The organism is Ideonella margarita (assembly GCF_038066635.1).
Classification (GTDB): domain Bacteria; phylum Pseudomonadota; class Gammaproteobacteria; order Burkholderiales; family Burkholderiaceae_C; genus Ideonella; species Ideonella margarita.
The window spans coordinates 1-55,865 of record NZ_JBBUTI010000008.1; the positions used below are offsets into that span (position 1 = coordinate 1).

A 55,865-nucleotide genomic window follows, 5' to 3' on the forward strand; every position below is an offset into this window, starting at 1 on the left:
CGGGTCTGCGGCATCGGGCCGTCAGCAGCCGAGCACACCAGGATCGCGCCGTCCATCTGTGCGGCGCCCGTGATCATGTTCTTCACATAGTCAGCGTGGCCCGGGCAGTCAACGTGAGCGTAGTGGCGGTTGGCCGTCTCGTACTCAACGTGCGCGGTGTTGATGGTGATGCCGCGTGCCTTCTCTTCAGGCGCTGCGTCAATCTGGTCGTAAGCCTTGGCTTCGCCACCGAACTTTGCCGACAGGATCGTCGTGATCGCAGCCGTCAGCGTCGTCTTGCCATGGTCCACGTGACCGATGGTGCCCACGTTCACGTGCGGCTTGGTACGTTCAAACTTGCCTTTTGCCATCTTGCGCTCCTGATCGATCACCAATTCGGCGGTCGAGTTCAAAAAAACAACCGAGAAATGAAGTGGTGCCCATGGCGCGGATCGAACGCGCGACCTCTCCCTTACCAAGGGAGTGCTCTACCACTGAGCCACATGGGCATCGACACAGGATTGGAAGCCACTTTCGTGACACGACACCCAATCCTGTGCCGACTTCAAAACTTAAACAAAACAAAGAGCATTCAATGGAGCGGGAAACGGGAATCGAACCCGTGTCATTAGCTTGGAAGGCTAAGGTTCTACCATTGAACTACTCCCGCTCGGGAGAGGCTCTTTGACCTGTCTACAAATTGCTCGCTATTGGTGGAGGAGGCTGGATTCGAACCAGCGTAGGCGTAAGCCAACAGATTTACAGTCTGCCCCCTTTAGCCACTCGGGCACCCCTCCGTAGCGAGCCCTCGACTATAGCAGAGCTTTTTTGGGGATGGAAGTAATTGGCGTCGATTTTTTATACCGAGCCTTATTTTTCTTGCGTGGCACCCCAGTCCAGCCCGGGCACGTGGGCCATGGCTGCACTGAAGTGGCCGCACCCGATGAAGGGCGTAGGCGGTCGCCGGGCTGACAGCGGCGACGGGTGATTGGCACGAAGCAACAGGTGTCGGCCCCGGCCCGCCGCCTCGATCAGCGCCGTCTTGGCCTGGGCATGCGCGCCCCACAGCAGGAAGACCACGGGATCGCCTTCACGCCGGGCCACCGTCTCGATCACGGCATCGGTCAAGGCTTCCCAGCCCATGCCCGCATGGCTGGCCGCCTGGCCGTCTTCCACGGTCAGGCTGGCATTCAGCAGCAGCACGCCTTGCTGCGTCCATGCCAGCAGGCTCCCGCTGCGCGGCGGATGGAGGCCCAGGTCGCGCTGCAGCTCGACGAAGATGTTGCGCAGGCTGGGTGGCACCTTCACGCCGCTTGGCACGCTGAACGCCAGCCCTTCGGCCTGACCCGGACCGTGGTACGGATCCTGACCCAGGATGACGACCCTCACCGCATCAAGCGGCGTCAGTTCCAGCGCGCGCAAGGGGCGGGCCGGGTAGATGACCGCGCCGGCCTGCTGGCGGCTCTGTACATGCGCCAGCAGGCGCTGGCCTTCCGGGCTGGTACGCCACGTTTGCAGGCCATCCAGCCAGCCACTTGCCAGGGTACCGGCCGCTTCATCAAGCACCACAGCCAATGGCCATGTCAGTGCGTTGGGCGCTGGCGCCGCATCGCCGAACAGATCAGCCATCGCGTGTGGTGCTCAGCCGAACAGGCCAGCCAGAGCCACGCCGGGTTCCGGTGCGCGCATGAACGCTTCGCCGACGAGGAAGGCGTGCACATCCGCCGCACGCATGCGCTGAACGTCTTCCGCACCGAGGATGCCCGATTCGGTGACCAGCAGCTTGTTGGCCGGCACCCGGTTCAGCAGGCCAAGGGTCGTGTCCAGGGTGACGTCGAAGGTGCGCAGGTTGCGGTTGTTGATACCCAGCAGCGGCGTTTTCAGGCGCAGCGCGCGATCCAGCTCTTCGCCGTCATGCACCTCGACCAGCACGTCCATGCCCATCTCCATCGCGGTGGCTTCCAGGTGCGCCATCTGCGCGTCGTCCAGGCAGGCGGCGATCAGCAGGATGCAGTCTGCACCCATGGCGCGGGCATCCACCACCTGGTACTCGTCAACCATGAAGTCCTTGCGCAGCACCGGCAGCGTGGAGGCGGCGCGGGCCTGCTGCAGATAGGCGGTGGCGCCCTGAAAGAACTGCTCGTCCGTCAGCACGCTCAGGCAGGCGGCGCCGTGGGCGGCATAGCTGCGCGCGATGTCGGCCGGCACGAACGGGTCACGCATCACGCCCTTGCTCGGGCTGGCCTTCTTGATTTCGGCGATGACCGCCGCCCGGCCTGCCGCCACCTTGGCGCGCAAGGCGGCCTCGAAGCCGCGCGTGGGCGTTTGCGCCTGAGCCTGCGCCAGCAGTGCTGGCAACGGCCGGCTCACGCGGTCGGCCGCCACTTCCTGGTGCTTGACGGCGACGATGCGCTGGAGGATGTCGGGGGTCGTGCTCATGGGTTCAGGCAGCTGGATTGAATTGCTGGGTCGCAGCCACGAACTGGCTGAGCTTGGCCGCCGCAGCGCCCGAGGCCACGGCCTCACGCGCCTGGCGCACGCCCTCGATCACCGTGGCGGCATTGCCGGCGCAATAAAGCGCAGCACCCGCATTCAGCAGCACGATGTCGCGCACCGGGCCGTCTTCATTGGCCAGCACCCGCTGGATGCACTGCACCGATTCCTGCTGGTTCGCCACGCGCAGCACGCGGGCGTCGTACACAGGCAGGCCGAAGTCGCTTGGGTGGACCATGTATTCCTGCACCTGGCCGTCCTTCAGCTCACCGACCAAGGTTTCGCCAGACAGCGAAATCTCGTCCATGCCGTTCATGCCGTGCACCACCATGACGTGCTCCGAACCCAGGCGCTGCAGCACCCGGACCTGGATGCCCACGAGGTCGGGGTGGAACACGCCCATCAACTGGTTCGGTGCGCCGGCCGGGTTGGTCAGCGGGCCGAGGATGTTGAAGATCGTGCGCACGCCCAGCTCCTTGCGCACCGGGGCCGCATGCTTCATCGAGGCGTGGTGGTTCGGGGCGAACATGAAGGCGATGCCGGTCTGCTCCAGGCACGTGGCCACCTGTTCGGGCGTGAGCATGATGTAGGCGCCCAGGGCTTCCATCACGTCAGCGCTGCCGCTGGTCGAAGACACGCTGCGCCCGCCGTGCTTGGCCACACGCGCACCCGCCGCAGCGGCCACGAAGGTCGAGGCGGTGGAGATGTTGAAGGTGTGCGAGCTGTCGCCGCCGGTGCCGACGATGTCGACCAGGCCGCGGCGATCGGCCACCGGAACCGGCGTCGCGAACTCGCGCATTACCTGGGCTGCGGCGGCAATCTCGCCGATCGATTCCTTCTTCACCCGCAGGCCGATGGACAGCGCGGCGATCATCACCGGCGACATCTCGCCGCTCATGATGCGGCGCATCAGGGCCAGCATCTCGTCGTGGAAGATTTCGCGGTGGTCGATGACGCGGGTCAGGGCGTCGGAATTGCTGATGGTCATTCCCAGGTCTCCAGGGCAATCAATAGGGGGCGCGCGACACGGCCGAGGCGGTGAGAGCGGCAGATGCAGGCGCAGCGAAGAACTCGCGCACAGCCGCCACGGTGCGGTCGATGCCCGCGGCGTCCACATCCAGGTGGGTGACGAAGCGCAGGCCGATCAGGCCGGTGGCGAGGATGCCCTGCCCGGCCAGATGCGCCAGCAGATCAGCGCCACGGCCGTCGGCCACGTCAACGAACACGATGTTGGTCTGGGCCGAGCGCACGCTGATGCCGGGCACGCCCTGCAGGCCGCTGGCCAGGCGCTGGGCCAGCGCGTGGTCATCGGCCAGGCGGTTCACGTGGTGGTCGAGCGCATGCAAGCCGGCCGCAGCCAGCACGCCCACCTGCCGCATGCCGCCGCCCACCATCTTGCGCACCCGGTGTGCCTGCTTGATCAGCGCGGCCGAGCCGCACAGCACCGAGCCCACGGGTGCGCCCAGGCCTTTGCTCAGGCAGACGGACACGCTGTCAAACGGCCGGACGATCTCGCGGGCAGCCGCCCACACATCGCCGCCGGAGCCAGCCAGGTGCGCCGCAGCGTTGAAGACCCGGGCGCCGTCCAGATGCGCGGCCAGGCCGTGCTGGCGCGCCAGGTCAGTGGCGGCCTGCAGCCAGGCCTGCGGCATCGGGTGGCCGTTCCAGGTGTTCTCCAGGCACAGCAGGCGGGTACGCGCGAAATGCGGATCGTCGGGCTTGATGGCAGCGGCGATGTCGGCCAGCGCCATGGTGCCGTCAGCGGCCTGGGCCAGCGGCTGCGGCTGGATGCTGCCGAGCACCGCCGCACCACCGCCTTCATAGCGGTAGGTGTGGGCCAGCTGGCCAACGATGTATTCATCGCCGCGCTGGCAGTGGGCCAGCAAGGCGCACAGGTTGCTCTGCGTGCCGGTCGGCATGAAGAGTGCCGCCTCGAAGCCCAGCGCGTCAGCCAAGCGCGTCTGCAGCGCCTTCACCGTGGGGTCATCGCCAAACACGTCGTCGCCCACCTCGGCGCGCAGCATGACTTCGCGCATGGCCGCGGTGGGGCGGGTGACGGTATCGCTGCGCAGGTCGATGGTCATGCGGCAACCCCCACGCGGCTCATCGCCAGGAAGTTGCGCAGCAGCGCATGGCCGTGCTCACTCAGGATCGACTCCGGGTGGTACTGCACCCCCTCCAGCGGCGTGGCGGTGCCGGCCAGTTCGCGGTGGCGCACGCCCATGATTTCACCGTCTTCCGAGCGCGAGGTGACCTGCAGCACGTCGGGCATGGTGGCCTCCTCGATCACCAGCGAGTGGTAGCGGATCACCGTGAAGCGTTCCGGCAGGCCGGCGTACACGCCCTGCCCGTCGGCCTGGATCTCGCTGGTCTTGCCGTGCATCTGGGTGCGCGCCCGGACGATCTTGCCGCCCAGGGCCGCGCCGATGCTCTGGTGGCCCAGGCACACGCCGAGGATGGGCAGCTTGCCGGTGAAGGCCTGGATGGCCGGCACGCAGATGCCGGCTTCGGCGGGCGAACACGGCCCCGGTGAGAGCACCAGCTGGTCGGGCTGCAGCGCGGCAATGCCCTCCAGCGTGATTTCGTCGTTGCGGAACACCCGCACCTCTTCACCCAGCTCAGAGAAGTACTGGACCAGGTTGAAAGTGAAGGAATCGTAGTTGTCGATCATCAACAGCATGGAACACCTCGTTCTAGCGCAGGGGGCCGCCGGGGGCTGCCTGAAGACAGCATGGCACCGCGGCCCGTTGGATATTTCCGGTGCGTGGCTCGCACCCGTGACACCGCTGCCGGCACCCTGGCGCCCCGGTCGGGCGGTGGGTGGGCGACGGTCTGGTTCAACCCGTGATCGACGGTCGCCATCGCCCGGACAGCGTCGGGCAGGCCGGCCAGCCGGCTGACGCACGCCAATGCGACCGGCGCGGGGCGCAGGCGGTGGCAACGGTGCGGAGCGGGATGCGGGTGGACATGTCAGGTCGGCGTTGGAGGCCCGGATGCTGGGCCAGCGCCTGATTATCCACGTGCGCGGCCTCAGTCGTACCAACAGGGGCGAGCACCGGGGAGCCTTCAGTCGCGGCAAGGGCCGGCCGATATCGATGACAGCGGCGTCCACCCGGGCGCGGCATCGACCTCGTCAAGGACATTGCCATGACCTCCCCTACCCGCACCGGCCCTGCCATGCGCCGGGCCAGCGCCCTGCCCGCGCTCGCATCCACCCCGCCCCCCTCTTCCGCACGCCTGCTCTGGTCCCTGCCCCTGCTGGGCGCGGCGGCCGCCCTGCTGGCCAGCCCACCGGCCCGTGGCGCGGAACGCCTCAATGACACCGAGTTGGCGCAGGTCAGCGGCGCGGGCCTCGACCCCGCCGCACTCATCGCGCTGGCCCAGGGCCAGGCGCTGCACACCCTTGAGAGCCTTCCAGCGCGAAGCAACACGGCCGACCTGCTGAATGACCCCGCCCGCGCTGCCCAGGAGGCCGCAAGGCTGGAACGCCAGGCGCTGGCCCTGCACGGATTTGCCGCCACCCAGGGCGTGCAGGCCAGCGTGACGGCCACGGTGACGCTCGCCGCCACCCTGGCGTTCGTGCCTGCGCTGCCGCTGGCCATGCCGGTGCTCGGCCTGCCCTTGTTCGGCCTGCCCATGCCGCCATCCGCCGGCAAGAAGAGCTGAACGCTGCCGCTGGATGACGGTGGCCTGAGGCCTCAGGGCACCATCGACGCAGCGCGCAGCTTCACGGCGATCGCCTGCTTCATGGTGTCGAGCTTGGGCTGGATGGTGGCGCCCGCGTCTTCGGCGGTCTTTTCACCCAGCGCCCGCTCCAGCTTCGGCACCCATTGCTCGAACTTCTGCTTGACCGGGGATTCCAGCATCGCCAGCAGCTGGCGCAGCTCGTCCTCAGAGAAGTTCTCGGCCAGCATCGGCACCACCGTGCGCGGCATCTGCCGGCGCACCGCCGCCTGCGCCAGCGGCGTGGCCTCGTCCACATAGCGCTGGGCATCCACGGCGATGTCCTTGACGGTGACGTCGCGCTTCTCGGCCGACACCCGCCCCTGCAGCGCGATGCGCGCCTGCTGCACGGCATCGGCCGCCGGGCGCTGCACCATCACCATGGCCACCGCTTCGGGGTGCCACAGCGCCAGGATGCGGTCGATCAGTACCTGCTTGGCGGGCGGCACCGCCGCAACGGCGGCCTGGGCCGGCGCTGCAGGTGCGGTCTGCGCCTGCAGCAAGGTGCTCGTCATCAGGCAGGCCACCGCCAAGATCGTGCGGCCACGGGTTGGGGCCAGGCGGGAAAAGAGAAAAGACAAGGGCACGGCGAGGTCCTTCAGGAAGGCTCTAAAAAGGCTTGGTGATCGTCACCCCGGCGTAGCGGATGCGGATGCCGCCGCTGACGTCCAGCCCGGCGTACGGGTTGTAGATGACGTTGAAGAAGTTGGTGCAGTTGAGGTTGCAGCTGGTGTTGGCGGGCACGTCGTAGTGGCCGTTGGTGACGCTGGCCCCGAAGTCGATGCGCGTGCCGCTGTCGGCGGTGTAGCTGGCGCCCACGCTGCGGATGGTCAGGTCGGGCATCGGCGCGATCAGGTCGATCTTGTCGGTGGGCACCGAGCTCTTGCGCGGCTCATAACCCATGCGCAGCTTGAGCTTGGGCGTGACTGCCACCTGCAGGCCCAGCCCGTAATGCCAGCGGCTCTTGTAGCCGCGCGGAATCACCAGCTTGCTCGGGTCGGCCTGGCCAAACAGCCGCGCCATTTCCAGCAGCTTGACGTTCTGGTCGAACTGGAAGGTCAGCTGGTTCCACTGGCCCCAGTCGGTCCACATCGCGTCCACGTTCAACTGCACGCGCGGATGCGGCTTGATTTTGGCGCCCAACTGCACGTGCGCCGGGAACGGCAGCACCATGGTCATGTTGCCACCCTGGTCCTCCGGAATCTCGGTCGGGAAGCCGAAGGTGGCCCCGGCCACCGGGCCCAGCAGCGAGGCGTACATGCCCTCGACGAACTTGCGGAACATCGGGTCGGCATGGAAGTGGTAACGCCCGGTCAGCACCGTCTTCGAGCCGCCCTGGTACACGGCACCCAGGCCCAGCCAGTCGGCGGGCTCCCAGAGCACGCCGATATTCAGCGTCGGGTCGGCCGGCGCGGTGGCCTCGAAGCTCATGTTGCCGGCGCGCTTGAAGGGGTTCAGGCGCCCGTCCTTGCCACCCCCGCACAGGCCGAGGAAAAACGTGTCCACCGGGTTGCCGTTGTCGCCGCACCAGGCGTTCTGCAACTCGCCCATGATGCCGATGAGCTGGTTGGGAAAGCGCATGTCGGTGTCCAGCGCAAAGCCCTGGTGCGCGATCGGCACGCCCACGCCGATGCTCAGCGTGTCGGAGAACTTGTACGCCACCGACGGCGAGGCATACACCAGCCGCTGGATCACCACCTTGCGGCCCTGGAAACGGGCCGGGTCTTCCGGATCACGCGTGCGGTCGATGCCCACCGCCTGCGGCACGTAGGTAGATGTGGCGAAGGTCCACGGTGAGCCGGGTTCGTTGAACGAAAAGCCCAGGCCCGCCGCCACCGCCACCGGCAGCCGCGCCTTGGGCGAGCCGACGATGGGCAGGAAGATCGACTGGGCATTGCCGCTCGACGTCAGCCCGTTCACCGGGTCTTCCTTGAAGCCCCCGATGTCGAAGCCGTCGGGCTGGTGGAAGGTGCTGAACACCCGCAGCTTGGCGCCGAAGAAGGTGTCTGATTTCACCTTGCCGCTCAGGCGCGTCAAGCCGGCCGGGTTGAAGTGCACGGCGTCGTGGCCCGACGGATCAGCCGTCACCGCATTGCCCAGCGACATGGCCACCGGGCTGGTGGCCAGGTTGTCGGTCAGGGCGGCGCGTGCCGGTACAACGCCGGTCAACGCAAGCACACACAACAGCGCGCCCGGGGGACGCATGGGTCGCAACATCACAGCCTCGTCAGAACGCCAGCGGCATGTTCATCGACAGGGTGAAGTCCGGCGAGTCGGACGTCAGGCCCAGGCCGGCCGTCAGGTTCACCGTGGTCTTGGGCGACACACGCACGCCCAGGCCCATGTTCAGGCTCGCCGAGGTCTGGGTGGCGGTGCGTGAGGACGTGCCGTCCTTGAAGCGCAGCGTGGTGCGGCTGGAAATGGTTTCCTGCAGCGAGATGGTGGTCGACACGCTGTACGACAGTGCATACGCAAAGCCCAGGCCAAAGCCGATGCTCGGGCCCGGACGGACCTCGCTCAGCGTGACGCCGTCGCGCTCCTGGCTCAGGTGCTTGGCCGGCAGCGCCAGCGTGGTGTTGACCGAGCCGAATAGCGCGACCGGGTCCAGCACCTTCGAGGCGTTCAGGCCCAGCGTCAGGCTGGTGAAGCCGGAGCCGGTGGCCAGGTTCTGGCTGGCGATGGTGTTGAACGGGCTGCGGCCAGTGGGCAGGCGCAGCGTGGCGGTGGTGGTGATGGCGGCCCCATCGCGTGAGAGCTCGAAGGGCTGGTAACGCGCACCCACGGCCAGGTCACCCAGGCCGTGCGACAGGCCGCCGAAGGTGTCAGATTGCGAGTAGCGGCTGATCAGCGGCAGGCTGCCCGTCACCGTCAGGTTGTCGCGCAGGCCGTAGTCGGCCGAGATGGTGTTGGTGAGCGTGTGCGAGCGCGTGTTCTGGATGTTGAACAGCGTCAGCGTGCTGTCGGTGAACTTCACGTTCAGCGTCTCGGTGCCGACGTAGGCATAACCGAGGTCGTAGTTCAGCGACAGCTTGCCGGTCTTCAGCAGCGAGTACTGCTTCTCGGCCTGGCTCAGCGTTTCTTTCAGCAGGCTGGCCTGGCTGACGTCGCCATCGCGGGCCTTCAGGGCTTCGCGGGCCGCGTCGGGTGCCGGGGTTGATTGCGCATGCGCGGCGCCGGCGGCAGCCAGCAGGGCGGCCAAGGTGATGCGGCCGAGGGACAGAACAACGGTGTTGCGGGCGGGGTGGCGGGCGGGGTGGCGGGTGGTGGTCATGGTCATGGACGTCGGAAGAAGAGGTTGCCGAGGCCCGTCTGGACAGCGCGTTCCAGGGCCTCGTTGCGTTCGGGCGGGCGCAGCCGGGCAGGCTCGCGCACCAGGTCAGGGTCGATCACGCCCAGCTCGCGGTCGGAGAGCGCCAGCTGACTCGCCACCGGCGGGCGGTCTTTGGCGGGATAGATGAGGAACAGCGTGTTGCGATCCCAGAGGGCTTCGAACTCGCTGACGGAAAACACGATGTGGCCGGCGGACGGATCGGCCAGGAAGACCTTCTCGTCACGGATGCCCCGAAACACCACGAAATGCTTGAAGCCGGCGAAGTCGATCGGCACGATGGCCGGCTGGTCAAGCTTGCGCAGGTCACTGATCTCGGCCTTGAAGCCCGCGCTGTTGCTGCCCAGCGAGGCGGCGTAACGCTTCATGTCGAGCAGCGAGAAGCCGCGGCGCTCGACGATCTTGTCGCGCTCACCAAAGGCCAGCATGCCCTCCATCGCCTGCTGCTCGGTCACGTCATAACCGAGGTGATAGCGCAGCACCGTGGTCAGCGCCGCCGAGCCGCAGCTGTAGTCATAGGCCTGGCGGACGATGTGCTGGTACTTGAACTCCGACAGCGGCTTGATGCGCACAGGCTCACCGGCCGAGCCACCCGCCACCACCTGCATCGGCAGCATCAGCTGCTCGGGCGGCTGCTCGACCGGCTCGTTCTGGGAGACCACGGCGGAGCCGGCGATCAAGGTGGCCAGGGGGCCGAGAAACAACATCCACATGATCGGGTGACCGGCCTGCGCTCAACGCGCCCAGAGATAGACATGGCCCTGCATCTGCAGCGTGCCGTTCAACAACAGGCCGCCGTAATGGGCAGCCACCGGGGCGTTCGGGTCGGCCTGCGCAGCCAATGCCCGAAAACCGAATTGATCGAAGGACACCCACTGCGGCAGACCGATGTCGAGGTAATCGCTGCCGTTGGCGCGGGTGCGCACATTCAACGTCAGCGTGTGCCAGTCCATCACGCCACCCAGGCCGTGCAGCACCAGCCAGGTGGTCACGCCGTCGTTCTGGAAACCCGCCTGCAGGTTCGGGCGCAGCGGCTGGCCGTCCAGCAGGCCGCCGTTGAGCACCAGGTGGCCACTGAGCGAGATGCCGGCGCCGCTCACGCCAGCCAGCGCGTCGTCGTCCAGCGCCTGCGTGGCGGCACGCGCCGGGCCTGCGGCGAGCAGTGCCAGCAAGCCCAGCGCCGCCAACCCGAGTCCCAGGGCATGGCGCTCCATCCAGGCACCGAAGAACAACGCAGATACGCCGACCACGATCGCCTCAGTTCGACGGGCGCAGCCGCACGTCGAGAAACTGGATCTGCATCGAGCCGATGCGGGCACCGCCCAGGTCCACCGCCGAAGCATCCACCCCGAAGCGCACGTTGTCGATCGACAAGCCGGCCAGGGGCGCCGTGGCACCCGCGTTGGGCCAATCCACCAGCAACTGCAGCGCCGGGCCCTTGGCATCGGTGATGGCATGCAGCAGGCCGGGTTGCTGGCGCACATCAGCCAGCGCCCAGGGTTGGCCGGACCAGCTGCCGTCTTCGCGCACCCCGGCCAGCTTCAGGCCGCTGATGCGCATCTCACCCGCAGCACTGTTGCGGCCCTGGGGGCGCAGCGCCAGCGCGCCGAGTTGCAGGTTCAACCCCAGGCCAAAGGCCACGCCCTCGGTGTTGGCCTGCGCCGGCGTGCTGATCTGCAGGCCGCCGCCGTAAAACGCCAGGTCCTGCAGCACCAGCGCCCCGCCCTGGATGGTCTGCCCATCGGCGGTGGTGAAGACATCGGCGGCGAACTGCCAGCGCGCCAGGCCCGCGGCGTTGAGGGGAAAGGCGATGTCGATCAGGTCAGCCCCGCCAGCGCGCTGGCGCACCTGCAGGCTGTACGGGTCAGTGAAGAGTTGGTCGATGTCGTCGCTGCGCGAGATCGCGAAGTTCGACAGCTGCAGGCTGTGGCCGTTCGGCGCGGTGTAGGTCAGTGACGCGGTGCCGGACAGCGCAAAACCGTGCAGGTTGAAGTTCACGCCGTCGCGGCCCGTCACACCCGACAACGAGCGGTCGTCGAGGCTGTCCATGGCGCGGGCCGAAGGCGCGGCAACAAACAAGGCGACAAGCAGGGCGAACACGGCAGTCAGCACAGCCACCGCCCTTTCACCATGAAGCTGCCGCCGCGCCATGCTCACGGCCCCTTGCCGGTGTTGGCCGGCACGGCGCCGGTGGTGTTGGCGGCCGTCAGGCGGTCGCGCCAGTTCAGCCAGAAGCCGGCCTGTGCGGCGTCCGTGGTGCCGGTGCTGCCAGGCAACGTGGGGAACACCACCGCCTGCTTCAGCACCGACAGGAACAAGTCGCGGCTCGGGCCGTCGAGGTTGCCCGCCGTCACGGCGCCGACCTGCGACAACAGCAGCGTGCAGGCCGACGCGGTGGCACAGCTGCCGTCCCAGCGCTTGCCGCCCAGGGTGTCGTTGCGTGAATCGATGGTGCCGGCACTGCCTGCGTTGATCAGCAGGCTGCCGCTGACGCTGTTGAGCTGCATGCCGATGTCGCCACTGATGCCGCCAAACCCGAGGCGCATGCCCAGCACCTCGCGAGTCGCGCCGGTGCCTGACCACACGAACTCGAGGTAGGGGTTGGTGATGGCCACGGTGCGCTTGGCGTCGCCCGCGTCGCTGCGGCCGAAGCGCAGCGTGCCGATGTCGATGTCGAAGCCGGTGCCGTTGCGCGGCGCGTAGGTGGTTTCGCCCAGCTTGATGCTGGTGAAGTTGGCCGACAACAGGATGTCTGCGTCGAGCGAGATGCGGGTGAAGTCGAGCCCGTTGAGGGATGTGTTGGTGAGGTTCAGCAGCGCCTGGCCCCACACCCCGGCGAGCGCGGCATCGTCCAGCGTGCGGCCCTGTGCGTGCGCGCTTGCGCAGCCTGCCGCGCACAGCAGAGCGGCGGTGTTCATCACGAGGGCGGTGGCAGCAGAAGAGCGCATCGCAGTGGGTGTTTTGGGCGGCAGCAGCAGCGGCTGCACAGGTGTCTCGAAATGGGCCGCCCTGAGGCGGCGAAGGCCCCGCCATGCTTGTGGCACGACGGAGCCCGGGAGAGGCACCCGAAGGCAGCCCGCAAGGGCCGCCGGGTGCATCAACTCATGGTGAACTGATCAGCGTGAGCCGATCAGTGAGCCCACATCCAGAACTTCGAGCCTTGCAGGTCGATGTTGTTGATGGCGACCGAGCCGAACGACGCGGTGCTGTTGCCCATCTTGATCGAGCCGACCGAGACCGACGGCGACAGCTTGCTGTCCAGCTTGGCGTTCGGGAAGGCGAACTGCACCACGTCAGACGAAGCGTCGTACACGGCAGCGCCGGTGGCTGCACCGAAGACGTCGAACGTGGCGGAGGTCAGCTTGCCCAGTTCGGTGGCGATGGCACCGCCAGCAGCCGTCGGCGGGACAGGCAGGCCAGCAGCCAGCGCCTTGCCAACGTTGGCGTCAGCCTGGGTGTAGCCCAGACGTGCGCCGATCGAATCAGCGACGTTGCTGACGAAGGCGCTCTTGCCCAGGATGTCCACGGTCATCTGGAACATGCCGGTGATCTTGATGTCGTTGAACGACACGGAGCCGCCCGATGCGTCGGTGTCGGTGTACTTGAACGAGCCGATGTTGATGTTCAGGTCACCAGCGATCGACACGCCGTCCTGGCCGCTGACGGTCGACAGGGTGCTGTCGTCGATGGCGGTCATGGCGGAGGCCGAGACAGACAGGGCGCCCAGGATGGCGGCAACGGCGGTCAGCTTTGCGAATTTCATATGTCTCTCCAAATGGGTTGTTACTTTGGTTGGTCAGATTGCGACGGCTGGCTGGCTCGCTGTCCACCCCGATCCATGTCCGTTGAGCCAGGCCGTCATCGCGGTGCTGATGGTCAACAAACGAACGTTCGTTCGCACTGACCGTTCAAGCCAAGCTCATGGCCTGAGCGACCATGCGGGAAGGCACCGAGAGGGTTACCCCCTCCTCTGTTTGACGGAGATTCCGGGCGGCGGCGCAGCCCGGAATGGCCTCAGCCTTCGAGGCGCAGTTCGCCCGGCGAGCGACCAAACCAGCGCTTGCAGGCGCGGTAGAAATTGCTGGGATCGGAGAAGCCCAGGGCAAAGCTCATCTCGGTCGGGCTGGAGGCGCCCGAGCTCAGATAACGCTGGGCCAGCTCACGCCGCGTGTCGTCGACCACGTCGTTGAAGGTGGTGCCCAGCTCGTGCAGGCGGCGCTGCAAGGTGCGCTCGCTCATGTGCAAGGCGGCGGCCACATGTTCACGCCGCGGATCGCCGCGCGACAGCTCGCGCGAGACCACCTGCCGCACCTGCGCCACCAGATTGCCGCCTTGCTTGGCCAGCCAGCGCTGCGCCAGTTGTTCGCTCAGATCGGCGATGGACGGGTCGGCGGTGGGCATCGGCAGCGACAGGATGTCGAGCGAATATTCCAGCGCGAATTCCGGCGCACCAAAGGCCACGGGCGCCTTGAAATACCCACGCCACGGCGCATCGCACTCGGGTGCAGCCATCGGGTGACACACCCGCAGCGGCATCAAATCCTGGCCGCTGATCCACTGCACGCCGTGCAGGATGGTGGCACCCATGAAGTCGTAACGGTGGTGCACGGCCGGCCGCTGGCCCGGGGCCAGGCGCAAGGTCACGCGGCACACGCGGTCGGTGATGTCGAGCGCCACCGAGGTGGTAGGCGAGATGACACCGGTGAAGCGCGAGAGCTGTGAAAGCGCGGTCTTGATGTCTGGGGCAGCCAGCACCAGGTGCGCCATGCTGCCCAGGCCCAGCATGGGCTGGCGCGGCGTCATTTTCAAGCCGATGGCGGGGTCGTTGCATTGGGCCGAAGCGGCTTCCCAGGCCCGGTCGAACAGCTCGGCCAGCTCGCGGCTGGGCAGCACGTCATCCAGCGTCTTGAGGCGGCCGGTGGCCATCAGGATGTCGTCGAGCGCGATGTCCAGACGCAGGAAACCATCGCGCATCGCACGATAGGCACTCAATTGACGCAACGGGATGGTGTTCATGCCTCCTCCGGATGGGGAGAGGGGCGCACTGCTGCACTGCCACTCAACAAAAAAATAGCACGGCCGTACTATTTTTGGTTTGCAAGCATAGCTTTACAGGCAGCAACAAACACTCCGAGACAACCCGAGGGCACCCTCAGTGGCACGAACACCTGACGCCAGAAGGCTCTATTTCAGGGCCAACATTGAAGAGCGTGCGCTCACTTGGAGCCACACCCCCAATGACCGACCGGCGCTCAGAAGCCCTCTTCGACGAGCTCGGCGGCGCGAATGACTGCTCGTGCCTTCGCCTCGGTTTCCTGCCATTCCAGCTCGGGCACCGAATCAGCCACCACGCCGGCACCGGCCTGCACGTACAAGGTGTTGTCCTTGACGATGCCGGTACGGATGGCGATGGCCACGTCCATGTCGCCGGCAAAGCTGAGGTAGCCGCAGGCACCGCCGTAAATGCCGCGCTGGGTGATTTCCAGCTCGTCGATGATTTCCATCGCGTGGATCTTCGGCGCGCCGCTCAAGGTGCCGGCCGGGAAGCTGGCCTTCAGCACGTCCAGGCTGCTCAGGCCCGGCTTGAGCAGGCCCTCCACATTGCTGACGATGTGCATCACATGCGAGTAGCGCTCGATGCCGAAGGCCTCGGTCACCTTCACGCTGCCGGTCTGGGCGATGCGGCCCACGTCGTTGCGGGCCAGGTCGATCAGCATCACGTGCTCGGCCCGCTCCTTGGCGTCGGCCAGCAAGTCCACTTCCAGCTGCTTGTCGGCCTCGGGCGTGGCGCCACGAGGACGGGTACCGGCGATCGGACGGATGGTCACCACCTCGCCCTCGGGCCGGCTCTCCTGGCGCACCAGGATTTCCGGTGACGCGCCGACGATCTGGAAGTCGCCCATGTCGTAGTAGTACATGTACGGGCTCGGGTTGAGCGAGCGCAGCGCGCGGTACAAACTCAGCGGGCTTTCGGTGAAGCGCTTCTTCAGGCGCTGCCCGATGACGATCTGCATGCAGTCGCCGGCGGCGATGTATTCCTTGGCTCGCAGCACGGCACGCTCGAAGTCAGCCTTGTCGAACTCACGCTCGACCGGGTAGCCGGCCGCGCGGCGCACCACGGGCGCCGTGACGCTGTAGCGCAGCTTGTCGGTCAACTCACCCAGGCGCTTCTTGCCGTTGAAGTAGGCCTCGGGCCGCTTCGGGTCAGCCCAGACGATCAGGTAGAGGCGCCCCGACAGGTTGTCGATGACCGCCAGCTCTTCCGTCTGCAGCAGCAGGATGTCGGGCGTACCGATGCCGCCGGGCTTTTTCACACCGGCCAGCTTGGGCTCGATGTAGCGAACGGTCTCGTAGCCGAAGTAGCCCGCCAGGCCGCCGCAGAAGCGCGGCAGCCCCGGACGCAGGGCCGGCTTGAAACGCTTCTGGTACTCGGCCACCACATCCAGCGGGTTGCCCTGGTGGGTTTCCACCACCACGCCATCGGTCACCACTTCGGTCACGCCGTCGGTGGCGCGCAGCAGGGTGCGGGCGGGCAGGCCGATGAACGAGTAGCGGCCGAAGCGCTCGCCACCCACCACCGACTCCAGCAGGAAGCTGTTCTTGCCGCCGCCGGCCAGCTTCAGGTAAAGCGACAGCGGGGTTTCCAGATCGGCAAAGGCCTCGGCGATCAGGGGAATGCGGTTGTAGCCCTCGGCAGCGAGGCTCTTGAATTCAAGTTCGGTGATCACGGATCAGTTCCTTCAGGGTCCCGGCGCGGCATGGGCCTTGCTAGCCCGAACGGGCCCGCGCAACGGGTTGGGAAAGGGGGGAACAACGCAGGTCAGTGGCGCTGTTCCGAGGCACTGGCACCGATCAGGTGACAGGCTGGCGACAAATGGTTCAGCAGAGCCAGTGGCGCCAGGGCCAGGCTCCCCGGTCGTGTGACGACGCCATCCATTTGCGCGGGGTGAACATGATGAACAAAGTGTAGCAGTGCCCCACAAGGGTAGAAAAAACACCATAGACATGCACCACCCCCTGCGCGACACTCCGCCGCTTCTCAGCGGGAGACACCTGCTGACACAAATAGCCACGAACTCCAACACCAAGGGATCGGCATACATGCGACGTCGGCGGGCATTGGGGGGTCTCACGACCCTCGCGGGCATGGGCGCCTGGCCGAACTGGGCCCTGGCGCAAGCCACGGCGGCAGCGGGCGCCATCGACGTGGCCGGGGTTCGCTACGAAGGCACCACGGTGGTGGGCGGCCGCACGCTGGTGCTGAACGGCGCCGGCATGCGCTACAAGGCCATCTTCAAGGTCTATACCGCGGGGCTGTACCTGCAGGCTGCGGCGACGACGCTGGCGGCCATCCAGGCGATGACCGGCCCGAAGCGCATGCACATCGTGATGCAGCGCGACATCGACGGCAACGAACTGGGCAAGCTCTTCACCAAGGGCATCGAGAAGAACGTGACGCCTGACACCTTCGCCCGCACCATTCCGGGCACGCTGAAGATGGCGGAGCTGTTTGCCCGCCGCAAGCGGCTGGCGCAAGGCGAATCCTTCAGCGTCGATTGGGTGCCCAACTCCGGCACCGTGATCCGCGTGAACGGCAAGGCTGAAACCGAGCCCGTCCCCGAACCGGAGTTCTACTCCGCCATGCTCAGCATCTGGCTGGGCAAGTCTCCTGCCGACGACGCGCTGAAGGAAGCGCTGCTCGGACAGGCCCCTGTCTCCCGCGTGTTTGGTCAATGATGCGTCGTCTCGTTGTTGTCTCTCTCGCCGCCGCGAGCCTCTCCACCCCCGTGTGGGCCCAGACGGCCGCCGCACCGCCCGCCAAGGCCGCCTCGGGCATCGCCATCAGCGACCGCATCAAGCGCGACGCCGAGCGGCCGATGTACTGGATCCGCATGCATGCCGCGGAAGCGCCGAAAGGCGCGGTTCCGGCTGCACCAACCGCTACCGACGCGCGCAAACCCGCTTTGACGATCGCGAACACGCCGGGCACGCCGGTGGCCGCCACACCTGCAGCCACCCCGGCCGCAGCAGGCAACGCAACGGGCGCGGCCAAAACCGCTGCCGTGGCGCCCAACGCCCCCGCCCCGGCCAGCACCGCCGCCCTGCCCCGCAACTTGCCACCCACCTCGGCCGGCAACCCGGGCAAGGGCTCGGCAGAAGCCACCGCCCTGCCCTCGGCTGAATCGGTGGCCATGGCCTCAACGTCGAGCCTGCCTGCGAACCTGGGGGCTGCTTCAGGCACCTTGCCCACACCGCAAGCCGCCGTGGCGGAGCCGACGCCAGCAGCGGCCCAGCCCGCGGTCGCCCTGGAGTTGTTGACCGGCGATCCCGAGTTTCCGCAGCACCTGATGCGCCGACTGCGCAAGGGCGAAGTGCAGGTGCGGGTGAACGTGCTGGCCAATGGCGAGGTGGGCAGCGCGACCGTGCTGAGCGCCAGCCATCCGAAGCTGGAGCAGGCCGCCGTCGACGCCATCAAGACCTGGCGCTTCAAGCCGCCACAGCAGCCCGCCAGCGGCGTGATCAACTTCCAGTTCGATCTGGACAGCTGAGCAAACACCGGGCCGGCGGCCGATCAGATGAGTTGATCGAGCCGGTCCACCACGCCGTCGCAGTCCACCTCGCTGGCGGGCTGGCCGTGGTTGTAGCCGTAACTCACCAGCACCACCGGGCAACCGGCGGCGCGCGCGGCCTGGGCGTCGTTGCTGGAGTCGCCCAGCATCAAGGTGTGCGCCGGCTGTGAGCCCAGCGCCTCGCAGGTGCGCAGCAGCGGCAGCGGGTCGGGCTTCTTGCGCTCGAAGGCATCGCCACCAAACACCACGTCGAAATACGCGTCGAGGCCCTTGGCTGCCAGCAGTGCGGTCGCAAAGGCGCCCGGCTTGTTGGTCAGGCAGGCCAGGCGCAGGCCGGCGTCTTTCAGCGCGCCCAGGCCCTCCACCACCCCGGGGTAGACGGCAGAGAACTGCCCATTGATGCGCAGGTAGTGGCGCTGATAGGCGGCCCAGGCTGCGTCGTACAGGGCAGCGTCACCGCCCACCTGCGCCAGCGTGGATCGGATCAGGTGCTCGGAGCCCTTGCCCACGGTGCGCTCGATGAAGGCGCGGTCCACGCCGGGCAAGCCCAGTTCGGTGAGCGTGAGGTTCAGGGCGACGTCGAAGTCGCCCAGCGTATCGACCATCGTGCCGTCAAGGTCGACGATGGCGGCGGTGAAACGGCGCTCACCCAGCTTGGCAAGCGTGATCGGGCGCGGAAGGTGTGGGGACATGTGGACAGCATCGTTCAATCGCAATGCGCCAAAGCCTATCAGGCCCCCGCCCTCGTCACAGGAACTGCGTGCCCGCCCCGCTGAAGTTGCCCAGGGTGGGCAGCACATACGAGAGCTCGGTGCTGCTCAGCCCCATCCAGCGGCCCATGGTGGCGGCGTATTCCGTCACCGAGCTGCCAGGCAGCAGGCGGCCCGAGCCCACGTCGTCGGCCGTGCCCAGCGCCGTGACCGGGAAGCGCCCGCATATCTGCCCGCCCTTGACCGCCCCACCGGCGACGAAGTGGTGCGAGCCCCATCCGTGGTCGCAGCCCTGCCCGTTCGACGACAGCGTGCGGCCGAAGTCGGAGGCGGTGAACAGCGTGACGTTGTTGGCCAGCCCCATGCCGGCCATCGCGGAGAGAAAGTAGTCGGTACTCTGCGCCACCCGGGCCATCAGGCTGGGCTGATCGCGCATCTGGTTGGCGTGGGTGTCGAAGCCGCCCATCGAGACGAAGAACACCTGCCGCTGCATGCCCAGGCTCTGGCCCGCGCGGATCATGCGGGCGACGATGCGCAGCTGGCGGGCGAGGCTGTCCTGGTTCAAGGTGACGGTGGTGCCATTGCCAAGCACGATCGGGGTGGCCGGAATGTCGGGGGCGGTGGCCGAGGCCAGCGCTGCACTCAGCACGGCTTCGGCCTGCGCGGAGCGTTGCGTCACCTGGGCGTACGCCGCCTGCCAGGGGTTGTCGCCGGCATTGGGCAAGCGGCGCTGCATCACCTGCGCCACGGTGGACGAGCCCAGCGTGCTGCCATTGGCCAGCGCGCCCATGCGCACCGGGCCGTCGAGCCCGACCTGGTACTGCACGGCGCTGGAGCCGCTGAGGAACACCGCGTTGCCGCTGGCGCTCACCGCGGTGAACACCGGGTAGCGGTTGGCCGACATGAGGATGTCGCCCATGCGGCCGCCCCAGCCGCTGGGTGCGCCTTCGGGCAGCAACGACTGCCAGGTGGACGCCTGGTCGTTGTGCGAGAACAGCTTGGCCGGCAGGCTCAGGTCGGCCTGGAAATCGGCCTTGGTGGTCGGGCGCAGCAGCGTGCCCACATTGGCCACCACGGCCATCTGGCCGGCCTCGTACCAGCGGCGCATCGGGTCAAGCGCCGTGGGCATGCCGAAGGTGCGGCCGCTGGCCTGGCCGGTCTGGCTCAGCGTGCGCAAATCCGTGGGCGCCCAGGCCAGCTCACGCCGCACGGCAGCGTATTCGGCATAACCGGTGCTGTCGGTCGGCACCACCCAGTTGTGGCTGTCATTGCCGCCGTTCATGTAGAGGCAGACCAGCGCCCGGTAGCCGTTGCCGGTGGTGGCGGCAACGGCGGTTTTCTGGGCAGCCAGTGCGGCCAGGCCAGCCAAGCCGGCCGGCAGGCTCACATCGGCAATGCCGGTGGCAGCGCCCAGGGCCGAAGCCGCGCGAAGGAATTGGCGTCGTGAGGTGGACATGGCAGCGGGCTTCAACGTTGAACAACAAAATCAGGGGACGACAGCGCCACGAAGGCGGCCACGCGAGCGCGCTGGGTGTGACTGGCGGCATCCACCCCACCCACACCCCCGACCGCGTCATAGATGTCTTGCCGCAAGGCAGCCGACATGCGGCCGGCGAACAGCAGCACGTTGAGCTGCTCGACCATCGCGTCGACCTTGCCGGCAGCGCTCAGCGCAGCAAGGGCGGCGAACGTGCTGCTCACGTCACGGGCCGACCCCGTCCAGCCCAGGCCGGAGCCGGCCATCGATTCGGCCAGGTTGACCCAGTTGGCGGTGGTCGATTCATTGACGATCTGCAGCTCGGGCACGGTGGTGCCGGTGCTGGCGAACGAGGTGCCGGGCGGCACATAACCCGGGCGGAAGTAGCCGAACACCGAGGCCGGACGCAGCGCCTGTTGCAGCACATTGCCCAGCTCATTGCCCATCAGGAAGTCACCCGTGCTGGAGCGCACATCAAACGCGCGCATCCATTGCGACACCCGCAGGATCGGCTCTTTCACCTTGCCGAAGTTGGCAGCAGGCGTTGCGGCCCGAGCTTCTGCATCCAGCAGCACGGCGCGCAGCACGGCACCCAGATCTCCCCGCACGCCCTTGCCGTTGTTGTTGAACACGGCGGCCACACGGCCCACGTAGGCGGGGCTGGGGTGGCTGGTGGTGAAGCGCTGGATGAGTTGGCGCGAGATGAACGGCGCCACGTTCGGGTGGTTGAACAGGCCGTCGAGCGCCAGCTTCAGGCTGGTCTGCGGCGTGGCACCGGCCGGCACCGTGACGGCCCAGGCCTTGCCGGCGAACAGGCGCTTCTCGGCGGCCGAATGCTGGCTGGGGTAGGCCTTCATGCGCTGAAGGTCCATCTTGGTGTCGCTGGCCGCGGCGTAGTTCGGGCTGCCCCAGCGGAAGTTCTGATCGGTGAGCTGACCGTCTGGGAAGGCCCAGGACCAGCCTGTGAACACCTTGGCCAGCGCCATCACGTCCGCATTGCCGTAGGTGTCGATGGGCTTGCCATCGGCGCCCAGCTTCACGCTGCCGTCCTGGTTCAGCTCGACCAGGCCGATGCTGAACAGCTGCATCACCTCCCGGGCGAAGTTTTCATCGGGCAAGCGGCCGGTGGTGGCGTCTTCCTTGCGGTTGCGCATGTGCGAGAGGTAGATGCCCATCGCCGGGCTCAGGGCCACCTCTTCCAGCACGTTGCGGTAGTTGTCGAACGCCAGGCGGTTCAGCTGGTCCATGTAGCTCGCATAGGCCCGCGAATGCGCCCACAAGTTCGAATCACCTTGCGACGAGACGAAGATGCCGTGCAGCGCAAACGCCATGCGCTTGCGCAAGGCATCGGGTGCGGTCGCCGCCAGGCTCCAGAAACGGTGGGAGGGCCAGGCGTCGGTGTAGTTGGCGCCGTTGGGCCGCCAGGCGTCGCCCTGGTCGTACTTGGCTTGCACGAAGCTCACGAAGTCCGGCGACACCGGCTTGGCGATCTGCTCGTTGAACCAGGCGGCGTAGGTCATGCCAGCCAGGCGCTGCACCTCGGCGGGTGTGGCACCGAAGGTCGCCTGCTGCAGGAAGCGCGCGGCGGCATACTGCGCCGCCGGCGTCTTCGTCGTGGTGCTTGCCGTTGGCCATTTGAACCTCAGTGCTCCGCCCCACCACATGCCGCTGGTGCCGGCGACCACATCCACGCCGTCAAACGCCGCATTGCCGCCGCCGCGGTCGTAGGTGACGGCGCTGCTGGCGGGCCAGACGGTGGTGGTGCCGTCGCTGATGGTCGAGACCGTGAGGTTGCGGTCTTCGCCGTTCACCACTGCATCGTTGGTGAACACCACGTCCACCGCAGCGCCTGCCTTCAACGTGGGTGTCGAGATCACGTAGTCCGCCAGGGTGGTGGACGACACCGTGGCCGAGCCGACCACGACGCCATTGATGCGGACCTGCATTACCGGCCCCACGCCGCCAGCCAGCGTGCCCTGGGCACGGATGGTCAACTTGGGCGTGGCATTGGCCTGGGCAAACTCCTGCACCGTGGCCATGCCGGCGGCGTCGGCCTCGGGGCTGGGCTCCACCGCGGCGGCCGTGGACGTGCCGTCGGTCGTGGTCGTGGTCGTTGTGGTTGTTGTTGTGGTGGTGGTCGTCGTCGGCGCACCACTGCCCGAAGTGCTGCTGCCGGTGTCGCTCGCCACGGTGGCCGTTGCGGCATCACTGCCGCCACCGCCACCGCCGCCGCCGCCGCCGCCGCAAGCAGACAGGCTGACTGCCGTTGCCAGCAGCGTTGCCAGCAGCGGTCTTGAGAAATTGGTGCGCGGCTGCGCGGAAGCGGTGCTCATCGTGGTCAACCCTGAGCCCAACATGGGCCTTGCAAGGGCTATCGACCAGCGCCAGCGCAGCTTGAGCAAGCCTCTCTGTAAAGGCCTGTCACAAATGAGGACCAGCCCGCCGCACAGGCGGGCCCTGCCCGATCAGCGAGCCAGCTCAGCCCGCATCGCGTCGATGACCGCCTTGTAATCCGGCTTGCCGAAGATCGCGCTGCCGGCCACGAAGGTGTCGGCGCCGGCGTCGGCGATGCGGCGGATGTTGTCGGCCTTCACGCCGCCGTCGATTTCCAGGCGGATGTCGCGGCCGGACGCATCGATCAGCTTGCGCACCTTTTCGGCCTTGCGCAGCGTGCTGTCAATGAAGCTCTGACCGCCAAAGCCCGGGTTCACGCTCATCAGCAGCACCACGTCGAGCTTGTCGATCGTCCACTCCAGCACGTCGAGCGGCATGGCCGGGTTGAACACCAGGCCGGCCTGGCAGCCCTCGGCCTTGATCAGCTGCAGGGTGCGGTCGACGTGGGCGGAGGCGTCCGGGTGGAAAGTGATGATGTCGGCGCCGGCCTTGGCAAAGGCCTGGGCCAGCGCGTCCACCGGCTGCACCATCAGGTGCACGTCGATCGGGGCCGGCGTGCCGTCGGGCTTGACCGCATGCTTCTTCAGCGCCTCGCACACCATCGGCCCGAAGGTCAGGTTGGGCACGTAATGGTTGTCCATCACGTCGAAGTGGATCCAGTCTGCGCCGGCGGCCAGCACATTGCGAACCTCCTCGCCCAGGCGTGAAAAGTCGGCGGACAGGATGCTGGGGGCGATGCGGAAGGTCATGGCGGGCTTCAAAAACAAGTTACGCAGAAGGAACAAGGGATTTTAGGAGGCTTGCTAGGATGCGGCCATGAGTGCACCCCAATTCACCTGCGAGGTCGTGACCCAATACCTGCCCGAGCAATCCTCGGCAGGCGACAACGTCTACGCCTTCGCCTACACCGTCACCGTCCGCAACACCGGCAACGCCACCGGCCAGCTGGTGGCCCGGCACTGGGTGATCACCGACAGCGCCGGCCATACCGAAGAGGTGCGCGGCCTGGCCGTGGTGGGCCACCAGCCGGTGCTCAAGCCCGGCGAGCAGTTCGAATACACCAGCTGGACGCGCCTGGCCACGCCACGCGGCACCATGCACGGCACCTTCTTCTGCATCGGCGAAGACGCCCGCTGGTTCGACACGCCCGTGCCCGCCTTCGAGCTGGCCCAGGCCCACGCGCTGCACTGATGGCTGCAGCCGACCGCTGGGACCTGACCTCGCTGCTGAACGCAGCCGACCCCGCAGCCCCTGCGGTGGAGCGCCACCTGTGGCTGATCCGCCTGCTTGAATGGCTGCGTGAGCCCGGGCCGCAGTCGCCCTTCACCGAAGGTGATCTGCCTGATGAAAGTGCCAGCACGCCGTGGCCGGTGCGGCGGCTGAAGCACCTGCTCAATGTGCTGGACCGCCACCCCGAGCACCACCAGCGCATCGGCGACTTGCTGCGCACCAGCCTGGCAGGTCTTGACGCCACCGGCCTGCTGGCCGACTTCGGCTTCGCGCCGCGCCAGGGTTTCGTGAGTGAACTGGCTGACCGCGTGCGCCTGTCGTGCCTGCCCGGCACGCCGCAAACCCGCGACCTGGGCGAGCTGTTCCGCCTGCTCTTCAACGGCGAGGACGACACCTCCTGGCTGCAGGCGATCGACGACGCCACCCTGCTGCGCTTCATGGCCCTGTGCCAGGGCGAGACCGGCGACAAAGCCTGGCGCGCCGCCGTGATCGAGTCCATCCAGCTGCTGGCCAGCCAGATGCGCGCCGCCGGCCTGGCCGGGCCGATGCGCCAGCGCATGGACCTCAGCCTGATGGCCACGCGCCCCTTCCACCAGCTGGTGCCCGCGGCCGAGGCCCTGCGCGACGAGCTGCACGAAGGCACCGATGCCCTCACGCGCCAGCAGCAGGCACACTACCTGCGCGCCGTACTGGCCACCTGCCGCGAGGCGGCTGCCAGCGTGCGCCAGCATCTGGATGAGCACGGCATTTCCGTTGACGTGGTGTTCCAGGTCGACCAGCTGCAGGCCCGCGGCGATCGCATCGAGGCCCTGCTGGACTGCCTGCTGGCGCCCGCGCCCGCCGCCGCGCCTGAATTGCGCCACCTGCTGGTGGCCTTGGTGGAAGCGGGCCAGGGCCGGCGCGGCATTCGCCGGCTGTTTGCCCAGCATTACGGCCTGCTGGCGCGCAAGGTGACCGAGCGCAGCGCCGAAACCGGCGAGCACTACATCACCCGCGACCGCGCCGAATACCGGCAGATGCTGGTACAGGCAGCTGGCGGCGGCGCCATCATCGGCCTGACCACCGTGGCCAAGTTCCTGCTGGCCCTGATCAGCCTGTCGGTGTTCTGGGCCGGCTTCTGGGCAGGCATGAACTACGCCATCAGCTTCGTCGTGGTGCAGCTGCTGCACTGGACGGTGGCCACCAAGCAGCCGGCCATGACGGCGCCGGCCATTGCCGCCAAACTCGAGAACGTGTCGGCGAGCGACGCCGCGCTGGAAGACTTCGTCGACGAGGTGGCCCACCTGTTCCGCTCACAGGTGGCCGGCATCATCGGCAACCTGGCGCTGGTGGTGCCGGTGGTGCTGCTGATTCAAGGCGCCGCCTGGGCGCTGGCTGGTGCGCCGGTGATCGGTGCGGAGCAGGCGAAGTACGTGCTGCACTCGCTGCACCTGGCTGGCCCGACCGTGTTCTTTGCTGCCTTCACCGGCATCCTGCTGTTCGGCAGCAGCCTGATCGCCGGCTGGGTGGAAAACTGGTTCGTGTTTCACCGGCTCGACAGCGCCATCGCCTGGAATCCGCGCTTCATCCAGGTGCTGGGCGCCACGCGGGCACAGGGATGGGCGCGCTGGTGGCGGCAGAACATCTCGGGGCTGGCGGCCAATGTGTCGCTGGGCTTGATGCTGGGCATCGTGCCCGCCATCGGCACCTTCTTCGGCCTGCCGCTGGAGGTGCGTCACGTCACCTTGTCGATGGGCCAGCTGGCCGCGGCGCTCGGCGCCCTGGGCACCGACCTGCTGCGCGAGCCGGATTTCTGGTGGTGCCTGGCCGCGATCCCGATGATCGGGGTACTGAACCTGGGCGTCAGCTTCACGCTGGCGTTCCGGGTGGCGCTGGCCTCACGCGGGCTCAAGCTGCGTGACCGCGGCCGGGTCTACACCGCCCTGCGGGCCCGCCTGCGCAGCCGGCCGGGCAGCTTCCTGGTGCCGCCGCCCGATCAACCGGCCCCATAAACTGGCCGGCCATCGAAAAAGGCCGGCCACCGGCCCCTTCATGGTCGGGTGTCGTCGCGCCCGCTTGTGTCATCCTCGGGTCGTTCACCGTTGCGGCGGCCCGAGAACATCGTCCACCACACGATCAGCACGAGCAGCAAGCCGGCACCCAGCGCTTCGAAAATCACCACCCACATGTCTGTTTCCATTTCGCGCCACCTGACGCTGCACGCATTCTCACGCACGGCAGGGCCCGTGCTGGGCACGCTGCTATTGGCGTCGTGCGCCCAGTTCTCCACCCAGCCGGCCGCCCCCACCGAACACCGCCCGGTGCAGGCGCCTGCAACCTCAACCACCACAGTCGCGCCCACCGCCCCGGTGCCGGTGCCACCGCCGCCTGGCACGTTCGAGAAGGCCCGCGCCCGCTGGGTGCCGTCCGAGTTCAGCGAACTGCCCGGCTGGGGCGCCGACCGCCCGTCAGAGGTGATGCCTGCCCTGCGCCAGAGCTGCATCAAGCCTGCCGAAGGCTGGGCCCGCTTCTGCGAGGACCTGCGCAACCTCAAGCCGGCCGACGACATGGTGCAGCGCTTCTGGCTGGAAAGCCGGCTGCGCGTGTTCCGCATTGAAAGCCCGGAAGGCGATACCGCCGGGCTGCTGACCGGCTACTACGAGCCGCTGTTCGAGGCTACCCGCAAGCCCGCCGCCAACCGGCGCGTGCCGCTGCACGCCCTGCCGGCCGATCTGGCCAGCCGCAAGCCCTACTGGACGCGCCAGCAACTCGACAGCCTGCCCGCCGCCCAGGCCAGCGTGAAGGGCCGCGAGCTGGCCTGGCTGGAAGACCCGCTGGATGCGCTGGTGCTGCAGATCCAGGGCTCGGGCCGCCTGCGCATCACCGAGCCTGACGGCAGCAGCCGGCTGATCCGTCTGGCCTTTGCGGGCCACAACGACCAGCCCTACAAATCGGTGGGCCGCTGGCTGATCGAACAGGGTGAACTGAAGGCCAGCGAAGCCTCGTGGCCGGGCATCAAGGACTGGGCGCGGCGCAACCCCGCGCGCATCAATGAAATGCTGTGGCAGAACCCGCGCACGGTGTTCTTCCGCGAAGAGCCGCTGCCTGACCCGTCGATCGGCCCGAAGGGCGCGCAGGGTGTGCCGCTGACGCCCGGCCGCTCCATCGCCGTGGACCCGCAGAGCGTGCCCTACGGCAGCCTGGTGTGGGTCGACAGCACCGAGCCGCTGAGCACCCGGCCGCTGCAACGCCTGGTGGTGGCGCAAGACACCGGTTCGGCCATCACCGGGGCGGTGCGGGCCGACTTCTTCTGGGGTTGGGGTGATGAGGCCGAAAGCCAGGCCGGACGCACCCGCCAGGCCTTGCGCAGCTGGGTGCTGTGGCCGCGGGAAAGCGCGCCGCGCTGAGGGCAATCGCTGGCTGCGCGCTGACCCGCCTCAGGGCGTGACCAGCCGCAGCTCGATCAGCGGCTGCTCTGAGGACGCCGGCGAATACAACGTCATCCATTCACCCGGCGGCACATACAGGCTGCCGCCGAGCACGCCGCTGGCGGCGCCCGGCACCTCGATGCGCCAGCGCACCAGCGCCGGCTGCGACAAGCCCGGCCAGGTCGGCTGCAGCTCGATCAGCGTGGTTTCCACCACGCGGCGCTCGCCACCGGCCAAGCCCGGCCCTTGCGGCGTCCAGATCACCTCATTGCTTTGCTCCACCCGCACCCGCTGCCACTGGCTGCGCACGGTGTCGCCGTTGGCGGTGCGCAGGGTCTGCACCTTCGGCCCGTGATCGGGATTGCTGTGGGTGCCATGCCAGACGCCACCGCCCACCGGCGCGTGCTGGGTCGAGATGGTGACGCTGCCCGGCGGCCCCGATGAGCGCGGCGGCGCGGGCGAGAGCCGCACCTCCAGCGTCAGGTTGATGCCCGGCGGTCTGGGTGAGGCCGCCCACGCGCTGCTGCGCGAGCCCAGCACCAGACCCACGCCAAACGGCAGGGCCAGCTGGCGGCGGGTGTGCGAGAAGGGGCGGTTCGACATCGTGTCTGCTTTATCGGTGCGGTGGCTCGCCGGCTTGAATCAGGGCGTGTCGCCGTGCTGCGGCGCCGGGCTCAGGTGGCCCAGCGGCAAGGCCCCGCCCGACTTCACCTCGCCCAGCGAGAAGCTGGTGTGCAGGTCTTTCACATTCGGCAACTTGAACAGCGTCTCCATCGTCCAGCGCGAGTACGCATCAAGGTCTGTCACCAACACTTGCAACTCGAAGGTGCCTGCGCCGCTGATGTAGTGGCACGCCGTCACCTCGGGCCACTGGCGGATGGCGTCTTCCAGTGCGCGGGTGGTGTCGGCGTTGTCGCGCTCGGTGTCCACCCGCACGAAGGCCAGCACGCCCAGGCCGATCTTGCGGCGGTCGATCTCGGCCCGGTAACCGGTGATCACGCCCAGCTCTTCCAGCCGACGGACCCGGCGCCAGGTGGGCGCTGCCGACAAGCCGATGGCAGCGGCCAGATCGGCATTCGAGATGCGGGCGTCGTTCTGCAGCACGCCGAGGATGGCGATGTCGAAACGGTCGAGGTCGGCGGTGGAGGTGGACGGGCGTTGGCTCATGGGCTGCAGGCAAACCTATCGTTTACCCGAAATTTTCTGAAAATAGAAAGAATGTCGCTTGCGGCAGCACTTTACAGAAAGATTCATTCCCAAGCACCCTGTTCAGCAGCAATCAAAAGCAAGCACCTGTCTCAGGCTTGAGCCTACACTCAGGCCAACCCCCTGCTGTGCCGGGGCCGTGCCACAGCGTGCGCCACAAGCGCCCGCCCGAGGCTGGCCCGGCATGAACTTCACGGAGACACGCCCATGAACGCCCCCCTGCCCGATGCCGTGCGCCTAGCGCTGGACACCGTCACCCTCGACGACAAATACGCCTTGCCCGAGGGCCGGGCCTTCATGAGCGGTGTGCAGGCGCTGGTGCGTTTGCCCATGCTGCAGCGCGCGCGCGACGCCGCCGGTGGCCTGAACACCGCCGGCTTCATCAGCGGCTACCGCGGCTCGCCGCTGGGTGGTTATGACCAGGCCCTGGTGGCCGCGCGCAAGCACCTGGCCAAGCAGCATGTGGTGTTCCAGCCGGGCGTGAATGAAGAACTCGGCGCCACCGCCGTGTGGGGCACGCAGCAGCTGGATCTGTACAAGGAACAGGCCAAGTACGACGGCGTGTTCGGCATCTGGTACGGCAAGGGCCCGGGCGTTGATCGCTGCCTCGACGTCTTCAAGCACGCCAACATGGCCGGCACCTCGAAGCACGGCGGCGTGATCGCCATCGCCGGCGACGACCACGTCAGCAAGAGCTCGACCGCGCCGCACCAGAGCGACCACGTCTTCAAGGCCTGCGGCTTCCCGACCTTCTTCCCGTCGAGCGTGCAGGACATCCTCGACATGGGTCTGCATGCCTTCGCCATGAGCCGTTTTTCCGGCGTGTGGACCGGCATGAAGACGATCCAGGAAGTCGTCGAGTCGTCGTCGAGCGTGGATGTGTCGCCCGACCGCGTGAAGATCATCCTGCCGGAAGACTTCCCGATGCCGGTGGGCGGCCTGCACATCCGCTGGCCCGACGCGCCGCTGGAGCAGGAAGCGCGTCTGATGGACCACAAGTGGTACGCCGCGCTGGCCTATGTGCGCGCCAACAAACTGAACTACAACGTGGTGGCCACGCCGCACGACCGCTTCGGCATCGTGGCCAGCGGCAAGGCCTACAACGACATGCGCCAGGCGCTGTCTGACCTGGGCCTGGACGACGACACCTGCCGCACGCTCGGCATCCGGGTGCACAAGGTGAACGTGGTGTGGCCGCTGGAAGCCACCATCACCCGCGACTTCGCCCAAGGCCTGCAGGAAATCCTGGTGGTGGAAGAGAAGCGCCAGGTCATCGAATACCAGCTCAAGGAAGAGCTCTACAACTGGCGCGCCGATGTGCGCCCGAACGTGATCGGCAAGTTCGAGGAAGACGAGGGCGACCTCTCCGGCGGCGAATGGAGCCGCCCGAACCCGAGCGAAAACTGGCTGCTGCGCGCCAAGGCTGACCTGACCCCGGCCATCATCGCCAAGGCCATTGCCAAGCGCCTGAAGAAGCTGGGCGTGCCGGCTGACATCGCTGCCCGCATGGACGAGCGCATTGGCGTCATCACCGCGAAAGAGCAAGCCCTGGCCACGCTGGAGCTGAGCACCGGCGAGCGCACGCCCTGGTTCTGCTCGGGCTGCCCGCACAACACCAGCACCCGTGTGCCCGAAGGCTCACGCGCGGTGGCCGGCATCGGCTGCCACTACATGGTGAACTGGATGCCGGGCCGCAACACCAGCACCTTCACGCAGATGGGTGGCGAAGGCGTGCCATGGGTCGGCCAGGCGCCGTTCACCAAAGAGAACCACATCTTCACCAACCTCGGTGACGGCACCTACTTCCACTCCGGTCTGCTGGCGATCCGCCAGTCGATCGCGGCGGGCGTGAACATCACCTACAAGATCCTCTACAACGACGCGGTTGCCATGACCGGTGGCCAGCGCGTGGGCGAGCGCGCCGAAGGCCACACGGTGCTGCAGATCATGCAGAGCCTGGTGTCGGAAGGCGTGAGCAAGCTGATCATCGTCACCGACGAGCCAGCCAAGTACGACCACGTCAGCCTGAGCCCGGGCGTGACCGTGCACCACCGCGACGAGCTCGATGCGCTGCAGCGCCAGTTCCGCGAGCTGCAGGGCACCACGGCCATCATTTATGACCAGACCTGCGCGACCGAGAAGCGCCGCCGGCGCAAGCGCGGCACGATGGTTGATCCGGATCAGCGCGTGGTCATCAACGAGCTGGTGTGCGAGGGCTGCGGCGATTGCTCGACGCAGAGCAACTGCGTCTCAGTGGAGCCGCTGGAAACTGATTTCGGCCGCAAGCGCCAGATCAACCAGAACAGCTGCAACAAGGACTTCTCCTGCGTGAAGGGCTTCTGCCCAAGCTTCGTCACCGTGGAAGGTGGCACGCTGAAGAAGCCGAAGAAGGTGGCAGGCGGCACGGCAGCGATGCCAGCCGTGCCGGACCCGGTGGTGCCGTCGGCCGATGTGGCCTGGGGCATCGTCGTGGCCGGCGTGGGTGGCACGGGCGTGATCACCATCGGCCAGCTGCTGGGCATGGCTGCGCACCTGGAAGGCAAGGGCATCGTCACGCAAGACGCCGCCGGCTTGGCGCAGAAGGGTGGCGCCACCTGGAGCCATGTGCAGATCGCCGACCGCGCGGACGCCATCTTCACCACCAAGGTGGACACCGCCAAGGCCGACCTGATCATCGGCTGCGACGCCATCGTGGCGGCGAACAAGACCACGCTGAGCGCGATGCACCCGCAGCGCACCTTCGTGGCCCTGAACACGCACCGCACGCCCACAGCCAGCTTCGTCGGCAATGCCGACTGGCAGTTCCCGGGCGCGGCCTGCGAGGAAGCCGTGTCGAGCGCCGTCGGCCCGCAGCATTACGCCGCCTTCGACGCCGAACAAGTGGCCACCAAGCTGCTGGGCGACTCGATCTACACCAACCCGCTGATGCTGGGCTTTGCCTGGCAGCACGGCCGCATCCCGCTGAGCCATGCCGCGCTGATGCGCGCGATCGAGCTCAACGGCGTGCAGATCGACAACAACAAGGCCGCGTTCGAATGGGGCCGTCGCTGCGCCCATGACCTGCCCACCGTGGAAGCGCTGTTCGCCGCGCGCCAGGTCATCCAGTTCGTCAAGAAGCCCTCGCTGACCGAGCTGGTGGCCAAGCGCGTGGAGTTTCTCACCGCCTACCAGAACGCCGCTTACGCCGAGTCCTACAGCGCCTTCGTGGCACAGGTGGCCGCCGCCGAGCAGCCGCTGGGCAGCACCCGCCTGAGCGAGGCCGTGGCGCGCTACCTGTTCAAGCTGATGGCCTACAAGGACGAGTACGAAGTGGCGCGCCTGCACACCGACGCGGCTTTTGCGGCCAAGGTCAGCGGCATGTTCGAGGGCGACGTGCGCCTGGTGCACCACCTGGCCCCGCCGCTGTTCTCGAAGAAGAACGCCGACGGCCTGCCGGTGAAGACCACCTTCGGCCCCTGGGTGCGTGGCGGCTTCCGCTTGCTGGCCCGCATGAAGGCGCTGCGCGGCACGCCGCTGGACGTGTTCGGCTACACCGAAGAGCGCCGCACCGAGCGCGCGCTGGTACAGGAATACCGCGCCAGCATCGAGGAAGTGCTGCGCGGCCTGAAGGCCGACAAGATCAGCCTAGCTGTCGAGATTGCGCGCGTGCCGGAAGACATCCGCGGCTTCGGCCATGTGAAGGCGCGCCACCTCGGCCAAGTGCGCCCGACCTGGACGGCGCTGATGAACCGCTGGCGCAATACCGTGGCCTGAGGCCACAGCAAACCCGAGGCCCGAGCCGGCCTTGAGACGGGCGCCCCAGTGGCGCCCGTTTTTACTTCAGGCCGCCCGAGAGGAACTGCTGCAGGCGTTCGCTGTTCGGGCGCACCAGCACCTCGCGCGGCAGGCCCTGCTCCTCGATCAAGCCCTGGTGCACGAAGATGGCATGGCTGGCCACTTCGCGGGCGAACTCCATCTCGTGGGTCACCACCAGCATGGTGCGGCCTTCACCGGCCAGCTCGCGCATCACCTTCAGCACCTCGCCCACCAGCTCGGGGTCGAGCGCGGAGGTGGGCTCGTCAAACAGCATCACTTCGGGGTCGACCGCCAGCGCGCGGGCAATCGCCACGCGCTGCTGCTCACCGCCCGACAGCTGCGCCGGATACACATCCTGCCGGTGCGACAGGCCCACGCGCGCCAGCAGCTCGCGGCCACGCTCCAGCGCCTGCGCGCGGGGCTGGCCCAGCACATGGATCGGCGCCTCGATCACGTTTTCAAGTGCCGTGCGGTGCTGCCAGAGGTTGAAGCTCTGGAACACGAAGGCCAGGCGTGAGCGCCAGTGCTGCAGCTGTGCCGGGCTGGCCGCCGTGAGGCTGCCGTCGCGGTCAGGCTTGAGCGCCAGGGTTTCACCATTGAGCGTGAGCGTGCCGGCATGCGGCTGCTCGAGCAGGTTCAGGCAGCGCAGCAGCGTGCTCTTGCCCGAGCCGCTGGAGCCGATGATGGCCACCACGTCACCCGGTCGGGCCTGCAGTGACACGCCGCGCAGCACCTCGCGCTCACCAAAGCGCTTGTGGAGGTTTTCAACGACCAGGCCGGCGTTGTTGCCGGTGTTGTTGCTGGACTTGTCGACGGACACAGGAGCAGTCATCTCAACGCTCCTTCAAGCCGACAGCAGCGGGCCGCTGCGCAGGGCCTGCGTGCCGGCCACCTTGCCCAGCGACATGCCCGCCACCGCAAAGCGGCGGTTGTCACGCGCGAAGAACAAGCCGTCCACTGGCGCGGTCAACGTCGTCACTTCCGCGGTGAAGGGGTCAATCAGGTCGACCATCGGCGTGCCCGCCGTCACCCGCTCACCCACCTGCCGCAGAAACACCACCATGCCGCCCGTGGGCGCCACCAGCGGGATCGAGCCGGACAAGGGCGTGGGCTCGCAGCGCAGCGCGGGCAACTCTGGCGGCGCGTCGGTGTGCACCACGCCGCGCGCCTCCAGGAACCGGATGATGCCGTCGGCGTCGGCCGCGGCCAGGTCGTGGCGCACATCGCCTTCGCCGCGCAGCTCGATGGTGGCAGCCATGCAGCCCGGCGGCAGCGGCGCATCAGGGCCGAGGCGCTTCGCGATGTCGAGCCAGACCATCGAGCAGGCTTCGTCAAACGGATCACCGCCCGAGCGCTCGGCCAGCAGGGCCACCTCGGCGCCGATGCAGCGCACCAGCACCTCGGCCTGCGGCCAGGTGGCGGGCGTGGTGTAGATGTGCAGCAGGCCTTCGCCGTCGCTGTGCAGATCAAGCACCACCTCGGCGTCAATCGCCAGGGCCAGCAGGGTGCGGCGCAGGCTTTCCAGCGCGTTCTTGGCGGGCAGCGCCAGCGCGGCGTCCGCCAGTGCGCGGCGCACCAGCGCCACGTTGGTGGCAGCATCGGCGCCCACATGCGGCTGCACCGCAGCCACCACGGCGTCGGTCAGGTCGGCGTAGTTGCGGTTGAAGTTTTCGCCGCTGTGGAACTCGAAGCGGCCCTGGTAAGCCCGCAAGTGCCACTGGTGCAGGCCGATCGGATTGGCCGCCGGCACCAGCACCACCTCCCCCCGCAGGCGGCCAGCGTCTTCCAGCGCCTGCAAGCGCTGGCGCAGGTGGTGCGCCACCAGCATGCCGGGCACCTCGTCCGCATGCAGCGAGCCCTGGATGGCGATCTTCGGGCCGGTGCCCGGCGTGCCGTAGTGCAGGCTCACGAGGGCCTGGCTGGTGCCCGGCGTGGCCGGCATCAAGGGGTGGTGAACGAGTTTCATGATCGGGGCAGCAGCGGCTTCAACCAGCGGGCTTCGGCAGCGCGGAACAGCGCCACCAGCACCGCGGTGATGGCCGCGTAAAAAACGGCTGCCGTGACGAAGGCTTCGTACGGCAGGTAGTAGTTGGAATTCATCTGGCGGGCCGCGCCCGTCAGGTCGAGCAAGGTGACGACGCTGGCGAGTGCCGTGCCGTGCAGCATCAGCACCACCTCGTTGCCATAGGCCGGCAGCGCGCGCCGGAAGGCCGAGGGCAACACGATGCGGCGCAGCATCACCCAGCGGCTCATGCCCAGGGCCTTGGCGGCTTCAATCTCGCCGGCCGGCACCGCCTTCATCGCGCCATGCAGGATCTCGGTGGTGTAGGCGCAGGTGTTCAGGGCAAAGGCCGTGACCGCGCAGAACCACGGCGAGCTCAACCAGGGCCAGAAGGGGCTGGCGCGCACGGCCTCGAACTGGGCCAGGCCGTAATACAGCAGGAAGAGCTGCACCAGCATCGGCGTGCCGCGCATCACATAGGTGAACAGCCAGATCGGCCAGCTCAGCCAGGCGATGGGCAGGCTGCGCAGCATGGCCAGCGGCAGCGCCAGCGCCAAGCCGATGCCGCAGGAGAGCAGCAGCAACTGCAGCGTGACCCAGGTGCCCGACACATACAACGGCAGGCTGTCGATGATGGCTTCGAAGTTCACAGCGACACCTGCTTCACGCCAATCGCGAAGCGCTTCTGCAGCAGCTTGAATCCCAGCTCGGAAACGCTGGTGAAGGCGAGGTAAATCACGGCCGCGGCCACGTAGAACAGGAAGGGCTCACGGGTGGCGCCTGCAGCCTGGCCGGCGCGGCTCATCATGTCTGACAGGCCGATCACCGAGACGATGGCCGTGCTCTTGATCATCACCAGCCAGACGTTCGACAAGCCCGGCAGCGCGTGGCGCAGCATCTGCGGCCCGACCACCCGCACCATCACCTGGCGCGGGTTCATGCCGTAGGCCAGTGCCGCTTCGCGCTGGCCCGGCGGCACGGCCATGAAGGCGCCGCGCAGCACTTCGGTGAGGTAGGCGCCGAAGATGAAGCCGATCGTGAGCACGCCCGCCACATACGGGTTGACGTCGATGAACTCCCAGCCGAGCTTCTCGCCGATCTGGTTGATCAGCATCTGCCCGCCATAGAAGACCAGCAGCATCATCACCAGATCAGGCACCGCGCGGATCAGCGTGGTGTAGGCCCCGGCCAGCCACTGCAGCGGCCGGCTGCGCGAGAGCTTGGCCACCGCCCCCGCCAGCCCCAGCACCATGGCCACGGCCAGTGACATGAACGCCACCGACAGCGTCAGCAGCGCGCCCTCCAGCAGGCTGGCGCCATACCCGTGCAACATCGTCTGCCCTTCGCTCAAACTCAGGGCTTGCCGTAGACGTCGAAGTCGAAGTACTTGTCCTGGATCTTCTTGTAGGCGCCGTTGGCGCGCACAGCCACGATCGCGGCGTTGAACTTCTGCTGCAAGTCGTTGTCGGCCTTGCGCACCGCGATGCCCGAGCCGATGCCGAAGTAGGTGGCGTCATCCACCGGCGTGCCGAGGAAGCCGAAGCCCTTGCCCGAGCCCTTCTTCAGGAAGCCCAGGTCGGCGGCCACCGAGTCGCACAGGGTGGCGTCGATGCGGCCGGCGGCCATGTCGAGGAACACTTCGTCTTGCTTGGCGTAGCGGACGATCTCGCTGTCCTTGTAGATGGCGGTCAGGTAGCGGTCATGGGTGGTGCCGCGCTGCACGCCGATCTTCTTGCCCTTCAGGGCGGCCGGCGAGATGTCGTGCGGCGCGCTGGCCTTGCCCACGAAGCGGGCCGGCGTGTTGTAGTACTTGTTGGTGAAGTTGACGGCCTTCTTGCGCTCATCGGTGATGGCCATCGAGGCGATGATCGCGTCGAACTTGCGGGCCTGCAGCGCCGGGATCATGCCGTCCCACTCCTGCTGCACCAGCGTGCACTCCGCCTTCATCTCGGCGCACAGGGCCATCGCCATGTCGATGTCGAAACCCTTGAGCTTGCCGTCGGTGCCCACTTCAGAAAACGGCGGGTAAGCGCCTTCCACGCCGATGCGGACTTTCTTCCAGTCCGGGCTCTGTGCCGCGGCCGTGAAGCTGGCGGTGGCCAGTGCAAGCAGGGTGATCATCAAGCGACGTTGCATGGTGCGGTGGCTCCTGTGGGAAGGGCTGGGGGCTTGTTGGTAGGGGTGGGTGCGCAAGGCGGCTCAGCGGCCAGCCCAAGGCGTGAACAGGGGGCGGCTCATCCGGACCGGCGAGATGTCAAGGTACAGATTGGACACCGTGTATTCATCTGCGCCCAATTCGTCAGAGTACCAGCCCACGCTGTCCTTGCCCTTGTAGAGGCGGAAGGAAAAACCCAGGTCCGCCTGTGGATCGGAGGCCGGCGCCTTCGGGTCGAAGGCCAGGCCGCGGCTCTCCTTCTGGCTGCTGTCGATCAGGATGCCCATGGCGTTGCTGATGATGGTGTCGCCCAGCATGTCGGTGTAGTACGGGTCGTTGGTGAAGTCGGGCTTGTAGCCGGGCGCGTTCGGGTCGAGCTTGCTGCCACGCAGCTTTCGTGCCGACGGCTGGATCTTGTGCAGGCCGAGGTCGTAGCGGTCACCGCGGTCCAGGTAGCTCAAGCGGATGCCCGAGGCATTCAGGGCCCCCGTGCTGGTGTCGGTCTTCACGTCGTTCAGGTCAACCAGCAGCGCGCCCTTGGCGCCGATGATTTCCACCATGTCGCCCTGCACGATGGCGGCGGAGTTTTCATCCACGCCCAGCCCCATCTTGTAGCCCTTGGCCAGCATCAGCGGAATCATCCGCCCGAAGCGGCCGCGCTTGAGGAAGTGCTGGTCGACAAACAGGTTCGGGCCGACAAAGCCCAGGCCGCGGTCGACTTCCTTGCCGTCGCGCAGCTGGCCCTTCATCACGGCCATCACCGACAGTGCATCGCGGAACATCACCGACGACATGATGGCCGCGCCAGCCGAGGTGCCGGCCACCACACCGCCGCGGCGGTAGACGTCCCAGATGGCATCGAGCATCGGCGTCGGGCGGCCACCGGGCGCGAAGGTGTCGACGATGCGCTCTTGCGCACCACCCGAGAAGAAGATGCCGGTGGCGTTGTTCACCAGCTCCAGCAGGGCCGGGTCGCGCACGGCCTTGTCCAGATCGACCCATCGCAGCTGCGGGGCCACCGGGATGACCTCGGCCACGGCGCCGCGGCGCTCCAGCAAGTCAGCCAGCCGGCGACCGGTCTTGTCGGGGTTTTCAGACGCGGTGCCGAACACCACCCAGCGTGCGCCCTTGCCGCCCGAGAGCTCGACCAGGCGGCCCCAGACGTCGTCGTTGTCGGCCTTCAGCGCGCCGCCGATCACCACCGCGTAACCCTTGGGGGGCGGCTTCACCGCCTGCGCCACCGCCGGCGCAGCCTGGGCCACCGCCAATCCACTGCCCAGGGCCAACACGCCCACCAGGAATTGCCTGCGCAATACCGACATCATCGCCATGACCACCTCACCCTGTGAAAAGCTGCCCGTCGACGCGGGCCATGCCGATAGTCTGTCACTGATCCGCGCAGCGCCGGGCGGGTGCAGCAATCGCGCCACACCCAGCCCCCTTGAACGGTGAAACATCGTGACTGCCGCTGCGCAAACTGAAGCGGTCGCCCTACCATCGACGCATGTCCGCTTCATGGCGGAACGTTGCCAGCCCCGGCATCACAAGCAAATCGGAGGATTTCCCATGGCTCACCGTGTTCCCCGTCGCTCCCTGACTTGCCGGCTCACCGCCTGCAGCCAGGCCGCCCTGTTGGCTGTGCTGGCCGCTGGCGCCACCGCCACGCTGGCGCAAGAGGCCGCCTCGCCGCAGAAAGTGGAGATCACGGGCTCGGCCATCAAGCGGCTGGACGGTGAAACCGCGCTGCCGGTGCAAATCATCACCCGGGAAGAGATCGCCAAGACGGGCGCCACCACGGCCTCGGAAATCATGGCCAAGCTCAGCGCGAACACGAATGCGCTGACCGACGGCGGCAGCATCGGCACCGGCGGTTTTCACGACCAGACCGGCTTCAACGCAGCCAACCTGCGCGGCATCGGCGTGTCGTCGACCCTGGTGCTGCTGAACGGCCGGCGCATGGCGAACTTCGCTTCGCCCGGTGACGACGCCGGCGTGGACCTGAACAACATCCCCGCCGCTGCCATCCAGCGCGTGGAAGTGCTGCTCGACGGCGCCTCGGCCATCTACGGCGCCGACGCCATCGGCGGCGTCATCAACTTCATCACCCGCTCTGATTTCCAGGGCCTGGAGCTGAACGCGCAACTCGGTGCCACCCAGGAAGGCGGCGCCGGCAAGCGCGCCTTCTCCATCGCCGGCGGCTTCGGCGATCTGAGCAAGGACGGCTTCAACGTGATGGGCGTGTTCGAGGTTCAGCGCACCGGCAGCCTGAGCACCTCGCAGCGCAAGTTCATTTCTGATCTGAAGATTCCTGAGCGCCTGCCGCACCTGCTGTCGAGTGCCACCAGCCCCGGCAACATCCGCTTGTCCAGCAGCCAGCGCGATCTGCTGCAGAGCGAAGGCTTCTCGACCAACGGCACCGACGTGATCGTCAACCGCACGATCAACCTCAGCGCCCCGACCTGCAATGCACCGCACACGCTGTACCTGCCCAACGGCATCGGTGGCGTCGACGGTTGCACCTACGACTACATGCGTGACGTCGAGCTCTATCCGAAGTCGGAAAAGCTCAACCTGCTGACGCGCGGCGTGCTGCAACTCAGCGGCACCCAGCAGTTGTTTGCCGAAGTCGCACTGAGCCGCGCCAAGACCTACTACGTGGGCACCTCCAACCGTATCGACGCCGACCTCGACGTGTCCCTGATTCCGCGCCTGGCAGCCACTGGCCTGGGCGCGCTGGATGCTGACGACGAAGACCGGATCATCACCGTGCGCACCCGGATGCTGGACGCCGGCCGCCGCACCAGCGAGCTCACCAGCATCGGCCAGCGCTACACGCTCGGCACCTCGGGCACGGCTGGCGGCTGGGATTACGACGCTGCGCTGATCCACGCCGTCAACACCGTCAAAGACCGCGACACCCACGGCTACCTGCTCTACACGCCGATCATGGAGGGCTATGCCAGCGGCATCCTGAATCCGTTCGGAGAATCCAGCGCGGCAGGCAAGGCTTACCTGGAAGCCAACCAGGTGGACAACGTGGCGCGCAAGGCTCGCGGCACGATGGACAGCATCGATATCAAGGGCTCGCGCACCCTCACCACCCTGGCCGCAGGCGACGTCGCGATGGCACTGGGGGCCGAGTTCCGCCGCGAGGCATCACGCTTCGAGGTGTCCGACCTGCTCGTGAGTGATGAAATCCTCGGAGACGGCACGCCGGGCGACAACCAGAACACCCGCAACGGCCGCAACGTGGCCGCCGCCTTTGCTGAGTTGAGCGTGCCGCTGGCCCAGGGCCTCGACCTGCAAGCCGCCGTGCGCCACGACCGCTACCAGGGCGTGGGCAGCAGCACCAACCCCAAGCTGGGCCTGCGTTACCAGCCCAGCAAGGAATGGCTGCTGCGCGCGTCGGTGGGCACGGGCTTCCGCGCGCCGTCGCTCTCAGACCTGTACCGCCCGAACCGCAGCAGCGAAACGTCGGTGCTGCCTGACCCGGTTTACTGCGGCGACAACGACAACGACTATTCGGTGTGCGCCGACAACTGGACCACGCGCATCTACAGCAACCCGGCCCTGAAGCCTGAGCGCTCACGCCAGTTCTCGTTCGGTACGGTGTTCGAGCTCAACACCCACTGGAACTTCAGCGTTGATTACTGGAACATCCAGAAGCGTGACCTGATCAGCGAGATCGGCGAAGACGTCATCCTGGGCGACCTGGCGAAGTACGGCAACCTGGTGCACCGCTACAACCAGGACGGCGACCCGCTGTGCGACTACGATCCGGACGACAACACGATCTGCTACATCGAGCTACGCAAGGACAACCGAGGTCGCCAGAAGACCGCCGGCATCGACATCGTGGCCGAGCTGCGCAAGCTGCAGACCAGCGTGGGCACCTTCGGGGCACGCCTCTCGGGCACCGTGGTACTCACCTCCAAGCGCCAGGCCACCGCCGGCGACAGCTACGTCAGCAACCTCGGCCGCTTCGTCACCGACGGTGTGGTGCAACGCTGGCGCCACCGCCTGAGCGTGGACTGGGAGCAGGGCCCGCTGGCCCTGACGCTGGGCAATACCTACTCATCTGGCTATGAAGACCAGAACTCGGCCATCGACACCGACAGCGGCACCGTGGTGGCGAAGAACCGGGTGAAGGCCTACTCGCTGTGGGACGTGTCCGGCAGCTACCAGGTCAGCAAGGAATTCCGCCTGCGCGGCGGCATCCAGAACCTCACCAACGCCGCGCCGCCCTACTCGAACCAGGCCTACTTCTTCATCAACGGCTACGACCCGAGCTACACCGACCCACGCGGCCGCTACTTCTACCTGAGCGCCCAATACCAGTTCAAGTGATGCACCCTTGAACGATAAAGCCCCGCCGGCATCGCGCCGAGTGGGGCTTTTTCATGGGTCGAGTGGATCGCGAAGGCTTACTTGCCGCCCGTCAACTTGCGCTTGAGTTCCAGGCCCAAGCCCTGGTTCACGAACTGGTAGGTGGCCACACGGCTCAGGTCCACGTCACCCGCCTTGTACAGGCCGGCGCGCACCATCTTGTCGTAGAAGTCCTTCACGCGCTCAGGCTTCATCGCGCCGAGGCCCAGCTTCAAGCTGTCGCCACTGTCGACCACGCCCAGCTCCTTCATCAAGGCCACCGACTGCTGCAGCGTGGCGGCATCCATTTCCGGGTTCTCTTTCAGGATCAGCGCGTCGGCCTTGCTGCGGTCACCGTACAGGTAGTTGTTCCAGCCGACGATGGACGCTTCGACGAAGCGCTTCACCAGCTCGGGGTTCTTCTGCACCGTGTCCACGCGGGCTTCGATGGTGGTGCTGTAGGTGGAATAGCCGTGGTCCGCCAGCAGGAACACCTGGGGCTTGAAGCCGCCCTGCTTCTGCACGCTGATCGGCTCTTCCACCGCGTAGGCCTGCTGGATGCTGCGCTTGTCGGCCAGGAAGGGGCCGAGGTTGTAGTTGTACGGGCGCAGCTGTTCGTCCTTGAAGCCGTAGTCGGCCTTCAGCCAGGCCCACCACGAGAACTGCGCGTCCTTGGCAATGAAGGCCACCGGCGCACGGGTGAGGTCAGTGAACTTCAGGTAACCCTGGCCCGGCTGGGCCATCAGGGCCTGCGGGTCTTTCTGGAACATGCTGGCCACGGCCACCACGGGCACGCCGTTCTTGACGTTGTCAAAGCTGTGCAGCAGATTGCCCGTCATCAGGAAATCGATCTTGCCGGCCGGCAGCAAGGGGCGGTTGTTCACCTGCGGACCGCCCTGGCGGATCTCCACTTCCAGGCCGTACTGGCGATAAGTGCCATCGGCCAGCGCCTGATAGAAGCCGCCGTGCGCCGCCTGGGCCTTCCAGTTGGTAGCGAACACGACCTTGTCGGCCGCCTGGGCCGCCGTGGCCGCGCCCAGCACGCCCAGCGTCAGTGCGCCGGTGCGAATCAGGCTATACAAGGGGGTGGACATGAGCTGGGCCTCCGCGCCAATCAAACAAGACCGCCGATGGTAGCGGCTCACCAAGTCCACAGGTTCCGGGGTGGTTACCGCGGTGGCTGGGCCGGGCTCAGGCGATCAGCGCTCAACCCGTTCAGCGCGGCTCGGAGCCATGCCAGCCGCGCAGCAGCCGGCGCGAGAGGGCTTCAAACAACAGGTGGATGGCCACGCCCGTGAGCGACACCAGCACCAGCGCCGCGAACATCTTCGGGATCTCGGTGCGGAACGCCGCCTCGAGAATGCGCGAGGCCAGGCCCGTGTTGCGGCCCGCGGCACCGGCCGTGAACTCGGCCACCACGGCGCCGATCAGGCTCAAGCCGCCGGCCACCTTGAGGCCGGAGAGAAAGTACGGCAGCGCCGTGGGCAGCAGCAGGAAGCGCAGCGTTTGCCAGCGGCTGGCACGGTACAGCCGGAACAGCTCCACCAAGCCAGCGTCCGCGCTGCGCAAGCCGGCCAGCGTGTTGGCCAGCACCGGGAAGAAGGCGACGATCCAGGCGCAGATCAGCACCGTGGCGCTGGCGCTGTCGGTCAGGATCATGATCAGCGGCGCCACGGCGATGATGGGCGTGACCTGCAAGACCACCGCGAACGGCGTCAGGCTCCACTCCAGCCAGCGCGAGAGCGCAAACGCCCCGGCCAGCGCCACGCCACCAAATGTGGCCAGGGCCAGCGCTGTGAGCGTGATGCGCACGGTGACCCACCAGCTGCCAGCCAGTGAGCCGAAGTTGTCATACAGCGTCTGCAGCACCAGCAGCGGGCCCGGCAGCAGGTAGGGCGGAATGTCCCAGAAACGGACAGCCGCCTCCCAGCCTGCAAAGAACACGCTGACGGCCAGCAGTGGCGCCAGCCAGCGGCCCGCAGGCCGTTGCTGGCGACCGGCTTCAGCCAAGCGCTGTCTCCTCGCTGGCGCGCGCCAGCGATTCAGTCAGGCGGGCACAAGCCTGCAGATAGACCTTGGACTGGCGGAACGACGCATCACGCGGGTAGGCCGCCTTGATCTCGACCTCATCCACCACGCGACCCGGACGCGCGCTCATCACCAGCACGCGCTGGCTCAGGAACACGGCTTCGCCGATGCTGTGCGTGACGAACACGCTGGTGAAGGCGGCCGCGCCACGGGGCTTCGGCTTCCACAGTTGCAGCAGCGCTTCGTTCAGGCCGTTGCGCGTGATTTCGTCGAGGGCCGCGAACGGCTCGTCGAGCAGCAGCAGCGAAGGCTGGGTCACGAGTGCGCGGGCGATCGCGGCGCGCATCTTCATGCCTCCCGACAACTCACGCGGCGAGCTTTCAGCAAAATCACCGAGGCCCACCAGCTGCAAGGCAGCGCGGGCGGCCTTCTCGCGGGAGTCGGCCGGCGCGCCCTGCAAGCGCAGTGGCAGCTCGACGTTGGTGGCCACATTGGCCCAAGGCATCAGCGTCGGTTCCTGGAACACGAAACCGGTGTCGCCGGCCGGGCCGCGTGCGGCCTCACCCTTGCGCAACACCTCGCCTGCGCTGGCACGGTCCAGGCCTGCCATCAGGCGCAGCACCGAGCTCTTGCCGCACCCGGACGGGCCCAGCAAGCTGACAAATTCACCCTGACCGATCTGCATATCGACGCCTTCCAGCGCCAGCAAACCAGTCTCGTAGCGGCGGTCAACCGCCTTCAGTTCGATAAATTGAGAGGACTTCACGGGCCGAACTTTATCGCGAGCTGGAAAACCACCCGCCAAAGTACCCGACTGCGGCCATGTCGGCGTGCCCTTTTTCACCTTGATTTTCCGTGTGGCTCATGTGGTGAGCCACCTTGAGAAAGCAGCTCAGCGCACCGGCTCGTCCGTCTGCACCAGCACGCTGGATGCAGCCGCCACCACATGCGCCGTGAGCTCGGCCGCCATCGGCAAACTCTGGCGGCATTGCCAGTAGAGCGGCACCCGCCATTCGGCTTGCGGCCCCAGCGCCACCAGGCGCCCGTCGGCCAAGGCGGCGCGCACCAGCGGCTCGGGGTTCATGCCCCAGCCCAGGCCGGCCAGGCTGGCATCCACAAAGGCTTGCGTGGCCGGCAACCAGTGCGTGGGCGGGCTCGCATTCACGGCGCCCTGCTGCTCCATCCACTGGGCTTGCAGCCGGTCGCGGCGGCTGAAAGTGAGGCACGGCGCGGCGGCCAGGGCCGATGCGTTCACGCCGTCCGCAAAGTGGCGCGCCATGAAAGCCGGGCTGGCCGTGGCCACATACCGCAGCGCCCCCAGCGGCACGCTGCGGCACCCGGGCACCGGCTTGGCCAGCGCGGTGATGGCGGCCACCACCTGGCCGGCGCGCAGGTGGTCGGCGGTGTGTTCCTGATCTTCCAGATGCACATCCAGCAGCACCGGCAAACTGGCCGCCACGGCCGCCGCGGCGGGCACGAACCAGGTGGCCAGGCTGTCGGCATTCACGGCCAGCGGCAAGGTGACAGGCGCTGCCGCTTCACCGGCCAGACCGGGCAAGCGCTGGTGCAAGGCCTGCTCGAGCAAGGCCACTTCTTCGGCATGCCGACACAGCGCCAAGCCGGCCGATGTGGCGCGGGTGGGCAGCTCACGCACCACCAGCACCTGGCCGCAGCGTTCTTCCAGCAAGCGCACGCGCTGCGACACCGCAGACGGCGTCAGGTGCAGGGCCCGGGCCGCGCGCTCGAAGCTGCCTTCGCGCACCACCGTGGCCAGTGCGTTGAGCAAGGCGTAATCGAACATCTTCAGCATCTCTTCAGGGGCTGAAGCAAGTCTAACTGGCGGTGGTGCGCCGGCCCGGGCATGCTGCGCGGCATGCTGAATCTCTGGCCTTTTCCCCTTGATGCCGCGCTGGGTGGCTTCGTCTTGAGCCTCGGACTGATCGTCGCGATTGGCGCCCAGAACGCCTTCGTGCTGCGCCAGGGTCTGCGCCGTGAACACGTCGGCGTGCTGGTGCTGGCCTGCAGCCTGAGTGACGCCGTGCTGATGGCCATTGGCGTGGCCGGCCTGGGCAGCCTGATTGGCGAGAGCGTCTGGCTGGCGCGTGGCCTGGCTGCCGTCGGCATGGCCTTCCTGCTGCTGTACGGCCTCCGGTCGCTGAAGCAAGCGATGCACCCCGGCAGCCTGGAGGCCGCACAAGGCCCGGCCCTGAGTCTGCGTGCCGCACTCATGCAACTGACCGCCTTTACCTTGCTCAACCCGCATGTCTACCTCGACACCGTGCTGCTGGTGGGCTCGGTAGGTGCCCAGCAACCCGACGCCTCGGCGCGGGTGGCCTTCGTGGCCGGTGCGGCCTCTGCCAGTGTGCTGTGGTTCACCGCGCTGGGTTATGGCGCGCGGTGGCTGTCGCCGCTGTTCGCGCGGCGCCGGGCCTGGCAGGTGCTGGACGTGGTGATCGGCCTGATGATGATCGCGCTGGCGGTGTCGCTGTGGCCGATGGTGCTGGGCACCGTGTAGGCTTCGCCCATGTTGCTTGGAAGCTTGTTTGCCCTGCTCGCGGGCCTGATGTGGGGGCTGGTGTTTGTCGGCCCCACCTTGTTGGCCGATTACCCGGCCGTGATGCTGTCGTTCGGACGCTACCTGGCCTTCGGCCTGATCGCGCTGCCGCTGGGCTGGATGGACCGCCATGCGCTGCGCCAGTTCAGCCGAGGCGACTGGCTCGAAGCCCTGAAGCTGTCGATGGTCGGCAATGTGCTCTATTACCTGTGCCTCTCGGCCGCCATCCAGCGGGCCGGCGGGCCGTTGCCCACCATGCTGATCGGCACGCTGCCGGTCGTGATCGCCATCACCTCGAACCTGCGCGATGCGCGCCGTGACGGCCGCCTGCCGTGGCTGAAGCTGGCCCCGTCGCTGGGCCTGATCGCGGCGGGCATCGCGCTGGTCAACCAGGTGGAGCTGGCCCATCTGCGCGCTGATCCGAACGCCGATGCAGGCCGCTACGCCGTCGGCGCCTTGCTGGCCCTGGGCGCCGTGGTCTGCTGGACCTGGTACCCCATCCGCAATGCCGACTGGCTGCGCCACCACACCGACCGCAGCCCGCGCGCCTGGGCCACCGCCCAGGGCCTGACCACGCTGCCGCTGGCAGTGCTGGGCACGGCCGGCACCTGGCTGTGGTTCAGCCTGACCGACGCCCCCTGGCAGATGCCCTTCGGCCCGCGCCCCGAGGCCTATGTGAGCCTGATGCTGGCCATCGGTTTGCTGTCGTCGTGGCTCGGCACGCTGTGCTGGAACGAGGCCAGCCAGCGCCTGCCCACCACGCTGGTGGGCCAGTTGATCGTGTTCGAGACCCTCTCCGCGCTGGCCTACGCCTACCTGCTGCGCCGCACCTGGCCTGAGCCGGCCACGCTGGCTGGCGTGGCGTTGCTGGTGGCGGGCGTGATGTGGGCGCTGCGCGTGCGCCCGGAACCGCTGGCCGCAGAAGCCGCTCCGCACTGAGCGGGCTCAAGCCGCCCCCATGGCAGCCGATAAGACAGAACTGAACTGCCCGGGCCGCTGCCATGCTGACCTCTGAATCCTCTGTCCTGAAGATCCTGCTCGTTGATGACTCCGCCTCGCACCGCATGGTGCTGGCGGCCGAGCTGGACGCCATGGGACACGACACGGTGGAGGCAGACTGTGCGGAAGACGCCTTGCGCCTGTACAAGCTGGAGCGTCCCGACATCGTGCTGATGGACGTGGAGATGCCCGGCCACAACGGCCACTGGGCCGCCCACCAGATCCGCCTGAGTGACCCGGAAGCCTGGACGCCGATCATCTTCCTGTCGGGCCTGGCCCGCGACGACGACCTGGCCGCAGGCATTGATGCCGGCGGCGACGATTACCTGTTCAAACCCGTGTCACCGGTGGTGCTGCAAGCCAAGTTGCGGGCCATGCAGCGCCTGCGGGCACTCAGCCAGCAGCTACTCACGCTGACCGACCAGCTCCGCGCCAGCAACGCCGACCTGCAGGAGCTGTCGCTCAGAGACCCGCTGACCGGGCTGACCAACCGACGCGGCCTGGACATCCGCCTGGACGAGGAATTGCGCGCCGCCCGCCGCGAAAAACTGCCCCTGACCGTGCTGCTGCTCGACGTCGACAACTTCAAGCTCTACAACGACACCGCCGGCCACTTGCAGGGCGATGACTGCCTGCGGCGCATCGGCCAGTTGCTGGCAGGCACCTGCCGCCGCCCGCGTGACCTGGCAGCCCGCTTTGGCGGCGAAGAGTTCGTGATCCTGCTGCCGGGCACCTCGCACTCGGGCGCGATGCTGTTTGCCAAGGCGCTGCGGCGCACGGTGCACCAGCTGGCCCTGCCGCACCCGGCCCACGGCGGCGAGCGCTGCGTGACGATTTCCGGCGGCATCAGCACCGCCGTGCCCGACGGCAACAGCACGATCGAATCGCTGCTTTCGCGCGCCGATGCCGCGCTCTACACGGCCAAATCCCTCGGCCGTGACCGCTTCTTCTGCTTCGAGACGCAGACCGACACCACCACCGGTGTGGCCGAGGCGGCCAACTACGACCGCGACAAGGGCAGCTCGGCCGACCTGTTCTGAGCGGGCGTCAGCGCTTCAGGGCCTGGCCGCTTCAGCGACGCAGCCGGCAGGCATCGCCGCTGGCTTCGCGGCGCACTTCCACGCAATCGAGCTTGGCCGCGTACAGCAGCTCCATCGCGCGCCAGATGTAGCCGCAGAGGTTCTCCAGCGTGGCCGGCCCCAGGCCCGCCACTTCATCGAGGAAGCGGTGGTCGAGTTCGCGGCGCAGGGTTTCGATCGCCCGGCGCAGATGGCCGAGGTCCACCACCATGCCGCTGCCGGCTTCCGGCTGGCCGGCCAGCGTGATCTGGGCGATGTAGGTGTGGCCGTGGATGCGCAGGCTGGGCTCGACGTCCACGTTGCGGCGCAGGGTGTGCGCGGCTTCGAAATAAAAGGTCTGGCTGAGTTCGTACTTCATGGCGTTGTCCTTCGGGGCGCTTCAGCGGAAGCCCAGCACTTTGTGGGTCTGCACCGACAGGCGCCAGCGCGGGTCAGCCATGCAGAACTCGGTGGCAAGCTGGGCATTGCGGCGCGCCAGCGGGCCGTCCATGGCCTGCACGAAATGGTGCTCGAACGGCAGCTCGGCCAAGGCGGCCAGGTCCAGGCCGTCCTGCGGAATCACCACCTTCAGCTCCTGCCCCTGCGTGACGCGCAAGGTGCTGCCAGCCTTCGGGCTGACGCACAGCCAGTCGATGCCGGCCGGCGGCTCGACGGTGCCGTTGGTTTCCACGGCGATCTCGAAGCCTTCAGCATGCAGCGCCTGCACCAGTGCGTCGTCGACCTGCAGCAGGGGCTCGCCGCCGGTCAGCACCACCAGGCGTGCGCCGCGCTCGTTCGGCCACTGCGCAGCCACCATCGCGGCCAGCTCGGGCGCGGTGGGGTACTTGCCGCCCAGGGTGCCGTCGGTGCCGACGAAGTCGGTGTCGCAGAACTGGCAGACGGCGCTGGCGCGATCTTCCTCACGGCCCGTCCAGAGGTTGCAGCCGGCAAAGCGGCAGAACACCGCGGCGCGCCCGGCATTGGCGCCTTCCCCTTGCAGGGTGTAGAAGATTTCCTTGACGCTGTAGGTCATGGCAGCAACGGGTGGGTCGCAAAACAGGCGACGCCCGGGAGGGTGGAACACCCCTCGATTGTCGGTCATGGGCGCGTTGTGCGCTGCGCCACAATGCCCGCATGGCATCAAAACCTGCGCACGGGCACCCGCTGGACGACTGGCTGCCGCAGCACCAGTTCAGTGAAACCCACAGCACGCTGGTGGCCGCCACACCCGCCCGCTGCCTGGCCGCCGCGGCCGCGCTGAACCCCGACGACGACCGACTCATCGGTGCTGCACTGGCCCTGCGTGAAGCCCCGGGCCGGCTGGCCGAGGCGCTGGGGTTGCGCGGCGCACTCAGCCAGCGTCGGCGCTTCGGCCTGCAAGACTTTCTGCTGTTGGAGAACGACGGCGTGCACCGCCTGGTCTACGGCCTGGTCGGGCAGTTCTGGCGCGCCGACTACGGGCTGCGGGTGATGAACACGCCCGAGCAATTCCGCGCTTTTGATGAGGCCGGCGTGGCTCGGCTGGCGCTGAGCTTTCACACCGAGCCGGAAGCCGGCGGCCAGCGCACGCGGCTGATCACCACCACCCGCTTGTTCGGCCCCGACGCCCAGACCCTGGCGCGGCTGCGGCCCTACTGGTGGCTGATCCGGCCGGTCAGCGGATTGATCCGCCAGCGGCTGCTGGGCACGGTCCGGAGAAGCGCCGAAGCCACCGCCGCCGGTTGATCAGCGCAGCTCGGGCAGGGCCTCGTCGAGCACTTCCACCCAGTGCCGCACCGGGCGATCACTGCCCGATTGCAGGTGCTGGATGCAGCCGATGTTGGCCGACACGATGGTCTCGGCCTGCACGGGCTCCAGGGCCTTGAGCTTGCGGTCGCGCAGTTGCAACGCCAGCTCGGGCTGCAGCACCGAGTAAGTACCGGCCGAGCCGCAGCACAGGTGGCTGTCGCAAGGCGCGGTCTGCACCGCAAAGCCGAGCTCAGCCAGGTGGGTCTCCACGCCGCCGCGCAGTTGCTGGCCGTGCTGCAAGGTGCAAGGCGGGTGGTAGGCCAGCGGCGTGGGCTCGAAGCTGTCGGCCTCGTGGCGGCTGCGGCGGCTGCTGATCAGCGGCTTGAGCTTGGGCACGAGGTCAGGCAGCAACTCGCTCAGGTCGCGCGTCAGGGCGCTGATGCGCTCGGCCTTCTGGGCGTAGTCCGGGTCATGGGCCAGCGCGTGGCCGTAGTCTTTCACCGTTGCGCCGCAGCCCGAGGCATTCATCACGATGGCCTCGACGCTGCCCGCTTCGGTCAGGCCCTCCACCAGCGGCCACCAGGCGTCGATGTTGCGACGCATGTCGGCCAGGCCACCCTCCTGGTCGTTCAGGTGGCTGCGAATGGCGCCGCAGCAACCGGCGCTGTCGGCCACCACGGTCTGGATGCCGGCGGCGTCGAGCACGCGGGCGGTGGCCGAGTTGATGTTGGGCATCATCGCCGGCTGCACGCAGCCCATCAGCATCAAGACCTTGCGGGCATGCGTGCGGGTGGGCCAGCGGTGCGCGGCTGCGCCACTGCGCGCCGGCACCTTGTGCTTGAGCGACTTGGGCAGCAGCGGCCGCACCACCTGGCCCATCTTCATGGCCGGCGCGAACAGCGGCGAGGTCAAGCCTTCCTTGAGCAACCAGCGCACCGCGCGCTCGGGCGCCGGACGCTCAACCTTCTGGTCGACCAGCTTGCGGCCGATCTCCACAAGGTGGCCGTATTGCACGCCGCTCGGGCAGGTCGATTCGCAGTTGCGGCAGGTCAGGCAGCGGTCCAGGTGCTGCTGGGTGGACCGGCTCACCGCCCCGCCCTCCAGCACCTGCTTCATCAGGTAGATGCGGCCGCGCGGGCCGTCGAGCTCGTCGCCCAGCAGCTGGTAGGTCGGGCAGGTGGCGGTGCAGAAGCCGCAGTGCACGCACTTGCGCAGGATGGCCTCGGCGGCCTCGCCGTCAGGGGTGCCGGCGTACTCGGGGGCAAGTTGGGTTTGCATGGCGTCGTCGGCGGCGTCAGAAGTCGGGGTGCAGGCGCTGGCGGTTGAACACGCCGGCCGGATCGAAGCTCTGCTTGAGCTGGTGGTGAATGCGCAGGACGGGCTTGCTCAATGCGGTGAACGGCGCCTCGCTGCGGTCACCGCCGCGCCAGAGCGTGGCATGGCCGCGCGCCTCGGCCGCTGCCTCCCGCAGCGTGGCCGCAGGCGCATCGGTGATCAGCCAGCGTTGCGAGCCGCCCCACTCCACCAGCTGCTCACCCTTCAGCGCGATGCGCGGCGCAGTGGCCGCAACAGACAGGCGCCACAGGCTGGCGCCCTGCGCCACGGCCTCATGGGCATGCTGGAAGAAGTCGTCGCGCTGGTCGCGCAGGCCTTCCCAGAAGCCGTGCGCCAGCGCATCGGGAATCGTCTCGCCGCCGAGGCGCGCGGTGGCGGCGTCCACCGCAGCCACGGCACCGCGCAGGCGCACCACCAGGGTGTCGTCCCACCAGGCGCTGGCGTTCAGCGGCAGGGGCTGGCCCGCCCAGTCGTTCACGCGGCGCAGGGCGCTGATCTGGTCCAGGTCGAACCGCAACGTGCGCGTGGCCAGGGCCTGCGGCAACACCTTGAGCGAGACCTCGCAGATCACCCCGAGCACCCCGAGCGAGCCGGCAAGCAGCCGCGACACGTCGTAGCCGGCCACGTTCTTCATCACCTGCCCGCCAAAGCTCAGCACATCGCCACGGCCGTTCAGCAAGGTGGCGCCCAGCACGTAGTCGCGCACGCCGCCCACCGCGCCCCGCGCGGGGCCGGCCAGGCCAGCGGCCACCATGCCGCCCACGGTGCCCGCGCCCAGCGCACCGGCGCCAAAACGCGGTGGCTCGAACGGCAGGCATTGCCCGCGCTCAGCGAGTGCGGCTTCCAGCTCAACCAGCGGGGTGCCGGCCCGCGCCGTGACCACCAGCTCGGTCGGCTCGTACGACGAGATGCCGCACAGCTCCCGGGTGTCGAGCACATCGCCCACGAGCGGGCCACCGAGAAAATCCTTGCTGCCATGGCCGCGGATGCACAGCGGCTGGCGGCGCCCGGCGGCGTCACGCACCTGCTGCTGCAGGGCGGCCAGCGCGGGGTCGGTCACAACGGTGTCAGCACTCATCAAAAACGTTCCAGTTCCGGGAAGGGCAGCAGGCCCTTCTTCACATGCATGCGGCCGTACTCGGCGCAGCGATGCAAGGTGGGCACCACCTTGCCGGGGTTCAGCATGCCCAGCGGATCAAACGCGCGCTTCAGGCTGATCATCTGCTCGCGCTCTTCCGGGCTGAACTGCACGCACATCGAGCTGAGCTTCTCGACGCCTACGCCGTGCTCGCCAGTGACCGTGCCGCCCATCGCCACGCTGGTTTCCAGGATGTCGGCGCCGAACAGCTCGCAGCGGTGCATCTGGTCCGGGTCAGCGGCATCAAACAGGATCAGCGGGTGCAGGTTGCCGTCGCCGGCATGGAACACGTTGCAGCAGCGCAGGCCGTATTTCTTCTCCATCTCGGCGATGGCCAGCAGGATGTCGGCCAGGCGCTTGCGCGGGATGGTGGAGTCCATGCACATGTAGTCGGGGCTGATGCGGCCCGACGCGGGGAAGGCGTTCTTGCGGCCGCTCCAGAACTTCAGGCGCTGGGCCTCGTTTTCGCTCACCGCCATGCGGGTGGCACCAGAGGCCGAGAGCACGGCCATCATGCGTTCGATCTCTTCCGCCACTTCCTCGGGCGTGCCGTCGCTTTCGCACAGCAGGATGGCGGCGGCGTCCAGGTCGTAGCCGGCGTGCACATAGTCTTCCACGGCCGCCGTCATCGGCTTGTCCATCATTTCCAGGCCGGCCGGAATGATGCCGGCGCCGATGATGTTGGCCACCGCATCGCCGGCGCGCCGCACATCGTCGAAGCTGGCCATGATGCAGCGCGCCACCTGCGGCTTCGGCGTGAGCTTGACCGTCACTTCCGTCACCACGGCCAGCATGCCTTCGCTGCCGATCACCACACTGAGCAGGTCGAGGCCGGGTGCGTCGAGTGCGTCGCCGCCGAACTCCACGGATTCACCCTCCACCGTGTAGCCCTTGACCTTCAGCACGTTGTGCACGGTCAGGCCGTACTTCAGGCAGTGCACGCCGCCGGAGTTTTCGGCCACGTTGCCGCCGATGGTGCAGGCGATCTGGCTGGACGGATCCGGCGCGTAATACAGGCCATGCGGCGCGGCGGCTTCACTGATGGCGAGGTTGCGCACGCCGCACTGGACCACCGCCGTGCGGCTGTGCTTGTCGAGTTGCAGGATGCGGTTGAACTTGGCCATGCCCAGCGTCACGCCCATGGCATGCGGCATGGCGCCACCCGACAGGCCGGTGCCGGCCCCGCGCGCCACCACCGGCACGGCCAGCTGGTGACAGGTGCGCAGCACGGCGGCCACCTGCGCGTCGGTTTCGGGCAAGGCCACCACCAGCGGGCGTTCGCGGTAGGCGGTCAGGCCGTCGCACTCATAGGGCACGGTGTCTTCGCTGGTCCACAGCAAGGTGTGAGCGGGCAACACGGCCTGCAGGGCCGCCACCACCTCGGCTTGCCGGGTCATGCGCTCATGGCGCAGCGTGGCCGGATCGGCGGCTTCTGGAAGTTCAGCAACAGCATTCATCACGAGCGCCCCTGGCACAGTTCCGGTGTGGGTCAACTGTACCCGGCCGGACTTGGAAGAACCTGAATGTGATGGCTACCGTGTGGTCACAACGGTCGTGACCTGGATGTGGGTGATCAGGCCGGCTCGGTGAAGACGGTGAGCACGCCGGTGTAGCCATACAGGTGGTGGTGGGCGATTTCGCCGGCGGCAAAAAACCCGACCAGCGGCACATCGCCCAAGGCCTGCTGCACCAGGCGCAGCTCGGCGTTCGGGCTGCCGAAGTGCGGGCCGCCCCGGCCGGTGCAGCTCACGTACACCGCCCCGCGGATGGCGCGCCGCTCTTCGGGCAGATCGCCTTCCAGCTCATCGCGGATCTCGGCGCAGATGCGCAGCAGGTCACGGCGCGCGCCTTCCGGGTTGCGGGTGCAGAAGTTCAGCTGCATGCCCGGCACCACCACATCGCCCAGCACCACCGCCTCGCGGCCCACGTCCAGGCCGATCAGGTGGCGCACGCGGGTCTGGGCACCAAATTCGCCGCCGCGTCCGCGGGCCGCGTCACCGGCGTCGGTCAAACCGGCCAGTGCCTGCCGCAGGCGCGGCATGGCCACCTCGGCGTTGTCGAGCGAGATGTCGAGCTCTTCGAGCAGCAGCGGCAAGGCCGGCTCGCCATCGAGCGTGAGCACCACGTTCTGGTCGGCGGACGTCACGCGGCGGGTCGGGCCGATCGGGTGGCAGCCCTGGGTGACGCGCGACACCACGCCCACCTCGTCACCAAACGCCACGCCCGACAGGCCGCCATCAAGCACCCCGTCGGCCAGCTGCACGCGCCGGCCACGGCCGCTCACCAGCCCGCCGAACAGATAGCCGCTGCCGGTGCGGTCGGCCAGCTCGCTGATCAGCTCCACCAGGTCGGAGGTGGCCGGGTCAGCATGCACAAGCGCCGACCAGGCGTCGCCGTCACCCAGGGGCTGGCGGCCGCTGAAGACGCGGAATTGGGAGCGCGGCAGATCGGTGAGCATCAGGGCCAGCGCGGGCTCGTCGATGTACTCGACGCCGCTCACGCACAGGCCCACGCTGGTGCTGCCCACCACGCTCACGCCGGGCCAGCGCTGGCCCACTTCGGCCAGCACGGCTTCGGCCTGGTCGGCATAGCGGTCACTCAGGTAGAGCAGCGCCAGCGTGGGCACGAAGGCCGGCTGGCTGGCGCGCTGGGCGTCCAGTTGCGCGGCGGCCAGCGCCAGCGCCATGTGGGGGTCCGGGTGAGTGGCGTGGCCCAACAGAAACGGGCCGGTGGAAACTGCAGTCGCCATGCGAAGGAGCCTTGATCAGGAAAGTCAGCGTCGGGGCTTGGTGGCGCGCTTGGCTGCCGTCGTTTTGGAGGCGGCCGTTTTGGAGGCGGACTTGCTGGCTGGCTTCTTCGCCGCCGGTTTGCCCGCGGCAGCGCTGGCAGCCTTGCGCGGCGCCGCACGGCCAGCTGCCGCCGTGGCCGCAGAGGCTGCCTTCTGGGCCACCGCCGCCGGCACACTGACGGCCTTCTTCAGGGTTTCATTGGCCGCCTCGAACGACTGCTTCACCATGGCGCCCGCCAGGTTCTTGGCGGCGTCGGTGGCGCTTTCCTTCATGGTGTTGGCTGCCAGCTGGGTGAACTGCTTGGTCAGCGCCCCCCACCACTGCATCGGGTCGACCACACCAGCGGGGGCGTCAGCCGAAGAAGCCGCCGAAGAAGCCGCGGCCGCGGGCGGCGCTGCGGCTTCTTCGTCGTCCTCGTCTTCGTCTTCGTCCTCATCAAGCTCTTCGGCGGCCGCCTGCGCGCCGGGCGTCTTGAGCGTCATCGCGTCACGCAGCTCACCCATCGAGACGTTCATCGACTTCAGGGTGGACAGCGTCATGCGCTGCACCTCCAGCGCCTGGATGGTGGCGCCCATCATCCGGGCGTTCTGTTCCAGCCAGAACTGCACGGTGCGCAATTCCTCGATGCGCTTTTCCAGCTCTTCCGGGTTCAGCGTGGGGGCCACCCACTGGCCCATGTTGGGCAGCGCCGAGCCCGCGTTCTTCACGAGGCCCTGCAGAAAATCAAACCCCGGAACCATCTTGGCAAAACCGCCGGCATCAGCCATGTGAACCCCTTTGATTGACGGGAAGTGAGGTGATTGTGCGCCCGCCTCAGCGCACGCGCTCAACTTGAAAACCCTGCGCTGCCAGCAGGGCCGGCAGCGACTTCGGACCGACCATGTGCAAGGCGCCCACGGCGGCGAACACGCGCTGGCCGCGCTGGTGGGCATCGGCAATGCGGCGGGCCATCGGGCCGTTGCGGCCGTCCAGCAGCTGCGCGTAGAAACGCTTCTGCTCGGCGGTCTTCACGCAGTTGCACCACTGGGCATAGGTTTCCAGTTCGCTGAACTCGCTGGCGGCCCAGGCGCGGGCCAGGCGCAGCAGGGTGCGCCGGGTTTCGCCGCTTTCCAGCTCGGTCAGCACTTCAGACACAGAGCGTGCCGTGTCTGCCGGCTTGTTCGACACCAGCAGCGCCATCTGCAATTCCGGCGTTTCCAGCGAGATGACGGGCTTCTGCAGGCCGCGTGCGTAACCGGCCAGGAAGCCGTCCACGCCCCACGAGGGGTCAATGCCTTCGTCGCGCGCCACCAGCACCGACAGCGTCACGGCCTGCATCTCGGGGCGCAGGCCGGCCAGCGCGTCGTCCACGCAGGCCAGACGGGCCTGCGTGGCCAGCCGGGCCGCCAGCTCGGGCGGCAAT

General features: G+C 67.7%; 53 protein-coding genes and 3 tRNA genes (1 of these 56 running past the window's edge). 12 read left to right on the forward strand and 44 right to left on the reverse strand.

What is annotated here, in order from left to right:
* The 9 genes from AACH00_RS12450 to AACH00_RS12490 all read right to left on the reverse strand — a co-directional run.
* On the reverse strand, nt 1–350 hold a 350-nt coding region (locus tag AACH00_RS12450), incomplete at its 3' end, for a GTP-binding protein (RefSeq protein ID WP_341399473.1).
* 63 nt (nt 351–413) lie between these two features.
* Nucleotides 414–488, reverse strand: a tRNA-Thr gene (locus AACH00_RS12455).
* A gap of 87 nt (nt 489–575) precedes the next feature.
* Nucleotides 576–649: transfer RNA gene (locus AACH00_RS12460), tRNA-Gly, on the reverse strand.
* Between the two features lie 41 nt (nt 650–690).
* Nucleotides 691–776, reverse strand: a tRNA-Tyr gene (locus tag AACH00_RS12465).
* Between the two features lie 73 nt (nt 777–849).
* A complete protein-coding gene (locus tag AACH00_RS12470) occupies nt 850–1,608 on the reverse strand; it encodes a uracil-DNA glycosylase (protein WP_341399474.1) in 759 nt (252 codons plus the stop codon).
* A gap of 12 nt (nt 1,609–1,620) precedes the next feature.
* Nucleotides 1,621–2,418 carry an indole-3-glycerol phosphate synthase TrpC gene (trpC, locus tag AACH00_RS12475; RefSeq protein WP_341399475.1) on the reverse strand — a complete coding sequence of 266 codons (798 nt, stop codon included), beginning with the start codon at nt 2,416–2,418 and terminating at the stop codon, nt 1,621–1,623.
* A gap of 4 nt (nt 2,419–2,422) precedes the next feature.
* A complete protein-coding gene (trpD, locus tag AACH00_RS12480) occupies nt 2,423–3,460 on the reverse strand; it encodes an anthranilate phosphoribosyltransferase (RefSeq protein WP_341399476.1) in 1,038 nt (345 codons plus the stop codon).
* Between the two features lie 19 nt (nt 3,461–3,479).
* Nucleotides 3,480–4,556, reverse strand: coding sequence for a low-specificity L-threonine aldolase (gene ltaE / locus AACH00_RS12485; RefSeq protein WP_341399477.1), 1,077 nt, complete (start codon nt 4,554–4,556; stop codon nt 3,480–3,482).
* Nucleotides 4,553–5,152 (reverse strand): aminodeoxychorismate/anthranilate synthase component II, encoded by a 600-nt coding sequence (locus AACH00_RS12490; RefSeq protein WP_341399478.1) that lies wholly within the window; start codon nt 5,150–5,152, stop codon nt 4,553–4,555. The genes ltaE and AACH00_RS12490 overlap by 4 nt, the downstream gene beginning before the upstream one ends.
* A 467-nt stretch (nt 5,153–5,619) precedes the next feature.
* Between AACH00_RS12490 and AACH00_RS12495 the strand changes: the two genes are divergently transcribed.
* The gene (locus AACH00_RS12495; RefSeq protein ID WP_341399479.1) at nt 5,620–6,138 is read left to right on the forward strand and encodes a hypothetical protein; all 519 of its coding nucleotides are present in this window, start codon (nt 5,620–5,622) and stop codon (nt 6,136–6,138) included.
* Between the two features lie 32 nt (nt 6,139–6,170).
* Here AACH00_RS12495 and AACH00_RS12500 read toward each other — a convergent pair whose 3' ends face one another.
* From AACH00_RS12500 to trpE, 10 genes are all read right to left on the reverse strand, one after another.
* Entirely contained in the window at nt 6,171–6,710 is a 540-nt protein-coding gene (locus AACH00_RS12500) for a DUF2059 domain-containing protein (protein WP_341399480.1), read from the reverse strand.
* A gap of 94 nt (nt 6,711–6,804) precedes the next feature.
* Nucleotides 6,805–8,412: an OmpP1/FadL family transporter gene (locus tag AACH00_RS12505; RefSeq protein ID WP_341399481.1), complete on the reverse strand. Its 1,608-nt coding sequence runs from the start codon at nt 8,410–8,412 to the stop codon at nt 6,805–6,807.
* Between the two features lie 10 nt (nt 8,413–8,422).
* Nucleotides 8,423–9,472 (reverse strand): transporter, encoded by a 1,050-nt coding sequence (locus tag AACH00_RS12510; protein WP_341399482.1) that lies wholly within the window; start codon nt 9,470–9,472, stop codon nt 8,423–8,425.
* Nucleotides 9,469–10,236: a C39 family peptidase gene (locus AACH00_RS12515; protein ID WP_341399483.1), complete on the reverse strand. Its 768-nt coding sequence runs from the start codon at nt 10,234–10,236 to the stop codon at nt 9,469–9,471. The genes AACH00_RS12510 and AACH00_RS12515 overlap by 4 nt, the downstream gene beginning before the upstream one ends.
* Before the next feature lie 21 nt (nt 10,237–10,257).
* Nucleotides 10,258–10,773 (reverse strand): hypothetical protein, encoded by a 516-nt coding sequence (locus AACH00_RS12520; protein WP_341399484.1) that lies wholly within the window; start codon nt 10,771–10,773, stop codon nt 10,258–10,260.
* A 7-nt stretch (nt 10,774–10,780) separates the two neighbouring features.
* On the reverse strand, nt 10,781–11,641 hold the full coding sequence (locus AACH00_RS12525; RefSeq protein ID WP_341399485.1) for a DUF6160 family protein: 861 nt from the start codon (nt 11,639–11,641) through the stop codon (nt 10,781–10,783).
* Between the two features lie 35 nt (nt 11,642–11,676).
* Nucleotides 11,677–12,471, reverse strand: coding sequence for a hypothetical protein (locus tag AACH00_RS12530; RefSeq protein WP_341399486.1), 795 nt, complete (start codon nt 12,469–12,471; stop codon nt 11,677–11,679).
* 182 nt (nt 12,472–12,653) lie between these two features.
* Nucleotides 12,654–13,286, reverse strand: coding sequence for a DUF6160 family protein (locus AACH00_RS12535; protein WP_341399487.1), 633 nt, complete (start codon nt 13,284–13,286; stop codon nt 12,654–12,656).
* A gap of 251 nt (nt 13,287–13,537) precedes the next feature.
* Nucleotides 13,538–14,539 carry a helix-turn-helix transcriptional regulator gene (locus AACH00_RS12540; RefSeq protein ID WP_341399488.1) on the reverse strand — a complete coding sequence of 334 codons (1,002 nt, stop codon included), beginning with the start codon at nt 14,537–14,539 and terminating at the stop codon, nt 13,538–13,540.
* A 236-nt stretch (nt 14,540–14,775) separates the two neighbouring features.
* Nucleotides 14,776–16,251 (reverse strand): anthranilate synthase component I, encoded by a 1,476-nt coding sequence (gene trpE / locus AACH00_RS12545; RefSeq protein ID WP_341399489.1) that lies wholly within the window; start codon nt 16,249–16,251, stop codon nt 14,776–14,778.
* 418 nt (nt 16,252–16,669) lie between these two features.
* On the opposite strand from trpE, the gene AACH00_RS12550 reads away from it, so the two are divergent.
* Entirely contained in the window at nt 16,670–17,260 is a 591-nt protein-coding gene (locus AACH00_RS12550) for a chalcone isomerase family protein (RefSeq protein WP_341399490.1), read from the forward strand.
* A 50-nt stretch (nt 17,261–17,310) separates the two neighbouring features.
* Nucleotides 17,311–18,072: an energy transducer TonB gene (locus AACH00_RS12555; protein WP_341399491.1), complete on the forward strand. Its 762-nt coding sequence runs from the start codon at nt 17,311–17,313 to the stop codon at nt 18,070–18,072.
* A gap of 23 nt (nt 18,073–18,095) precedes the next feature.
* On the opposite strand, the gene gph is transcribed toward AACH00_RS12555, so the two are convergent.
* The 4 genes from gph to rpe form a co-directional block, all read right to left on the reverse strand.
* Nucleotides 18,096–18,785 (reverse strand): phosphoglycolate phosphatase, encoded by a 690-nt coding sequence (gene gph, locus AACH00_RS12560; RefSeq protein WP_341399492.1) that lies wholly within the window; start codon nt 18,783–18,785, stop codon nt 18,096–18,098.
* A gap of 55 nt (nt 18,786–18,840) precedes the next feature.
* Nucleotides 18,841–20,259 carry a DUF1501 domain-containing protein gene (locus tag AACH00_RS12565; RefSeq protein WP_341399493.1) on the reverse strand — a complete coding sequence of 473 codons (1,419 nt, stop codon included), beginning with the start codon at nt 20,257–20,259 and terminating at the stop codon, nt 18,841–18,843.
* 11 nt (nt 20,260–20,270) lie between these two features.
* On the reverse strand, nt 20,271–22,613 hold the full coding sequence (locus AACH00_RS12570) for a DUF1800 family protein (protein WP_341399494.1): 2,343 nt from the start codon (nt 22,611–22,613) through the stop codon (nt 20,271–20,273).
* A 132-nt stretch (nt 22,614–22,745) separates the two neighbouring features.
* On the reverse strand, nt 22,746–23,423 hold the full coding sequence (gene rpe / locus AACH00_RS12575) for a ribulose-phosphate 3-epimerase (RefSeq protein WP_341399495.1): 678 nt from the start codon (nt 23,421–23,423) through the stop codon (nt 22,746–22,748).
* 67 nt (nt 23,424–23,490) lie between these two features.
* Here rpe and apaG point away from each other — a divergent pair, with 67 nt between their 5' ends.
* Together apaG and AACH00_RS12585 are read left to right on the forward strand one after the other, a co-directional pair.
* Nucleotides 23,491–23,865, forward strand: a complete 375-nt coding sequence (gene apaG / locus AACH00_RS12580; RefSeq protein ID WP_341399496.1) for a Co2+/Mg2+ efflux protein ApaG — start codon at nt 23,491–23,493, stop codon at nt 23,863–23,865.
* Entirely contained in the window at nt 23,865–25,895 is a 2,031-nt protein-coding gene (locus AACH00_RS12585) for a site-specific recombinase (protein WP_341399497.1), read from the forward strand. The genes apaG and AACH00_RS12585 overlap by 1 nt, the downstream gene beginning before the upstream one ends.
* A gap of 38 nt (nt 25,896–25,933) precedes the next feature.
* Here the strand turns inward: AACH00_RS12585 and AACH00_RS12590 are convergent, their stop codons facing one another.
* The gene (locus AACH00_RS12590) at nt 25,934–26,071 is read right to left on the reverse strand and encodes a hypothetical protein (protein WP_341399498.1); all 138 of its coding nucleotides are present in this window, start codon (nt 26,069–26,071) and stop codon (nt 25,934–25,936) included.
* On the opposite strand from AACH00_RS12590, the gene mltA reads away from it, so the two are divergent.
* The gene (mltA, locus tag AACH00_RS12595) at nt 26,070–27,290 is read left to right on the forward strand and encodes a murein transglycosylase A (protein WP_341399499.1); all 1,221 of its coding nucleotides are present in this window, start codon (nt 26,070–26,072) and stop codon (nt 27,288–27,290) included. The two genes, AACH00_RS12590 and mltA, sit on opposite strands and share 2 nt — an antisense overlap.
* A 30-nt stretch (nt 27,291–27,320) precedes the next feature.
* Here mltA and AACH00_RS12600 read toward each other — a convergent pair whose 3' ends face one another.
* Both AACH00_RS12600 and AACH00_RS12605 read right to left on the reverse strand, forming a co-directional pair.
* Complete coding sequence (locus AACH00_RS12600) at nt 27,321–27,914, reverse strand: hypothetical protein (protein ID WP_341399500.1); 594 nt, start codon at nt 27,912–27,914, stop codon at nt 27,321–27,323.
* A gap of 39 nt (nt 27,915–27,953) precedes the next feature.
* Nucleotides 27,954–28,478: an Lrp/AsnC family transcriptional regulator gene (locus AACH00_RS12605; RefSeq protein WP_341399501.1), complete on the reverse strand. Its 525-nt coding sequence runs from the start codon at nt 28,476–28,478 to the stop codon at nt 27,954–27,956.
* Nucleotides 28,479–28,724: 246 nt separating this feature from the next.
* On the opposite strand from AACH00_RS12605, the gene AACH00_RS12610 reads away from it, so the two are divergent.
* Entirely contained in the window at nt 28,725–32,270 is a 3,546-nt protein-coding gene (locus tag AACH00_RS12610) for an indolepyruvate ferredoxin oxidoreductase family protein (protein WP_341399502.1), read from the forward strand.
* 61 nt (nt 32,271–32,331) lie between these two features.
* On the opposite strand, the gene AACH00_RS12615 is transcribed toward AACH00_RS12610, so the two are convergent.
* From AACH00_RS12615 to AACH00_RS12640, 6 genes are all read right to left on the reverse strand, one after another.
* Nucleotides 32,332–33,144 carry an ABC transporter ATP-binding protein gene (locus AACH00_RS12615; protein WP_341399503.1) on the reverse strand — a complete coding sequence of 271 codons (813 nt, stop codon included), beginning with the start codon at nt 33,142–33,144 and terminating at the stop codon, nt 32,332–32,334.
* A gap of 12 nt (nt 33,145–33,156) precedes the next feature.
* Nucleotides 33,157–34,278 carry a succinylglutamate desuccinylase/aspartoacylase family protein gene (locus tag AACH00_RS12620; protein WP_341399504.1) on the reverse strand — a complete coding sequence of 374 codons (1,122 nt, stop codon included), beginning with the start codon at nt 34,276–34,278 and terminating at the stop codon, nt 33,157–33,159.
* Complete coding sequence (locus AACH00_RS12625; protein ID WP_341399505.1) at nt 34,275–34,964, reverse strand: ABC transporter permease; 690 nt, start codon at nt 34,962–34,964, stop codon at nt 34,275–34,277. The genes AACH00_RS12620 and AACH00_RS12625 overlap by 4 nt, the downstream gene beginning before the upstream one ends.
* Nucleotides 34,961–35,647: an ABC transporter permease gene (locus AACH00_RS12630; protein ID WP_341399506.1), complete on the reverse strand. Its 687-nt coding sequence runs from the start codon at nt 35,645–35,647 to the stop codon at nt 34,961–34,963. Before AACH00_RS12630 ends, AACH00_RS12625 begins: the two co-directional genes overlap by 4 nt.
* 20 nt (nt 35,648–35,667) lie before the next feature.
* Entirely contained in the window at nt 35,668–36,450 is a 783-nt protein-coding gene (locus AACH00_RS12635; protein ID WP_341399507.1) for an ABC transporter substrate-binding protein, read from the reverse strand.
* Nucleotides 36,451–36,513: 63 nt separating this feature from the next.
* Nucleotides 36,514–37,800 (reverse strand): cyanophycinase, encoded by a 1,287-nt coding sequence (locus AACH00_RS12640; RefSeq protein WP_341399508.1) that lies wholly within the window; start codon nt 37,798–37,800, stop codon nt 36,514–36,516.
* A 235-nt stretch (nt 37,801–38,035) separates the two neighbouring features.
* On the opposite strand from AACH00_RS12640, the gene AACH00_RS12645 reads away from it, so the two are divergent.
* A complete protein-coding gene (locus tag AACH00_RS12645; RefSeq protein ID WP_341399509.1) occupies nt 38,036–40,816 on the forward strand; it encodes a TonB-dependent receptor in 2,781 nt (926 codons plus the stop codon).
* A 77-nt stretch (nt 40,817–40,893) separates the two neighbouring features.
* Here the strand turns inward: AACH00_RS12645 and AACH00_RS12650 are convergent, their stop codons facing one another.
* From AACH00_RS12650 to AACH00_RS12665, 4 genes are all read right to left on the reverse strand, one after another.
* The gene (locus AACH00_RS12650) at nt 40,894–41,928 is read right to left on the reverse strand and encodes an ABC transporter substrate-binding protein (protein ID WP_341399510.1); all 1,035 of its coding nucleotides are present in this window, start codon (nt 41,926–41,928) and stop codon (nt 40,894–40,896) included.
* A gap of 121 nt (nt 41,929–42,049) precedes the next feature.
* Nucleotides 42,050–42,844, reverse strand: coding sequence for an ABC transporter permease (locus AACH00_RS12655; protein WP_341399511.1), 795 nt, complete (start codon nt 42,842–42,844; stop codon nt 42,050–42,052).
* Nucleotides 42,837–43,628 carry an ABC transporter ATP-binding protein gene (locus AACH00_RS12660; protein ID WP_341399512.1) on the reverse strand — a complete coding sequence of 264 codons (792 nt, stop codon included), beginning with the start codon at nt 43,626–43,628 and terminating at the stop codon, nt 42,837–42,839. The genes AACH00_RS12655 and AACH00_RS12660 overlap by 8 nt, the downstream gene beginning before the upstream one ends.
* Nucleotides 43,629–43,754: 126 nt before the next feature.
* Complete coding sequence (locus AACH00_RS12665) at nt 43,755–44,663, reverse strand: LysR family transcriptional regulator ArgP (RefSeq protein ID WP_341399692.1); 909 nt, start codon at nt 44,661–44,663, stop codon at nt 43,755–43,757.
* A 72-nt stretch (nt 44,664–44,735) separates the two neighbouring features.
* Between AACH00_RS12665 and AACH00_RS12670 the strand changes: the two genes are divergently transcribed.
* From AACH00_RS12670 to AACH00_RS12680, 3 genes are all read left to right on the forward strand, one after another.
* The gene (locus AACH00_RS12670; RefSeq protein ID WP_341399513.1) at nt 44,736–45,377 is read left to right on the forward strand and encodes a LysE/ArgO family amino acid transporter; all 642 of its coding nucleotides are present in this window, start codon (nt 44,736–44,738) and stop codon (nt 45,375–45,377) included.
* A gap of 9 nt (nt 45,378–45,386) precedes the next feature.
* Nucleotides 45,387–46,355, forward strand: a complete 969-nt coding sequence (locus AACH00_RS12675) for a DMT family transporter (protein WP_341399514.1) — start codon at nt 45,387–45,389, stop codon at nt 46,353–46,355.
* A 62-nt stretch (nt 46,356–46,417) separates the two neighbouring features.
* Nucleotides 46,418–47,455, forward strand: coding sequence for a GGDEF domain-containing response regulator (locus tag AACH00_RS12680; protein WP_341399515.1), 1,038 nt, complete (start codon nt 46,418–46,420; stop codon nt 47,453–47,455).
* A gap of 31 nt (nt 47,456–47,486) precedes the next feature.
* Here the strand turns inward: AACH00_RS12680 and AACH00_RS12685 are convergent, their stop codons facing one another.
* Complete coding sequence (locus tag AACH00_RS12685) at nt 47,487–47,852, reverse strand: 6-carboxytetrahydropterin synthase (protein WP_341399516.1); 366 nt, start codon at nt 47,850–47,852, stop codon at nt 47,487–47,489.
* A 21-nt stretch (nt 47,853–47,873) separates the two neighbouring features.
* Nucleotides 47,874–48,506 carry a 7-carboxy-7-deazaguanine synthase gene (gene queE / locus AACH00_RS12690; RefSeq protein ID WP_341399693.1) on the reverse strand — a complete coding sequence of 211 codons (633 nt, stop codon included), beginning with the start codon at nt 48,504–48,506 and terminating at the stop codon, nt 47,874–47,876.
* Nucleotides 48,507–48,607: 101 nt separating this feature from the next.
* On the opposite strand from queE, the gene AACH00_RS12695 reads away from it, so the two are divergent.
* Nucleotides 48,608–49,198: a hypothetical protein gene (locus AACH00_RS12695; protein ID WP_341399517.1), complete on the forward strand. Its 591-nt coding sequence runs from the start codon at nt 48,608–48,610 to the stop codon at nt 49,196–49,198.
* Here the strand turns inward: AACH00_RS12695 and glcF are convergent, their stop codons facing one another.
* The 6 genes from glcF to AACH00_RS12725 form a co-directional block, all read right to left on the reverse strand.
* Nucleotides 49,199–50,479 (reverse strand): glycolate oxidase subunit GlcF, encoded by a 1,281-nt coding sequence (glcF, locus tag AACH00_RS12700; protein ID WP_341399518.1) that lies wholly within the window; start codon nt 50,477–50,479, stop codon nt 49,199–49,201.
* Between the two features lie 16 nt (nt 50,480–50,495).
* Nucleotides 50,496–51,614, reverse strand: coding sequence for a glycolate oxidase subunit GlcE (glcE, locus tag AACH00_RS12705; RefSeq protein ID WP_341399519.1), 1,119 nt, complete (start codon nt 51,612–51,614; stop codon nt 50,496–50,498).
* Nucleotides 51,614–53,071: an FAD-linked oxidase C-terminal domain-containing protein gene (locus AACH00_RS12710; RefSeq protein ID WP_341399694.1), complete on the reverse strand. Its 1,458-nt coding sequence runs from the start codon at nt 53,069–53,071 to the stop codon at nt 51,614–51,616. Before AACH00_RS12710 ends, glcE begins: the two co-directional genes overlap by 1 nt.
* Before the next feature lie 176 nt (nt 53,072–53,247).
* Nucleotides 53,248–54,423 carry an FIST signal transduction protein gene (locus AACH00_RS12715; protein ID WP_341399520.1) on the reverse strand — a complete coding sequence of 392 codons (1,176 nt, stop codon included), beginning with the start codon at nt 54,421–54,423 and terminating at the stop codon, nt 53,248–53,250.
* A 24-nt stretch (nt 54,424–54,447) separates the two neighbouring features.
* Nucleotides 54,448–55,230, reverse strand: coding sequence for a PhaM family polyhydroxyalkanoate granule multifunctional regulatory protein (locus AACH00_RS12720; RefSeq protein WP_341399521.1), 783 nt, complete (start codon nt 55,228–55,230; stop codon nt 54,448–54,450).
* A 46-nt stretch (nt 55,231–55,276) separates the two neighbouring features.
* Nucleotides 55,277–55,865: the 3' portion of a TraB/GumN family protein gene (locus tag AACH00_RS12725; RefSeq protein ID WP_341399522.1), read on the reverse strand. Its footprint extends 452 nt past the window's final position; only the last 589 of its 1,041 coding nucleotides appear in the window; the start codon falls outside the window, past its right edge; its stop codon occupies nt 55,277–55,279.

Coding starts and splice junctions, on each gene's coding strand:
- AACH00_RS12665 (WP_341399692.1), bottom strand. CDS start 44,663: ATGTTCGATTACGCCTTGCTCAACGCACTGGCCACGGTGGTGCGCGAA.
- AACH00_RS12590 (WP_341399498.1), bottom strand. CDS start 26,071: ATGTGGGTGGTGATTTTCGAAGCGCTGGGTGCCGGCTTGCTGCTCGTG.
- ltaE (WP_341399477.1), bottom strand. CDS start 4,556: ATGACCATCGACCTGCGCAGCGATACCGTCACCCGCCCCACCGCGGCC.
- AACH00_RS12495 (WP_341399479.1), top strand. CDS start 5,620: ATGACCTCCCCTACCCGCACCGGCCCTGCCATGCGCCGGGCCAGCGCC.
- AACH00_RS12680 (WP_341399515.1), top strand. CDS start 46,418: ATGCTGACCTCTGAATCCTCTGTCCTGAAGATCCTGCTCGTTGATGAC.
- AACH00_RS12490 (WP_341399478.1), bottom strand. CDS start 5,152: ATGCTGTTGATGATCGACAACTACGATTCCTTCACTTTCAACCTGGTC.
- AACH00_RS12685 (WP_341399516.1), bottom strand. CDS start 47,852: ATGAAGTACGAACTCAGCCAGACCTTTTATTTCGAAGCCGCGCACACC.
- AACH00_RS12540 (WP_341399488.1), bottom strand. CDS start 14,539: ATGAACACCATCCCGTTGCGTCAATTGAGTGCCTATCGTGCGATGCGC.
- trpC (WP_341399475.1), bottom strand. CDS start 2,418: ATGAGCACGACCCCCGACATCCTCCAGCGCATCGTCGCCGTCAAGCAC.
- AACH00_RS12620 (WP_341399504.1), bottom strand. CDS start 34,278: ATGAAACTCGTTCACCACCCCTTGATGCCGGCCACGCCGGGCACCAGC.
- AACH00_RS12630 (WP_341399506.1), bottom strand. CDS start 35,647: ATGTTGCACGGGTATGGCGCCAGCCTGCTGGAGGGCGCGCTGCTGACG.
- trpD (WP_341399476.1), bottom strand. CDS start 3,460: ATGACCATCAGCAATTCCGACGCCCTGACCCGCGTCATCGACCACCGC.
- AACH00_RS12670 (WP_341399513.1), top strand. CDS start 44,736: ATGCTGAATCTCTGGCCTTTTCCCCTTGATGCCGCGCTGGGTGGCTTC.
- AACH00_RS12530 (WP_341399486.1), bottom strand. CDS start 12,471: ATGCGCTCTTCTGCTGCCACCGCCCTCGTGATGAACACCGCCGCTCTG.
- AACH00_RS12535 (WP_341399487.1), bottom strand. CDS start 13,286: ATGAAATTCGCAAAGCTGACCGCCGTTGCCGCCATCCTGGGCGCCCTG.
- mltA (WP_341399499.1), top strand. CDS start 26,070: ATGTCTGTTTCCATTTCGCGCCACCTGACGCTGCACGCATTCTCACGC.
- AACH00_RS12570 (WP_341399494.1), bottom strand. CDS start 22,613: ATGAGCACCGCTTCCGCGCAGCCGCGCACCAATTTCTCAAGACCGCTG.
- rpe (WP_341399495.1), bottom strand. CDS start 23,423: ATGACCTTCCGCATCGCCCCCAGCATCCTGTCCGCCGACTTTTCACGC.
- gph (WP_341399492.1), bottom strand. CDS start 18,785: ATGTCCCCACACCTTCCGCGCCCGATCACGCTTGCCAAGCTGGGTGAG.
- AACH00_RS12505 (WP_341399481.1), bottom strand. CDS start 8,412: ATGTTGCGACCCATGCGTCCCCCGGGCGCGCTGTTGTGTGTGCTTGCG.
- AACH00_RS12550 (WP_341399490.1), top strand. CDS start 16,670: ATGGGCGCCTGGCCGAACTGGGCCCTGGCGCAAGCCACGGCGGCAGCG.
- AACH00_RS12610 (WP_341399502.1), top strand. CDS start 28,725: ATGAACGCCCCCCTGCCCGATGCCGTGCGCCTAGCGCTGGACACCGTC.
- AACH00_RS12510 (WP_341399482.1), bottom strand. CDS start 9,472: ATGACCATGACCACCACCCGCCACCCCGCCCGCCACCCCGCCCGCAAC.
- AACH00_RS12645 (WP_341399509.1), top strand. CDS start 38,036: ATGGCTCACCGTGTTCCCCGTCGCTCCCTGACTTGCCGGCTCACCGCC.
- glcE (WP_341399519.1), bottom strand. CDS start 51,614: ATGAGTGCTGACACCGTTGTGACCGACCCCGCGCTGGCCGCCCTGCAG.
- AACH00_RS12585 (WP_341399497.1), top strand. CDS start 23,865: ATGGCTGCAGCCGACCGCTGGGACCTGACCTCGCTGCTGAACGCAGCC.
- queE (WP_341399693.1), bottom strand. CDS start 48,506: ATGACCTACAGCGTCAAGGAAATCTTCTACACCCTGCAAGGGGAAGGC.
- AACH00_RS12605 (WP_341399501.1), bottom strand. CDS start 28,478: ATGAGCCAACGCCCGTCCACCTCCACCGCCGACCTCGACCGTTTCGAC.
- AACH00_RS12720 (WP_341399521.1), bottom strand. CDS start 55,230: ATGGCTGATGCCGGCGGTTTTGCCAAGATGGTTCCGGGGTTTGATTTT.
- AACH00_RS12635 (WP_341399507.1), bottom strand. CDS start 36,450: ATGCAACGTCGCTTGATGATCACCCTGCTTGCACTGGCCACCGCCAGC.
- apaG (WP_341399496.1), top strand. CDS start 23,491: ATGAGTGCACCCCAATTCACCTGCGAGGTCGTGACCCAATACCTGCCC.
- AACH00_RS12650 (WP_341399510.1), bottom strand. CDS start 41,928: ATGTCCACCCCCTTGTATAGCCTGATTCGCACCGGCGCACTGACGCTG.
- AACH00_RS12640 (WP_341399508.1), bottom strand. CDS start 37,800: ATGGCGATGATGTCGGTATTGCGCAGGCAATTCCTGGTGGGCGTGTTG.
- AACH00_RS12615 (WP_341399503.1), bottom strand. CDS start 33,144: ATGACTGCTCCTGTGTCCGTCGACAAGTCCAGCAACAACACCGGCAAC.
- AACH00_RS12515 (WP_341399483.1), bottom strand. CDS start 10,236: ATGTGGATGTTGTTTCTCGGCCCCCTGGCCACCTTGATCGCCGGCTCC.
- AACH00_RS12500 (WP_341399480.1), bottom strand. CDS start 6,710: ATGACGAGCACCTTGCTGCAGGCGCAGACCGCACCTGCAGCGCCGGCC.
- AACH00_RS12675 (WP_341399514.1), top strand. CDS start 45,387: ATGTTGCTTGGAAGCTTGTTTGCCCTGCTCGCGGGCCTGATGTGGGGG.
- AACH00_RS12565 (WP_341399493.1), bottom strand. CDS start 20,259: ATGTCCACCTCACGACGCCAATTCCTTCGCGCGGCTTCGGCCCTGGGC.
- AACH00_RS12600 (WP_341399500.1), bottom strand. CDS start 27,914: ATGTCGAACCGCCCCTTCTCGCACACCCGCCGCCAGCTGGCCCTGCCG.
- AACH00_RS12710 (WP_341399694.1), bottom strand. CDS start 53,071: ATGACCCGGCAAGCCGAGGTGGTGGCGGCCCTGCAGGCCGTGTTGCCC.
- AACH00_RS12470 (WP_341399474.1), bottom strand. CDS start 1,608: ATGGCTGATCTGTTCGGCGATGCGGCGCCAGCGCCCAACGCACTGACA.
- glcF (WP_341399518.1), bottom strand. CDS start 50,479: ATGCAAACCCAACTTGCCCCCGAGTACGCCGGCACCCCTGACGGCGAG.
- AACH00_RS12695 (WP_341399517.1), top strand. CDS start 48,608: ATGGCATCAAAACCTGCGCACGGGCACCCGCTGGACGACTGGCTGCCG.
- AACH00_RS12715 (WP_341399520.1), bottom strand. CDS start 54,423: ATGGCGACTGCAGTTTCCACCGGCCCGTTTCTGTTGGGCCACGCCACT.